General features: G+C 53.8%; 25 protein-coding genes and 1 pseudogene (1 of these 26 running past the window's edge). 8 read left to right on the forward strand and 18 right to left on the reverse strand.

Going from position 1 to position 43,537, the window contains the following annotated elements; translation table 11 throughout:
• Positions 1–1,613, reverse strand: partial view of a TonB-dependent receptor family protein gene (locus tag CCY01nite_RS26310; protein ID WP_246130060.1) — the 5' portion only. The gene continues 370 nt to the left of window position 1, outside the view; the window shows 1,613 of its 1,983 coding nt (coding positions 1–1,613); the start codon lies at positions 1,611–1,613; its stop codon lies off the left edge, out of view.
• A gap of 59 nt (positions 1,614–1,672) precedes the next feature.
• Here CCY01nite_RS26310 and CCY01nite_RS26315 point away from each other — a divergent pair, with 59 nt between their 5' ends.
• Complete coding sequence (locus tag CCY01nite_RS26315; RefSeq protein WP_146867559.1) at positions 1,673–3,397, forward strand: cellulase family glycosylhydrolase; 1,725 nt, start codon at positions 1,673–1,675, stop codon at positions 3,395–3,397.
• Here the strand turns inward: CCY01nite_RS26315 and CCY01nite_RS26320 are convergent.
• From CCY01nite_RS26320 to CCY01nite_RS26350, 7 genes are all read right to left on the reverse strand, one after another.
• Positions 3,375–3,629: a hypothetical protein gene (locus CCY01nite_RS26320; protein WP_146867560.1), complete on the reverse strand. Its 255-nt coding sequence runs from the start codon at positions 3,627–3,629 to the stop codon at positions 3,375–3,377. The two genes, CCY01nite_RS26315 and CCY01nite_RS26320, sit on opposite strands and share 23 nt — an antisense overlap.
• A 147-nt stretch (positions 3,630–3,776) precedes the next feature.
• Positions 3,777–4,592: a glycoside hydrolase family 16 protein gene (locus tag CCY01nite_RS26325; protein ID WP_146867561.1), complete on the reverse strand. Its 816-nt coding sequence runs from the start codon at positions 4,590–4,592 to the stop codon at positions 3,777–3,779.
• A gap of 19 nt (positions 4,593–4,611) precedes the next feature.
• Complete coding sequence (locus CCY01nite_RS26330) at positions 4,612–5,436, reverse strand: glycoside hydrolase family 16 protein (RefSeq protein WP_186831283.1); 825 nt, start codon at positions 5,434–5,436, stop codon at positions 4,612–4,614.
• Positions 5,437–5,520: 84 nt separating this feature from the next.
• Positions 5,521–7,191, reverse strand: coding sequence for a RagB/SusD family nutrient uptake outer membrane protein (locus CCY01nite_RS26335; protein WP_146867563.1), 1,671 nt, complete (start codon positions 7,189–7,191; stop codon positions 5,521–5,523).
• Between the two features lie 10 nt (positions 7,192–7,201).
• Positions 7,202–10,507 (reverse strand): SusC/RagA family TonB-linked outer membrane protein, encoded by a 3,306-nt coding sequence (locus CCY01nite_RS26340; RefSeq protein ID WP_186831284.1) that lies wholly within the window; start codon positions 10,505–10,507, stop codon positions 7,202–7,204.
• 294 nt (positions 10,508–10,801) lie between these two features.
• On the reverse strand, positions 10,802–11,935 hold the full coding sequence (locus CCY01nite_RS26345; protein ID WP_186831285.1) for a FecR domain-containing protein: 1,134 nt from the start codon (positions 11,933–11,935) through the stop codon (positions 10,802–10,804).
• A 52-nt stretch (positions 11,936–11,987) separates the two neighbouring features.
• On the reverse strand, positions 11,988–12,557 hold the full coding sequence (locus CCY01nite_RS26350) for an RNA polymerase sigma factor (protein ID WP_146867566.1): 570 nt from the start codon (positions 12,555–12,557) through the stop codon (positions 11,988–11,990).
• 224 nt (positions 12,558–12,781) lie between these two features.
• Here CCY01nite_RS26350 and CCY01nite_RS26355 point away from each other — a divergent pair, with 224 nt between their 5' ends.
• The gene (locus CCY01nite_RS26355; protein WP_146867567.1) at positions 12,782–13,318 is read left to right on the forward strand and encodes a DUF4142 domain-containing protein; all 537 of its coding nucleotides are present in this window, start codon (positions 12,782–12,784) and stop codon (positions 13,316–13,318) included.
• Between the two features lie 6 nt (positions 13,319–13,324).
• A complete protein-coding gene (gene ligD / locus CCY01nite_RS26360; RefSeq protein ID WP_246130061.1) occupies positions 13,325–15,301 on the forward strand; it encodes a DNA ligase D in 1,977 nt (658 codons plus the stop codon).
• A 34-nt stretch (positions 15,302–15,335) separates the two neighbouring features.
• Here the strand turns inward: ligD and CCY01nite_RS26365 are convergent, their stop codons facing one another.
• The 5 genes from CCY01nite_RS26365 to CCY01nite_RS26385 all read right to left on the reverse strand — a co-directional run bounded on the left by CCY01nite_RS26365 (position 15,336) and on the right by CCY01nite_RS26385 (position 28,281).
• On the reverse strand, positions 15,336–16,097 hold the full coding sequence (locus tag CCY01nite_RS26365; protein WP_146867568.1) for a hypothetical protein: 762 nt from the start codon (positions 16,095–16,097) through the stop codon (positions 15,336–15,338).
• 18 nt (positions 16,098–16,115) lie between these two features.
• Positions 16,116–17,687 (reverse strand): RagB/SusD family nutrient uptake outer membrane protein, encoded by a 1,572-nt coding sequence (locus CCY01nite_RS26370; protein WP_186831286.1) that lies wholly within the window; start codon positions 17,685–17,687, stop codon positions 16,116–16,118.
• A 10-nt stretch (positions 17,688–17,697) separates the two neighbouring features.
• Positions 17,698–20,784: a SusC/RagA family TonB-linked outer membrane protein gene (locus CCY01nite_RS26375; RefSeq protein WP_186831287.1), complete on the reverse strand. Its 3,087-nt coding sequence runs from the start codon at positions 20,782–20,784 to the stop codon at positions 17,698–17,700.
• 201 nt (positions 20,785–20,985) lie between these two features.
• Positions 20,986–23,775: a TIM-barrel domain-containing protein gene (locus tag CCY01nite_RS26380; protein ID WP_246130062.1), complete on the reverse strand. Its 2,790-nt coding sequence runs from the start codon at positions 23,773–23,775 to the stop codon at positions 20,986–20,988.
• Between the two features lie 522 nt (positions 23,776–24,297).
• Positions 24,298–28,281, reverse strand: coding sequence for a hybrid sensor histidine kinase/response regulator transcription factor (locus tag CCY01nite_RS26385; RefSeq protein WP_222614508.1), 3,984 nt, complete (start codon positions 28,279–28,281; stop codon positions 24,298–24,300).
• Between the two features lie 133 nt (positions 28,282–28,414).
• On the opposite strand from CCY01nite_RS26385, the gene CCY01nite_RS26390 reads away from it, so the two are divergent.
• Positions 28,415–28,873: a DUF5362 family protein gene (locus tag CCY01nite_RS26390; protein ID WP_146867573.1), complete on the forward strand. Its 459-nt coding sequence runs from the start codon at positions 28,415–28,417 to the stop codon at positions 28,871–28,873.
• 39 nt (positions 28,874–28,912) lie between these two features.
• Here the strand turns inward: CCY01nite_RS26390 and ggpS are convergent, their stop codons facing one another.
• Entirely contained in the window at positions 28,913–31,144 is a 2,232-nt protein-coding gene (gene ggpS / locus CCY01nite_RS26395) for a glucosylglycerol-phosphate synthase (RefSeq protein WP_146867574.1), read from the reverse strand.
• 381 nt (positions 31,145–31,525) lie between these two features.
• Here ggpS and CCY01nite_RS26400 point away from each other — a divergent pair, with 381 nt between their 5' ends.
• Positions 31,526–33,265, forward strand: a complete 1,740-nt coding sequence (locus tag CCY01nite_RS26400) for an AMP-dependent synthetase/ligase (protein ID WP_246130063.1) — start codon at positions 31,526–31,528, stop codon at positions 33,263–33,265.
• A 59-nt stretch (positions 33,266–33,324) separates the two neighbouring features.
• On the opposite strand, the gene CCY01nite_RS26405 is transcribed toward CCY01nite_RS26400, so the two are convergent.
• From CCY01nite_RS26405 to CCY01nite_RS26420, 4 genes are all read right to left on the reverse strand, one after another.
• Positions 33,325–36,372, reverse strand: a complete 3,048-nt coding sequence (locus CCY01nite_RS26405) for an efflux RND transporter permease subunit (RefSeq protein WP_146867575.1) — start codon at positions 36,370–36,372, stop codon at positions 33,325–33,327.
• Between the two features lie 19 nt (positions 36,373–36,391).
• Positions 36,392–37,459 carry an efflux RND transporter periplasmic adaptor subunit gene (locus tag CCY01nite_RS26410; RefSeq protein ID WP_146867576.1) on the reverse strand — a complete coding sequence of 356 codons (1,068 nt, stop codon included), beginning with the start codon at positions 37,457–37,459 and terminating at the stop codon, positions 36,392–36,394.
• A 19-nt stretch (positions 37,460–37,478) separates the two neighbouring features.
• The gene (locus CCY01nite_RS26415) at positions 37,479–38,792 is read right to left on the reverse strand and encodes a TolC family protein (RefSeq protein ID WP_186831288.1); all 1,314 of its coding nucleotides are present in this window, start codon (positions 38,790–38,792) and stop codon (positions 37,479–37,481) included.
• 99 nt (positions 38,793–38,891) lie between these two features.
• Positions 38,892–39,503: a TetR/AcrR family transcriptional regulator gene (locus tag CCY01nite_RS26420; RefSeq protein ID WP_146867578.1), complete on the reverse strand. Its 612-nt coding sequence runs from the start codon at positions 39,501–39,503 to the stop codon at positions 38,892–38,894.
• A 385-nt stretch (positions 39,504–39,888) separates the two neighbouring features.
• On the opposite strand from CCY01nite_RS26420, the gene CCY01nite_RS26425 reads away from it, so the two are divergent.
• The 3 genes and pseudogenes from CCY01nite_RS26425 to CCY01nite_RS26435 form a co-directional block, all read left to right on the forward strand.
• Positions 39,889–42,342, forward strand: coding sequence for a TonB-dependent receptor (locus CCY01nite_RS26425; RefSeq protein WP_146867579.1), 2,454 nt, complete (start codon positions 39,889–39,891; stop codon positions 42,340–42,342).
• Between the two features lie 320 nt (positions 42,343–42,662).
• Positions 42,663–43,139, forward strand: coding sequence for a hypothetical protein (locus CCY01nite_RS26430; RefSeq protein WP_146867580.1), 477 nt, complete (start codon positions 42,663–42,665; stop codon positions 43,137–43,139).
• Positions 43,140–43,243: 104 nt separating this feature from the next.
• Positions 43,244–43,537, forward strand: a pseudogene (locus tag CCY01nite_RS26435) (hypothetical protein); the annotation flags it as partial.

Raw genomic sequence — 43,537 nt, forward strand, 5'->3', positions numbered from 1 at the left:
ATGTTGCGGAAAAAGGCGGAACGTTCATTTTTGAAGAAACGGAAATACAACTGCGATTCAAGGCCGGTTTGCTTCGTGCCGCCGGCGTTGGTGAAGAACTCGGCGCCGCCGGCATTTACCTGCCGTACGATGGCATTTTGGAGGCGGTAGTGGAATACGGATACGTCTGCACGAAAACGTTGCGTTCTGTCTGACAGGCGTACGCCGGCTTCATAATTCCAGCCGCTTCCCGCCTGCAATCCTTCGTAGATCTGGTTGTCGGCGGGGCGCACTTCCGCGGTGGTGGGCGGGGAGTAGCCGCGGCTGACGGTGGCGCGCACCACTACGGATTCATGCAGCTGGTAGCTGAGCGCCAGCCGTGGCATCCATTGCGGATCGAAGTGCTTTTTTATTTTGGCGCTGTCGCGGAAATTGTAGCTGTAGAAGTTCAGGCTGACGGCGGCTTCGAGGGTGAGCTTTTCCGCAATTTCGGCTTTGAAGCGGTTAAAGAAAAAATGCTGGTCGCTGAGGATGTCCGCGGCGGCTTGCAGGGCGCCTTTTTCGCCGACTTCGTTATCGTAATTATGAATATCCGATGCGGTCTGCTGCCATTCCACGCCGGTGTTGTTCTCCCATTTGCCGGAAGCGCCCTGCCAGGTGAGATAGGTTCGCAGCCCCCAGGTGTTTTCCTTGCGCGTTTCGTAATTGGTGATAAAGGGATTTTCGAAGTTGACGGATGATCCGGTGACGGCGATCACATGCTTCAGCCGCGGAGAAAAAGCGGCGGTATGGGAAAGGCCGCCAAACAGCATCCTGTTATAGATCGCTACCCGCTGGCCGATCACGCCGGGGCGGGCTTGCTTCGGGTTTTCTTCGAACTGCGAGAGGGTGAGGCCGCCGGGGGTGCGGTAATCCATGTCGCTGTAGAATACAAATCCCTGCAAGGCGTTCTTTTCCGAATACTGCCAGCGATCGGATAATTGGAAGTATTGCTGCGTCAGTCTTGTATTCTGACGGTATCCGTCTGATTGCTGATAGGATTGTGTGAGGCGCAGCTTGTGTTTGCCGAGGGTTTTGCGCAAGGTCGCGTATTCGGCAAACAGGCCGTACGAGCCGCCGGAGATGCCGGCTTCGGACTGTTCTGTGTGTTCCTGCTGCAACAGCAGCACGCCGCCGGAGTTGGCGCCGAACAGGCTGCCATCTGGCCCTTTCAGTATTTCCATGCGGTCTACGCCCGGCATGGCAATGGAATTGAGATAAGTATTGCCACCGGCGTCGGTGAGCGGGAACTGGTCGAAATATACTTTTACGTTACGTACGCCGTAAGGAGAGCGGAGCAGGCTGCCACGGAGCGAAAGGCGGTAACTGCCCGGCGAACGCTCTTCCAGCCTCACGCCGGGAACGGTATTCAGCACGGAGAAAGCGGGTTGATATTTGATCACGGTACTGTCCACCACACTAACGGAAGCGGGTACACGGGTAAAGAGCTGCCGGCCGGGATAGCCGTAAACGGAAATGGCGGGCAGCGTGTCCTGCGCCTGGCAAAGGTGGCAAAGGAACATGCACAAAGCTGCCAGCGTATTTTTCATGCGCATTTTGCCGCAAAAAATGCACCATTTGGAATAGTTCTTCATCTTTGCAACAAATTAGTGTGAAAATGCCTATTTTATCGCCGCGTTTTAAATATTCCGCTATGAAAATCTTGCTTATTTTTCTGTTAGTACCCATTCAGCTCTTCGCACAGGGGTTTCTGAAAACCTCCGGCACAAAGATCATCAACGAAAAAAACGAGAACGTATTACTCCGCGGCTACGGCCTCGGCGGCTGGATGCTGCAGGAGGGCTACATGCTGCGGGTGTACCGCGACGGGCAGCAGCACAAGATCCGCCAGCGCATCGAAGCGCTGGTAGGCGCAGAGAAAACACAGGCCTTTTACGACGCCTGGCTCGCCAATCACACAACCAAAGCGGACATCGATGCACTGAAAGCCTGGGGCTTCAACTCCGTGCGCCTGCCCATGCATTTTGAGCTATACACCCTGCCGGTGGACAAAGAGCCGGTAGCTGGCCGGCAAACCTGGCTGGATAAAGGTTTTGAGATGACAGACAGCCTGCTGGCCTGGTGCAAGGCCAACAAGATGTACCTGATCCTCGACCTGCACGCCGCACCCGGCGGCCAGGGCAACGATCTCAATATTTCCGACCGCGACGGCAGCATGCCTTCCCTCTGGGAAAACCCCGCGCATCAGCAAAAGACCGTCGCGCTATGGAAAAAGGTCGCGGAGCGGTACAAAAATGAACCCTGGATCGCGGCGTACGACATCATCAACGAACCCAACTTCGGTTTTGAAGATCCCGTCAACGACAAGAACGGCCTGAAAGAAAAAACGAACGTGCCATTGAAAAAGCTGATGATGGACATCACCAAAGCCATCCGCGAAGTGGACAACAAACATATCATCATCATCGAAGGCAACGGCTGGGGCAATAATTACAACGGTATCCTGCCGCCCTGGGATGCCAATATGGTGCTCAGCTTCCACAAATACTGGAACTTCAACAACGTGGCGTCTATCGAATATATCCTCAAGTACCGTGACCAGTACAAAGTGCCGGTGTGGATCGGGGAAACCGGTGAAAATTCGAACGTGTGGTTCACGCAGGCCATCCGCCTGCTGGAAGATCATAATATCGGCTGGGCCTGGTGGCCGCTGAAGAAGCTCGGCAGCAACAACCCGCTGGAAATAAGAACGAACGACGGCTACCAGCAGATACTTGCGTACTGGAGCAACCGTGGCCCCAAACCCGGTGCGGAAATGGCCTGGCAGGCGCTCATGCAGCTGGCGGCGGACACAAAGTTCGAAAACAACATCTATCACAAGGATGTGATCGACGCCATGCTGCGCCAGCCGCACAGCCGCGAAGCGATTCCCTTTAAAAAGCATGCGCCCGGCGCTATCCAGGCGGTGGATTATGATCTCGGCATCAACGGCGTCGCGTATTATGATATGGACACCGCCAACTACCGTGTTTCAGATCCCGCATTGAAGCAGGGCGGCAACAGCGGCCGTATGTACCGCAATGATGGCGTGGATATTGGCGGCAGTGAAGGGAATTATTATGTGACGGACATTGAAACGGGAGAGTGGCTGCAATATACCATCCACATTCCGCGCAACGGCGATTACCTGTTAAAACTAAATACAGCAGCCGATAGCACCGGCGGCAGGGCCGTCATACAGGTGAACGGCAAAGCGGTAAAAAAGGACGTAACTCTTCCAGCAACCGGCGGCATCCAGCAATGGCGGGTAACCGACGCCGGAAAGATATCATTGAAGAAGGGGACTTACACTTTCCGGGTAATGGCGGAAGCCGGCGGCTTTCATCTGAAAGAGCTTATTGTGGCTTCATCTTATTGATGATCTCCTGCCATATCAGCCGCGCGATCTGTTCCTGTTCTACCGTACGCAGACTGCCTTTGGCGGTCACTTGCCCGTCTTCTGTAAACTGCAGGCTGGAAGGAATGTATTCCTCCTCATCGGCGTCTTCCGTGGCTACCTGGTAAGTCGTTTTTTCTTCTTCATGATCAACCGTAATGTTGAAACGGTACGGTTTATCATCGATGTAAACCGTGATATGCGTTGTTTCCATGCAGTAACAGCAGAAAATTTCGTACCAGACGTACGGTGGAAGCGGCGGGCTCCCCGTATTGCAGAATCCTGTCCACATATTGCATAAAAAAAGGAAGGTGCGCCAACCGGCACACCCTCCTGACAATAAAGAGCGCATCATAGGGGTTTATTTCGCATTGTATACTCTCACCCAGTCGATCTGAAAATCGGAGGGAAGATGCGCATCCACGGGATCGCCGGCATGCCCTTCAAGGCTCAGGATGATAGGGCGCAGCTGCGTAACGAACTCCGGCGTTTCCGCGGCGTCCCACACCCAGTACCGGATACCGTCGAGGTAAAAGCTCAGCTTTCCGTTGCGGCGTTCCAGGCCGTACAGGTGAAAGTTCTCGTCCAGTCCTTTCGAGATATAGAAGAATTTTGACCCCGGAACCGTATTGCCGTTGCCGGGCTTGGGCCAGGTGAGCAGGCTGCTGTTCAGGCGGTGCGGCGCATTATCGGCATCCTTGGTTTCCTGGATGTCGATCTCGATGTTCGGGTTCTTTGATTCCACCGGCTCGTCTCCCAGCCAGATGGCGGCGCAGACGTTCGCGGCGGCCTTCACCATTTTGGCGCGCACTTCGATATACGTATCTCCTCCCACTTCAAATTTCGATTTCAAACAACCCGCCGTGTAGCGCTTACCGTTATGATCTTCACGCTTCGCGAAAATGCGCGCGTGCCCTTCCGCCACTTCGGTATTTTCCGTTTTGAAGATGAATGCGCCGGTTTCGCCGTTGTAGTACCAGAGCGGCGCGGCGCTCCATTTGCTGGCATCCAGGTTGTCGAATTCATCGCTTTTCGCATCGTCCAGTTCCCAGGCGGCTTCTTTCGGTAATATGGAAACGGCGGGCTTTTCTTCCGGGGTGCGCGCGGGCTTGTCGTCTTTACCGCAGGCGGCCAGTATTAAAAATGACAGCAGGGCCATCATGCTTCTTTTTTTCATAGATCTTTTTTTAAAGTTTTTACAAAGCGTTGTACACCCGTACCCAGTCTATTAAAAAATCCGAAGGCAGGTGCGCCGGCACGGGATCGCCGGCATGGCCTTCGATGCTCAGTATCAGCGGCCGGAGCTGTGTTACGAACTCCGGGCAGTCCGTGGCTTCCCATTCAAAGTAGAGCACATTGTCCATGTAAAAACGGAGCTTCCCGCTGCGGCGTTCCAGGCCGTAGATGTGAAAATCCTCATCCAGTCCCGCGGGCTGCGGATAGAACCAGCTGCCATACACCTTGTTGGGCACGGCGGGGTCATAGGGCATGGGCCAGCGCAGCAGGCTGGTGTTCAGCTGATGCGGCAGGCTGTCCGCGTCCTTGGTTTCCTGCATGTCTATTTCGATGTTGGGATTCTTCGCAACCGTAGGCTGATCGCCCAGCCAGATGGCGATGCAGACGTTCGCTTCGCGCCAGATGGATTTGGCGCGCACTTCCAGGTAGGTATCGCCGCCGATCTCGAATTTCGATTTCAGGCAGCCTGCCGTGTACGCCTTGCCGTTATAGCTCTCTTCTTGCGCCTTGATGCGCGCGAGTCCGCCTGTAACCACGGTATTCGCTTCCTTATAAGCAAAATCGCCCGTTACGCCGCCGTAATACCAGAGCGGCGCGGCGCTCCATTTCGTGGTGTCCAGGCTGTCAAATTCATCGCTTTTCGCGGAATCCAGCACCCATGTGGCGCCCGGCGGCGTGGTCATCATCACTTCTGCTTCCGGTTGTTTCTTTTCTTTTTCCTGCTTGAAACAGGACGAGAGGGATACCAGTATGATCAGCCATGTTGCTGTGTGCATGTTTTTCATAATTAATGATTTTAAATGTGATCGCATGAGAAAGCCTGTACGGGCAACGGATGCCGCCCGCACAGTACGTCCTGTATCTACCTTTTACCAGTCGGTATTAGGTACCAGGTTTCCGTTATTCTGTAATTCTCCCACCGGAATGGGCCATGTGTAGTACTTCGGGTATTCGAGCTTCTTGGTTTCCATCACCTGCGATTCCTGCCCGAAAACCTCGCGGCGGTAGCCGTAGAATACCGCATCGAAAGGCATCGTCACTTCCAGATCGCGCCAGCGCTTGTAATCCCAGTACAGCTGCTGCTCCATGATCAGCTCTATCTTCCGTTCATGTTTGATGATCTCGCGCAGCTCTTCCTTACTGCCGGCGGTAATGGGCGGCATGCCGGCCCTTGAGCGCACATCGTTCACATAAGGGATGGCGTCGCCGGTATGATTGGTTTCATTCAGGGCTTCGGCATACAGCAGCTCCACGTCCGCATAACGGATCAGGATATAGTTGTTGGCGCTGTTGCCGTAATAGTAAACAGGATTGAAGTTGGAGGGCTCCACCATCTTTTTGAAGAAGTAGGCGTCGTTATCCGCGTCCGGCGCAAAGTTGCGGTTGGCGGGCGCCCAGAACTCACCGGGCTTTACGATCACGCCGCCGGACTGGCTGATGTGGGGATCGAAGAAGGTTTGCCCCAATCTCGGATCGCGGTTCGCAAATTCATGCTGCGGGTCGTAGTTGGGGTCAACGCCTTCGAGTGGACTGCGTTTTAATTTCGTGTCCCGGTATTTGTTCATTTCCGCGAAGCTGATGCCGTATTTCTGCCAGCCTTCAATGCCTTCGAACATATCGATGTAGTTCTGGTGCGCCTGGAAGCTTTTCCATCCGGGGCCGGCGAAGGCGGTGGTCATGTTGTTGGGCGCAAGGTCTTTGGTGAACTGGTAAGACAGTATGATTTCCGGGTTGTTGCTGCCTTCGTTCTCTTCGAGGAAGAGCGCGCCGAAGTCGCGGTACGGATCATTATACCTTCTGAAGAGCGAGAACCTGCCGGATGTTACCACTTCGCGCAGGGCGTCAGCGGCTACTTCATAATATTCCGGCTTGTTGTAGTACCCGGCCACGTACAGCGCTGCGCGTGCTTTCAGCACATAGGCGGCATATTTGGTGAGGCGGCCGTGTTTGGCGTCGGCGGGTTCTGTTGGCAGTTCGATGATGGCCTGATCGAATTCTTTCATGATGAAACCGATCACTTCTTCCGCTTTGTTCCTGGCGGGCCATGCTTCCACGGGCAGCACGGTGGTGATCAGCGGCACGTCCCCGAAACCCTGCATCAGCCGGGTATACAGGAATGCGCGGATAGCGCGTACCTGCCCCTTGTAGTTATTCATTTCCGCTTCCGGCATCTGCCCCTGGAACTTGTCGATGTTCTCGAAGAAATAGTTGGCGTTCCTGATCTTCGTATACCGTGAGCTCCAGAATTGCCCGATCCACCAGTTATCGCCTGTCAGCGACCCGTTAGTGGCGGGGAAGAAACCGGCTTCCCAGGAATTTTTCAGGAAGATGAGGTCCGTGAGGATGTCCATGTACGGCACGGCGCTGCCTTCCAGCTCGTAGAACGAGGTGTACAGGGCGTTCACGGCGTACTGTGCGTCTGATGGAGATTTGTAGAAGGAATCACCGGAAAGGTTCGTTAACGGCGGTGTTTCCAGGAAGTCCTCGCAGGAAACCAGCGAGAAGATGGCGGCGATATATAGTAAGCGTAATTTTTTCATGTCAACCGGATTAGAGTTTTAAGTTAATGCCCAGGGAAACCACGCGGAATGTAGGGTACCATGTGTTGATGACATCCCTTTCCGGGTCAAATCCTTCCACGTAGCCCGGCGCTATCGTCAGCAGGTTGGTGGCGGCGACGTAGGCCCGCAGGCTCTGGATGTTCAGCCTGGACAAGGCTTTCGAGGGCACGTTGTAACCAAGTTGCAGGTTCTTCAACCGCACGTAGGCGCCGTTCCTGATCCACCAGCTGGACTGTGAATTGTTATGGCTGAAGTTTTGCAGGATGCGCGGGAATTCGGCGTTGGCGTTCCTGTTGTCGTCATTCCAGCGGTCCAGGTGAACGGCGAGCGGTGAATTATAATTTTCCAGTACGCTCTTTACAAATTCACCGATGACCCGGTTGGTGTTGCCGGCGCCCTGGAAGAACATGGAAAGGTCGAATGCTTTGTATTGCATGCCGAGGTTGAGGCCGTACTGGGTTTTTACGTAGCTGTTGCCGATGTTGACGGCGTCCATGTAATCGATGCGTTTGTCGCCGTTCTGATCTTTGTACATGAGATCGCCTAGCCCTATTTGCGGGGGCACGCCCTCGAGGGTTTTGTAGGCGTTCAGCTGATCTTCCGAATTGATGATGCCGATGGCCTCGTAACCGTAAATGTTGCCGAGGTCTTCGCCGGGCCTGAATTCGGTGCTGTAGGGCGTAGCCCTGTCTTTCAGATCGATGATCCAGCTTCTCCATCCGGAGATGGTGAAAGATGCGTTATAGCTGAAGTTGGCGCCTGCTTTTCCGTTGTGCGTCAGCATCAGGTCAAAGCCATGTGCGGCTACTTCACCGGCGTTGGTGGTAAGCCTGGAAGAAGGCAGGCCGATGATGGTGGAGACAGGCACGTTCAGCAGGATGTCTTTGGTGTTTTTCCGCCAGATGTCGGCTTCAAATCCGAGTAACCCGTTGCGGATGCTTCCGTCCAGCCCCACGTTGTAGGTGGTAGTGGTTTCCCATGAAAGATTGGGATTGGCCGGGTTGTCCAGCAGCACGCCTACTACCTGCACATCGTTGAAATTGTATTGCGGGCCGGTTACGAGATTGGGATAGGATTCATATAACCTCACTTTTTCCGCGTTGCCCAGCTGCCCCACGGAAACGCGGAGCTTGAGCATGTCCAGCGCTTCCCAGTTTCGCAGGAAGCTTTCTTTTTGCAGGTTCCAGCCGGCGGATACGGAGGGGAAGAAACCCCATTTGCGGCCGGGCGCGAAGCGGGAGGAGCCGTCGTAACGCGCGGTGAATTCCAGCAGGAAGCGGTCTTCAAAGCTGTAGTTCAAACGGCCGAAGCCGGACATGAAAGCCCAGTGGTCCGCGCCGCCGCCGTTCGTCTGCGTGGCCGCATCCCCGCCGTTCAGTTCATAAATACCGTCGTTGATGAAATCCCGGCGGTAAGCGGTGATCCAGTCATTCCGGTAAGATTCCAGCGAATAGCCGCCCAGCGCCTTGAGATAATGTTTCCCGAAGTTTTTCTCGTAAGTAGCAGTGGCCTGCAGATCGTATTTGTTGTCTTTGCTCCAGTTTTCCGTCAGGCTGTTGGGAATGACCTGCGATACAGAGCGCGTGATGAAATCCCAGGATTCCAGCTTGCGGGAGTAATTGGAGAAATCGGTATTGGAAGCCTGGTAAACGCCCAGCAGCTTCAGTGTAAGGCCGTCGACCGGCTTGTATTCAAGGTTGGCGTTGATCGCGTAGTTGCTCCAGTTGTTGGCAACGGGACCGTATTGCTCGATCACGGATACCTGGTTGCCGGTAGTCCAGAGATGGTTGCCGTTGGCGAACATCTGCCCGCCCCAGTGGCCGTCGGAGAACCTTACCGGCGAAGTGGCGGAGGCGCGGAGCGCATTGTTGAAGATGCCCATCGCATTCGCGGCGTCCCTTTTGGTGCGGAGGTAGGTGGTGAGCACCTGCAGCTGCAGCTTGTCGCTGATCTTGCTGGTGAGGTTGGCGCGCAGGTTGATGCGGTTGAAATGATCGATCTTTTTTACGGAGCCTTTCTGGTAAAGGTATTCGCCGGACACAAAGTATTTCCCGATCTTGCTGTTGCCGCTCACGCTGAGGTAATTGTTCACGATGGGCGCGTTCTTTTGCAGTACTTCGTTGAGCCAGTCGGTGTTCGCATGCATGTCGGGGTCGGTGCCTTCTTTAAAAAGACGCAGATCATCTTCACTATACACCGCGGGCCGGCCTTCGTTGAATGCCGCTTCATTCACCAGTGTGGCGTAATCAAAAGAGCTGATAGTGCCGGGCGTGCGGGTGGGCTGTTGCAGGCCCACGTAGCTGTTAAAGCTCAATACGGCTTTGTCCATTTGCCCGCCCTGTTTGGTGGTGACGAGGATCACGCCATTGGCCGCGCGCGCTCCGTAAATGGCAGCTGCTGCCGCATCTTTCAGGATGGAAATGCTTTCAATATCGCCGGGCGCAATGCTGGCGAGGTTGCCGTTCGGGCTGCCGTCTATCACTACCAGCGGATTGGTGGCGCCGTCGATCGTACCCACGCCTCTCACCAGCAGGGAAGGAGAGGAGCCCGGTTCGCCGGAGGTTTCCGTGACCGTGAGGCCGGGTACACGGCCTTCGAGTGATGACAATATATTGGGACGAGGCGCATTCTCAACATCTTTCATTTTTACGGTAGAAACCGCGGCGGTCATGCTCGACTTCCGCTGCATGCCATATCCTACCACCACCACTTCACTCAGCGCCTTGGTGTCTTCTTCCAGTTGTATGCTCAGTACGGTCCTGCTTTCATCCACCTCCACTTCTTTCGTAACGTAACCCATATACGAAAATACCAGCGTGCCCGTATCGCCGGGGAGCTGCAGGGTAAAGTTGCCTTCCGCATCGGTGACAGTAGCCACGGAAGTGCCTTTCAGCCGGATGCTCACGCCCGGCAGCGCCTGGCCTTTGCTGTCCGTGATCCTTCCCGAAAACGGTATCCGCAGTGTTGCTTTGAGCTTGTCGAGGATCGTTTTTTCCCTTTCCTTGATGATGATCGTGTTCTCGTACAGCACAAAGTCCAGCGCCTGCCGCTGCAGGCAGACCTTCATCACATCTTCCAGCGGGGCATTGAGGAAGCTGGCGTCGATGCGCTGGCCGGCCCGCAGTTTCCCGGACTGGTAGAACACGTCATAACCGGTCTGCTTTTTTATCTCTTTAAAGACCTGTTTCAGCGTAACATCCTTCTGCTGCAGGCTCAGCCGCTGGCCGTAAGATACGGTGGCGCTGACCTGCACGATGGTTGTGAACAATAAAACTGCAGTGAGCTTGATACTCATTATTAGTCGGCTTTTTGAGTTGCAGGAGAGACCTGCTTTCAGCATTGTGAGCAAAATGTCAGGCATGCGGCGGCTTGGCCAGCATACAACTTCAGTATAAATTTTATACATTTGGTTATCTGGTTGAATTAAAAATGGTATTCGACACACTATTCCGGTTTGATCAGATAAACCAGCAGGGGTGTTGTCAGCGCCCCTGTTTTTTTCTGATGGCCGGCGGATGGGAAGCTTTAGTTTGATTGTTTTTTCATATTGTGTTTTAAGGGATGATTAAATAATAACGTGAAATATTCCTTATTGCGAAACGATGATCTTTTTCCCTTCTATGTTGAATTTTGCCGCTTTTGTCAGTTCCAGCACTTTTATGACCTGTGATACGTTTTTATAGCGGGAAACGGTGCCGCTGAAGCGCTTCGTCAGCAGGGCGTTTTCTTTGTATTCTATTTCCACATCGTACCAGCGGGATACTTTGCGCATGATGCCCGCAAGGTCTTCATCCGTGAACAGGAAATACCCGTTCTTCCAGGCCACGGCGCCGTCTGTATCCACGTTCTCTATCCGCAGGTCCCTGCCGCCGGAAGTGGACTGCTGGCCGGGTTTCAGCAGGGCGTCTTTTCCGCTTGCTGTTCTTACTTTAACGGCGCCTTCCAGCAGGGTTGTTTTGGTGCCGGCCTCATCCTCGTACGCATTGATATTGAAATGTGTGCCCAGCACTTCTACCACCTGTTCCCCCGCACTGCCTGCCGCGGATATCACCCTGAACGGCCGCGCCCTGTCATGCGCCACTTCAAAATAAGCTTCGCCGGCAAGCTCCACCTGGCGCTGCATACCGCTGAACATGGCGGGATATTTCAGGGAGGAAGCGGCGTTGAGCCATACCCGTGTGCCATCCGGCAGCACAACCTGGTACTGGCCGCCTTTAGGGGTGGTGATGGTATTGATCTCCGGTATCTTTTGCGCTGTGTTTCCTTTTCCCGCGGTGTAAACGATCTGTCCGTTGGATGCTTTGGTAATGGTGATGCCGGACTGGCTGGCGAGCTGGCCGTTCTGTGCATCGTCCAGCACGATCTGCTGCCCGTTGGCAAGGGTGAGCACGGCTTTGTTGCCACCGGGCGCCACATCCTGTACCGGTTGCCGAACAATGGCGGGCGGAGCATCCGCCGGTTGCCTTGTGATAAAATAAGCGAGGGTGCAAACAGCCGCCAACAGGCACGCCGCCGCGGCTATGCGGGGCCAGGTGCTGATCCGGGGCCGGCGCTCAAATGCCCGCCGGCTTTCCTGTTCTGCCGCCGCCACCTGTTCCGCGGGTACTTCCGTTACTTTATCTTCAAAGCGGGCATACCAGGTTTCCACCCAGGCCCTTTCCTCTTCGGTGGCGGTGCCTGCGTTATATTTCTCCAATAGTTCGGCTGCGTTCCTTTTTTCCATCATATACTAGACAGCTCAAAAAGGAGGACAGGGTATCGGGAAAGAAAAAAAATCAAAAAAACAGGGAAAACACGGTGGCGCCGAGCTTTGCGCGCAGTATCCGCAATACGTTCTGGATCTGTTTCCGCACGGTCTGGGGGCTGGTGTCCAGCAGCTCGGCGATCTCGTTGTGGGACAGCTGCGCATTCCTGCTCAGCTCAAAGACCTCGCGCATCCGGGGCGGCAATGCGGCGATCTCCCTTTCCACCAGGGCGATCAGTTCCTTCTCCCGTAACTTTTGATCGGTTACGTTCTCGCCTTCGTCGAGGTATTGCTGGAGGGATTGTATATATATATGCCGGACCTTTTGTTTGCTGAACACATTAATGACCCTATTCCGCACGGCGGTGTAGAGATAGGCGGCCAGGCTGGAAGTGAGCGTCAGCGACCCGCGGTTGTTCCAGAGGGCAGCGAACAACTCCTGCAGGATGTCTTTCACGTCTTCCTCACTGGGAAGCCGCTTGTAGGCATGATGATAGAGCAGCGCATAATATCTCTGATGGATCTCGTTGAACGCCGCGTGATCGCCCGTCATCAGCAGAACCGTCAGCTGCGCATCACTGTATGTCCGGTATCCGGTCATGGGGCCAATTTAGAATTTTACAGCCATATTACATAATATGACGGGCGCTCCACGTAATGCAGACCTACGTCCACATATAGCTGTTAACCGCCATTCGCCGCTGAAGCCCTGTAAATGGCTGCCGGCCAGCCGCTTGAACCATCAGCCTTAAACAGGGCGTGCCCTTTGCCCCCGTATTACCGCGGAGTAGAGCCGTGTATTGTTGTTCATTTAAAATCTTGTGTATGAAAACGCGAAGTTTGATCTTGTTAATGGGGCTGCTGGGGAATGTAGTCTTTTTTACCGCCTGCGATAATAATAACGATGACGTGCCAACGCCGCCGTTATCTGAACAGGACGAGGCATTTATGGTGGGCGCGTCCTACGGCAACTATAATGAAGTGGAGCTGGCCGCGCTGGCGGATTCCATATCCACCAACGATTCCATCGATGTGTTTGCGGACATGATGCTGACGGACCACCAGGCTTCGCAGGCAGATTTGATCGCATTGGCGAATAACTGGAACGTGAACATTCCGCTTTCGCCGGATTCGGCGCACCTGGCCATTAAGGCGCAATTATTGTTATTGACAGGTTACAGCTTTGATACGGCTTATATACGCGGCCAGATCAAAGATCACGAGCATGCCGTTGCACTGTTCCAGTTTGCGGCTGACAGCAGCAAGGTGGGCTCTGTAAGGGCGTATGCATCCAAATATTTACCGAAGATCCGCATGCACCTTGAACATGCGCAACGGATCTCCGCATCTCTTCAGCAATAAAACTAGATGCCTGTAAAACAAAAGACGAAAAGCACACCGGTTTTCATTCCACCCATGCTCGCCACGCTGGTGGACAAACCGTTTGATGAACCGGGATGGCTGTACGAGATCAAGTGGGACGGTTACCGCGCCGTCGCCGTGATGAACGGAAAAACGGCCAACCTTGTTTCCCGCAACCGCAAGTCGTTCAACGACAAATTTTACCCGGTCTTTGAAGCGGTCAGCGCATGGAATATAAATGCGGTGGTAGATGGGGAGATCGTGGTATTGAACGATGACGGCCTGTCTGATTTCAGCGCATTGCAGGGATGGCGGAGCGAGGCCGATGGCGCGCTGATCTATTATGTATTTGATCTTTTATGGCTGAACGGGCATGCTACCATGGACCTGCCGCTGACGGAGCGCCGGAAGCTGCTGCAACAGCTCATGCCGAAGAAGGAAGGCATTATCCGGTTGAGCGAGCATTTTGATGCGTCCGCTACGGAGTTCATGGAAGCGGCCGCAAAGATGGGGCTGGAAGGGATCATTGCGAAGAAGGCGGACAGCCTGTATCGTTCCGGGGAACGTACGCGGGACTGGCTGAAGATCAAGATCAACAAGCGGCATGAGGTGGTGATCGGCGGGTTTACACGGAACGAGGGTTCTTCGAAGCCTTTTAGTTCCCTGCTGGTAGGGGTTTTTGAAGACGGAGAATTTCATTATACCGGCAAGATCGGAACGGGCTTTTCCCTGCAATTGCAGCAGCAGCTCATGAAACAGTTCAAACCCCTCATCCGCAAACGCACCGCCTTCTCCGAAACGCCCGATGTCAACAAACCTTCCCGCTTCCGCCCCAATCCGCCCAAAGCTTCCGCCACCTGGCTCAAACCGGAACTGGTATGCGAAGTAAGCTACGCGGAAGTGACCAGCGACGGCGTTATGCGGCATCCGTCCTTTGAAGGCATGCGTACGGACAAAGCGGCCACCGAGGTCACACGCGAAGTGCCGGTGCCGGTGAAAGAAGCGGTGAAGCATACCTTGCTGAAATCCCCCGCCAAAGACGGCCGCAAAACCCTGCTCAATCCTTCCGAAAAAACACAGGTACGAAAGGTCAGCGGCCACGAAATGAAATTCAATAACCTCGATAAAATATTCTGGCCCGGTGAAGGCTACACGAAGCGGGACATGCTGAATTATTACTACCAGGTGGCGCCGTACATCCTGCCGTATCTGAAAGACCGCCCGCAGTCCATGAACCGCTACCCGAACGGCATCCGCGGTAAAAGCTTTTATCAGAAAGACGTAACGGGCAAGGCGCCGGACTGGGTGGCGATGTTCCCGTACCATACCAGCGAGGGGGAAGACAAGAACTTCCTGGTGGTGGAAGACGAAGCCAGCCTGCTGTTCATGGCGAACCTCGGCAGTATAGAGATGAATCCCTGGAACAGCCGGATCACCAAGCCGGAGTACCCGGACTGGTGCCTCATTGATCTCGATCCCACGGAGAAGAATACGTTCGAGCAGGTGATCCGCGCGGCGCAGGTCACGAAAGATGTGCTGGACAGCATCGGCGTGAAGGGTTATGCCAAGACTTCCGGCTCCACCGGCATCCACATCTACATTCCGCTCAACGCAAAATATACGTATGATGAATGCCAGCTCTTCGGCAAATGGATCGCCACACAGCTGCATCACGAATTGCCTTCCTTCACCAGCATCGAACGCCTGACGCGGAACCGGAAAGGGAAGCTGTATGTTGATTACTTGCAGAACCGGCCAAAGGCCACGCTGGCCGCGCCGTATTCGCTGCGTCCGAAACCGGGTGCGCCCGTGTCCATGCCGTTACATTGGGAGGAAGTGAAGAAGGGATTGCAGATAAAGGATTTTACGATCGCGAATGCCGTGGCGCGCATCCGGGAAACCGGGGATATCTTCAAGCCGGTGCTGGGCAAGGGGATTGATATGCGGAAGGCGCTGAAGATAATAGAGAGCCGGCAGGACTAGCGTCCCACCGGCATGTATACACCATGTAAGCAAATCAGTAGTTAAATCCCTCCCGCTTGAAGAAGTAAAAGTTCCGGAAGCCGCCCCAGCTTTCGATGTGCGTGGCGGCGAGCACCAGCTCGTTTTCATTCAGCGTGATGATATCGTATTCCCAGTTCTGGCCCTTGCTGATGTCGCTGCCGATGATGGTCAGCTTCTTGCGTTCCACGTCCAGCTTGAATTTGCCGGGCGCCGTTTTGGATGGCGTGATCAGCGAAAAGTTATAGGAGCCGTTCAGATCAAAGGTCATTTTATCGTTGATGGCGTTCATGTCCAGCGCATCTTTCCACCATCCCGGCCCCACATCGTCGAAGTTACCGCCGCCGGTCATGCACTGATGGGGATTGTCCGGCGCCCATACCCATGTTTTTCCCGCAATGTCGTTGGTGAGCAGGTTCCACATCGGATCGGAAAAGTAATTCGGATCGTTGGCGGACACTTGCACCGTGGTGGAATCCACAACAGGACCGCCTTTGGAGTAAGCATAGTATTTGATCACAAATTCACCTGCGAAGGGGATGATGGTAGTGGCCTTTGTTTCGCTGGATATGCCGAAGCCGTAATCCCAGAAGGGAATGACGCCGGGCGTGAAGCTTTCCATCGTGATCTCGTTATCGTATCCCGGTGTTTGGGTGACGGTGAATTTCAGTGCGGAAACAGCGATGGGCGCTTCCGGTTCAATGCGGTCTTCCTTCGGATCGCAGGCAGCGGCGAACAGGAGCAGGAAGAGCGGAAGGTATATTGATAGTTTTTGCATGACAATCGTTTTAAGCGGTTAATTCCAGCCATCGTTTTGTGTGAGGCTTCCGTTGGACAGGCCGATCTGCGTTTGCGGGATAGCGAACAGACCCTGCGTTTCTGTGCGGAAGGCGACGTTGAATACCGGGTTGGTGGAGGTATTGTCCAGCGCGGCCTTTGCAACGGTCATGCCCTGGCGCAGCAGGTCCCAGTAGCGGTGCCCTTCCAGCGCCAGCTCAAACCGGCGTTCGTCCATGATCAGTTGCAGCCCGGCGGCGCCCGCCGTCAGTGTTTTGCGGTGCAGCTGATCGCCGAATGCGCGGTCACGCACGCGGTCGTAATAGCCCTGTGCTTTACCGGCGTCTGTGCCGAGGTTCAGCTCCGCGCCCATAAGCAGCACGTCCGCAAAACGGATCACCACATCGTTGTCGTAATTATCGATCTGGAAATCGCCGCCGAGGTCTTCGGGTTTCTTGTCGTTCAGCGGCGTGTTCTTTTTGATGAAGTAACCGGTGTACTGATACTGGTCGCCTACAACGTAGGAGCCGGCGAGCCCTTCATCCTGGATGGAGATGATGGTGGCGGATTTGCGGGTATCCCCGGCCTGGTATGCATCCCAGAGCTTCGGGTTCACCGTGGCGGCGCCCCATCCCTTGTAGTAAGGCAGCAGCACCTGGCTGCGGATGCCGATCATCACCTGTATGCGGTTGCCGTTGTTCTGGTCCCAGTTCTTCAGGCCCTGGTAAGTGTATTGAATGGCGAATACCGCCTCCTGGTTATTTTGCCCGGCGTAGCCGCCTGCCTCCGCGGAGGCCCGCCAGAGGTTGAAGTACTTTTCCACAAGGCTGTGACCGCTGTTGTTGATCACATCGTCAATAGCGGCGATGGCGTCCGCTTTGGTGAACACACCGGCAATATCTGGTTTGTTATAGTAGCCGGTGTAGTAGAGGAATACGCGGCCGAGCAGCGCCTTGGCGGCCCAGCGGGTGGCGCGGCCCTGTTCCGCGGGCGGGATGTCCGCATATTTTCTGTCAGACAGATCGTTTGCGGCTAGCTTGAGGTCCTCCGCGATGAGCTTGTATACCTCTTCCGGGTTGGCCTGCGGGACGTTGTAGTTGCCCGGCTCCAGCGGTTCGGTGATCAGCGGCACATTACCGAACATCCGCACAAGATCGAAATAATAATAAGCGCGCAGGAAATGCGCTTCCGCAATAAGCCGCTTCTTCGTGTCCGCGTCATTACCGAAATCTACGTTGTCGATCTGCTGCAGGAACACGTTGGCGCGGTAGATGCCCACGTAGTATTTCTTCCAGGCAGCGGAATTGTGGTCGTTGTAGTTTTCAAAACGGTCCCACTGCCGCATGCCGCCGTCGCCATTACCGCCACCGCCAAAGCAGTTGTCCGATGCTATTTCGGTGGTGAGCAGGATGTTGCCGTAGCCGTCCTGGTTGAGTACGCTGTAAGCGGCCACCAGCGCTTCCATGGCGTCCTGCGGCGTTTTGTAGAAATCCTCTACGGTTTTCTGGTCAATCGGACTGACTTCCAGGAATCCTTTTCCGCAGGAGCTGGCCAGACCTATTATCATGATGGCTGTGAATATTTTTTGCATAACGATAGCATTAGAATTTAACATTAAGGCCCACCAATACGGTCCTCGGTTGCGGATAGTAGCCCAGGTCCGTGCCGGAAGACCAGGGATCGATGCCGAAACCTACTTCAGGATCAAGCCCACGGTAATGGGTAAACGTATACAGGTTCAGACCGGATACGTATAACCGTAGCTGTTGTACCGGCAGTTTCTTTCCGATCGTCTTTTTAAAATCGTACCCGAAATTGATGCTCTTGACGCGCATGAAGGAGCCGTTGTGCACGTACAGGTCCGAAAACTTGCTCCAGTTGCCGTTCGGCTCGTCGCCGAGCGTTACGCGGGGCAGGCGGTTGGAAGTGCCTTCACCGGTCCACCTGTCAAATACCGCCGTGGTGTAGTTGTTATAGAAGCGGTCGTATGAACGGGTGCCGTCCACCACCTGGTTGCCGCCTACGCCGGTCAGCAGCACGGCCAGGTCAAATCCCCGCCAGTCCGCCGTGAGGTTGATACCGTAGGTCTGCTGCGGATTGGGATTGCCGACCATTGTTTTGTCGTTACGGTCTATCACGCCATCATCATTCAGATCAACAAAACGCACATCACCGGGCCTGGCGCTGGGCTGTATCTGCGTACCGTTCTTGGAGCGGTAGCTTTCGATCTCCTGCTGGTTCTGGAAGATACCGGCGGTCTTAAGGCCGAAGAAATACCCGATGGGGAAACCGGTCTGCGCCAGGTAATATTCATCCATGTTGGAAGACAGCACGTTGTTGTATTCCGGGTGCAGAATGCCGTCCTGGTTGGGTACTTCGAGCACGGTATTCCTGTTGAAAGAGATATTACCACCCAGACCGATGGTCAGCTCCCCGAATTTGCGGGTGTAGTTGAGGGCCAGCTCTATGCCCTTATTCACGATCTTGCCGCCGTTGATGTAGGGCGAGCCGGTACCTACGATATCCGGAATGGGAGGGGCCACCAGCCAGTCTTTCGTGGTTTTGTTGTACCAGTCGAAGGTGATGTTGAGGCTTTTGAAGAGGGTAGCGTCGAAGCCGATGTCTGTTTGCTGGGAGGCTTCCCAGCGCAGGTCGGGGTTCGGTATTTTGTCCGGCGAGGAACCTACGGATTTGGGAATGGCGGGGTTGGCGCCGTTGCCGAAATAGTAGGAGCGCCAGGCGGAGCTGACGGTGGCGAGGTACGCGAAATCACCGATGCGGTCATTCCCGTTTTGCCCCCATCCGCCGCGGATCTTGAAATGGTCCAGCCAGCCCAGCTTCGCAAAGTCCTCATTTGTGACGATCCATCCCGCGGAGAACGCCGGGAAGGTGCCGTAGCGGTTGTTGGACCCGAAGCGGGTGGAGCCGTCCCGCCGCAGGGTAGCGGAGAGAATGTATTTATCGTCAAAGCTGTAATTCACCCTTCCGAAATAGGATTGCAGGATGTGCACAGAGCGGGAACCGTATGTTTTTTGCGTAAGGTCGTTCGTACCGTTATCGATGATGGCATGTTCAAAATCCGAAATGATCAGGTCTTCCTTTCTGCCGCTGACCGTAAAGCCGTTGAATTTCTTTGCGGTGGTGCCTGCCAGCACGGTTACATCGTGCTTGCCGAAGGTCTGCTGGTAGGTGAGCGTGTTTTCCCAGTTCCAGGTGAAGTTCCTGTATGCGCCCATGGTGGCGAATGAATTGGGATTGGTGTTGTTGGTGGCCAGCTCGTAAACAGGCGTGAAGGCATTATCGGAATTGAAGGAAAGGTCTATGCCGATGTCTGTCCGGAAGCGGAAATATTTGAAGATGTTGGCTTCCAGGTACAGGTTGCCGAGAATGCGGTCGGTGATGCGCTTGTTGTTGTTGGTATAGTCCATGATGCCCACCGGGTTCACTTCTTCGGCGCTCAATGAAGATTTTCCGTAGTTGCCGGCGGAGTCGTATACCGGGAAAGTGGGACTGGTGTTCAGTAATCCGCGGATGGAGTTATCATAGATATTGCCGGTGCCGATGCCGCTTTGTTCCGCGCGGGAATAGGTGAGGTTCTGCCCCAGCTTGAAGATGTCTTTGTACAGGCGGTGCTCGGAGTTCAGGCGGAAGGTGATGCGGGAGAATTTTGAATTGCCTCTTACGCCGATGACGCCGTCCTGCGCCTGGTAGGAGAGGGAGGACGCGAAGATAGAGGTGTTGTTGCCGCCGGAAAGCCCGAGGCTGTAGTTCTGTATCGGCGCGTCATGATTGGTGACGGCCTCCTGCCAGTCCGTGCCCCTGCCGAGCTGTTGAATTTGCTCCAGCGTATAGTAGGGCGCTTTGCCGGAGTTGATGGCTGCTTCGTTGATGATCCTGCCATATTGTTCCCCGGTCAGCAGGTCCAGCTTCTTTGCCGGGTTCTGCCAGCCGTAGGAGGCGTCCAGCGTAACGCGCATGCCGCCGCTGTTGCCTTTTTTGGTGGTGATCATCACGAGGCCATTGGCGGCGCGCGTCCCGTAGATCGCTGTGGAAGCGGCGTCTTTCAGGATGTCTATCGTCGCGATGTCCGCCGGGTTCAGAAAGGATATATCTTCTGTGGGGAAGCCGTCTACAATGAACAGCGGCTGTGAGTTACCGTTGGTGCCGATGCCGCGGATATTGAATTTCATGGCGTCGCCGGGCTGGCCGGAGTTGGAGGTGATCTGCACACCGGCGGCCTGTCCCTGCAGCGCCTGTTCCACGCCGAGGGTGTGGTTCCTCACCAGGTCGCCGCTGCTTACCTGCACGGTGGCGCCGGTGAGCAGCTTCTTTTTCTGCGTGCCGTAACCTACTACCACCAGCTCGTTGAGCCCGGTGGCGGCGGATTGCAGGTGGATGATGATATTCGATTGGCCGTTTACCGGCACTTCCTGGCGGGAGTAGCCCATCAGCGATACCACGAGGATGTCGGTGGCGGCGGCGTCCAGGCTGAAAGAGCCGTCGGACAGGGTGGCGGTGCCACGGGTAGTGCCTTTCACCTGAACGGATACGCCGGGCAGGGGCGTGTTGTCGCCCGCGTCCAGCACTTTACCGGTAACGGGCTGCCGGTGCAGGCCGGCCGCCGTTATGGTGAGCGGCAGCGCCAGCGCGGCCAGCAGCAGGCATAAATTGTTGTACAGTCGTTTCATTGTTAGCGAATTTGTAAGCAACGTGGTTTGGGAAATTCTGGTTTTACGTTTAGTCATTAAAAGAGTTCACTGTTTTCAACTCCTTATCCTAGTCCATGATATAAAAAATTGTTCACTGTATTTCAACCCTGATTTTCATTGTTCACTGTATTTCAATGTCTGGTATACTGATCGTATCAAAGATGTTTGCTTTTGCCGGCCCTATTTCCAATCGCCGGCTTTATTCGTTTGCTCTTCACCGTTATACGTTATCAATCCTCCATCTGCTTCTTTAGCACTGCCGGGATGAATGTATATCACCCTGAAATACCGCTGCCGCAACATCCCCGGAAAACTCCCTTCCCGCGCGCCGATGGTCAGCGTACCGGCTGATTCGTTCCAGCGGACGGGAATATTGCTGAACCGTCCTTTTTCATAACCATAATTCAGACCCTCATCTTCATACAACCGGAATGAAGCGTCCCCGCCGGTGTACACGCGCAGCACGATCGTATCCGCGGGCTTTTCGCCGGTGTACTGGATATCCGGGCCAAAGGGCAGGATGGAGCCCGCTTTCACATACAGCGGCATCCGTTGCAGCGGTGCGTCCGCGGTGATGTGTTGCCCGCCTTTGTAGTATTGGCCGGTATAGAAATCGTACCAGCCGGCGGTTGCGGGCAGATAAACGGAGCGGTGACGTGCCTTGTAATGGTATACCGGGTTCACCAGGAGCGCCGGCCCGAACATGAACTGGTCGCTGATGCGCAGCACGGCCGTGTCTGCCGGGAAGTCCATCGGAAGGGCGCGCATGAGGGTATAATCATCATGATAGGTGCGGCCCGCGAGCGAATAGATATAGGGCATCAGCTTATAACGTAAACGGCTATAGTATAACATGGACCGGTACACATCACTGTGTTCCGGCGCGATGTTGAATATTTCGCGGTAAGGATACTGGCCGTGGGAACGGAACAGGGGGCAGAAAGCGCCGTACTGGAACCAGCGGGCGTTCAGCTCCCGCCATTCTTCGAGGTCCGCGCCCTGCGGATCGGGCTGATCATATTTGTCTTCCACGAAAAATCCGCCGATGTCCGTCGTCCACCAGGGAATGCCGGAGAGGCTGAGGTTCAGACCGGCGGGTATCTGGCGTTCCAGCTCATCGAAACGCGCGCTGATATCTCCGCTCCAGGCAGCGGCGGCGTACCGCTGGATGCCCGCATTGGCGTTGCGCGTCAGGATAAAGGCCCGCTGGTCCGGCTTTGAGGCACGTTGGCCTTCGTATACGCCTTTGGCGTTCATCAGCGAATAGGTGTTGAAGTATTGGGCAGCGGGACCGGCAGCAGTGGGATTCATGAGCTGTTTCCGCTCGTCGATGGAGGCGTTGGAAAGAATATCGGGTTCCGTGGCGTCCAGCCACCAGGCGTCTACACCGAGGCTGAACAGCTTTCTGTCGATGATGTTCCAGAACAGCTGGCGGGCTTCCGGCTGAAAGGCATCGTAGAAGGTGGATATATATCCCTGCCCGATCCAGTCCCGCTGTTTGTTTGTGATGTTCTGTTTGTAAAGCCAGTTCTTTGCATCGAACATCTTGTAGGTGGAAATGCCTTCATAGAATTTCGGCCATACGGAGATCATGAAATGTGTATGGTACTTGTCATGCAGCTGATCCAGCATGCCTTTAGGGTCCGGGAAGCGCGCGGGATCAAACTCCTGGCTGCCCCATGCGTCTTCTTTCCAGTAAGACCAGTCCAGCACAATATTGTCCAGCGGTATTTGTCGTTTCCTGAATTCCTGCACCGTCTGCAATATTTCCGCCTGCGTCTTGTACCGTTCGCGGCTTTGCCAGAAGCCGAGCGCCCATTGGGGCAGCATCGTAGCTTTGCCGGTCACCTGGCGGTATCCGCTGATCACGTCATCCATATTTTCGCCCTGCATGAAATAGTAGTCGATCTTTTCGCCGGCTTCGGAGCTGAAGCACATTTTATTGTGCAGGGCTTCCGGCGTGGGAGAGAGCCACTTCAGGGAAACGAACGCCTGTGAGGATTCCGGTATCCATTCCACTTTCAGCGGCACCTTCTTTCCTTTTGCAAGATGCTGCGAGAACACCGAGGGGCCGGGGTTCCAGCCTTCGCGCCACCGGTCCAGCACCAGTTTTCCATCCACCCATATCTTAATATAGCCGGAAGCCGTCACATAAAATTTATAGGCGCCACTCTGGTCCGGCGCCAGGTTGCCTTCCCAGGTCACTTTGCCTTTGCTCATCGGAAAAGCGGCAGGCATGTGCTGCAGGTCAGGCAGAAAAGCATAGTCGATCTTCGGCTCGTTGCGTTTCAGATATATTTTGCGCTGGTCTTTCCTGTCTGCATAAGTCGCCGTCAACCCGCCTTCGCCGGTGAGAACGGAGAGCTGCTCGTGCGGACGATCGTCCCCGAAGCGGGTGATGGAATAGTTGTCCCACAGAATGCCGTAGTGGCGGTTGGAAACGAGGAAAGGCACGGCGGCGATGGAATTGTATTGTGTGAGGTCTACATCCTGGTCCTTGTAGTTCATCACGCCGGTCTGCGGCTGTCCGAGGCCGTAGAACGCTTCTCCGGCGGGAGATTCGAACAGCTGCCGGATGCGGTATAAAGGTTTGTTATCGATCGTAACGGGACGAAAAGCCCTGGAATGCTCCTGCAAAATAACGTTGCCCGCTTTGTCCCGGAAGGTCACGCGGCCGCTGTTCAGCGCCACGGTTACGGAAAGGGCGGCGGTGCGGAGCACTACCTCTTCACTGTTCTCTGAAGCATCCCACTTTACACCCTCCCGGCCGGTGGCGGTCACCATCAGGCTTTGCGTGGTGGAAAAAGTGTCTTCGGCGCTGGCGCTTACATGTATGATCCTGTCCGTCACCACCTGCAGCTTCACCTGCCGGGCGCCTCCCGGAGCGGGGTGTTTCAGCCGCACCAGCAGGCCGTCGTCCAGCCTTTCCACCTGACCGGTAAGGGCACCGGCAAAAGCGGGTAATGCCATAAAGAGAAATAGTAGTGGAAGTCGGGCAATATTCATCTGTATCAGTTTCATCCGGTAAAACATTTATCTCGTGGTTATCTTCTTTTAAGCGTCTTTACCGATTTCCTGCTGCGGTTAGTATGCGCGTTGCTGAAGCTTAGTTTTCATAACAATGTCCGGCTTACGTGGAAAGCGATTTCGGTTTCAACAAAAGTAACAGCCTGCCCGGAGAGCAGTGGTACGGTATTGTGTAAGAATCGGGGTCAAAATGTTAACCGCCGGCAGCCGGAGGGTATGAAAATGATTCCCGGAAGGGTGTAAAATGTTAAGTGTGCTTTTTCTAACGTGCAGATAACCAGTGATTAATTGTCAAAGTGACAATACAAGGATGATGGCCAGTGTGATCAGGCTGATCAGGCATATTTCTATCACGAGGTACATTTTTCTGCTCTTCTTGTAATCCTTTTTGTACATAGTACGCAAAATTATCCATTGCCGCCGGGAGCGATGGGATGGGTTTCTTCATTTAAGGGGTGTGATTTGTTAAGAATCGCTTTTCCTGCTGGCGGCGTAGGCGGAGGGCAGCATGTTGAACTCCATTTTGAAGTACTTCGTAAAGTATTTGGGGTTGTTGAAGCCGGTTTCGTAAGCCACTTCCGCTACGGTCATTTTGCTTTTTTCCAGGAGCTGCGCCGCGCGTTTCAGGCGCATGGTGCGGATGAACTCGATGGGTGTTTTGCCGGTGAGGGCGAGTATCTTTTTGTAGACCGATACGCGGCTCATGAACAGGGCGCGGCTCAGTTCCTCCACGGAGAAACCGGCGTTGGAGATGTTCTTTTCCACGATCTGCATGGCCTGTTGAATGAATTGTTCATCCGCCGAAGAAATGGCGATCTCTTCGGGATGTACCTCGATATGCTTTTCATAGCTCTTTCGCAGGCTGGCCTGCCCGGCGATGGTGTTGCGGATGCGGGACAGCAACACTTCGAAGTTAAAAGGCTTCGTGATGTAGTCCGACGCGCCCTGCTCCAGGGCTTCCAGCTGCTCGTGCTCCGCCGCGCGGGCGGTCAGGAGAATGACTGGTATATGGGCCGTGCGCTGGTTGCTGCGTACTTTCCGGCAAAGCTCCAGCCCGTCCATCTCCGGCATCGCCACATCGCTGACGATCACGTCGGGGACGGTCTGTGCAAGGATGTTCCAGCCCGTGACGCCGTTCTCCGCTTCGAGGATATGGAAATACAGGCCGAGGTTATCTTTCAGGTAAAAGCGGAAATCTTCATTGTCTTCCACGAGCAGCAGCACCGGTTTTTTACCTTTTGTGCCGCTGATGGCGGGCTGCGTTTTGGCATGCGCGGCTTTGATCTCCTCCTGTACCAGGCCTGGAACGGCTTCGCCGCTGACGGGCAGGGTGATCGTAAAGCAGCTGCCCATTTCAGGCGCACTGTCTACCGTAATGCTGCCGCCGTGCAGCTTCACGAACTCCCGCGTAATGGAAAGCCCGATGCCGCTGCCGGGGTTCACCATGGAGGAGGGCATGTCGTGCTGGAAGAACCGCTCAAAGATATGTTCCTGTTTCTCCAGCGGTATCCCTATCCCCGTATCCTTCACCTGTATTTCCAGTCCGCTCTCTATCAGCGCAACATCCACCGATATCTGCCCGTCTTCCGGCGTGAACTTGAAGGCATTGGACAGCAGGTTGAACATGATCTTCTCTATTTTATCCGCATCGTACTGCATTTTCAGCTCCTTTACCTGGCTGGAAAATGACAGGCGGATGTGTTTCTTTTCAGACAGGTCGGAGAAGGAGTAGGCGAGTTCGCGCAGGTAGGCGATGATGTCGCCTTCATTGAGATGCAGCCGGATCTCCTGCACTTCCATTTTCCGGAAGTCCAGCAACTGGTTCACGAGGTTCAGCAGGCGGCGCGCGTTCCGTTGTATCAGCTCGAGCTGGCTTTTCAGACCAGCATCGGAAGCGGTTTTAACGATCTTTTCCAGCGGTGTGATAATGAGGCTGAGCGGCGTGCGGAATTCGTGGCTGATATTGGTGAAGAAGCGGATCTTCATATTGTCCAGCTCATGCATCCGCGCCGCTTCCTGCTGCTCCTGCGCCATCCGGTATTTCAGGCGTTCACGTTCCAGCACGATCCTGCGTGCGAGCAGCAGGGCGCCGAGGATCAGCAGCGCGTATAAAACGAATGCGAGCGGGGATTTCCAGAAGGGCGGCAGCACTTTAATGCGCAGGGTCAGCCCGGTATCGTTCCATACACCGTCATTATTGGATGCTTTCACGCGGAAGGTATAATCGCCCGCATTCAGGTTGGTGAAAATGGCTTTCCGCTGCTGGCCGTCCGTATACAGCCATTCCTTGTTGAAGCCTTCCAGCATGTAGGCGTAGCGGTTCTTTTCCGGGTGAAAATAGTTCAGTGCGGAAAATTCTATGGAGAACACGTTTTCCCGGTATTTCAGCACGATCTCGCGGGTCTGGCTCAAAGCGGCGTTCAGCAGCACGCGGCCGTTGACTTTTTCGCCGGGATGAATGCTTTTATTGAATATCTGCAGGTCGGTGAGCACCACGGGCGGAACGTTCCGGTTCAGCTCGATCGTATGCGGCAGGAAGAGATTGAAGCCGTTGCCGCCGCCGAAGATCAGTTCGCCTTTGCTGGTGCGCAGCGCGGCGTTTTCGTTGAATTCCTTGCCCTGCAGGCCGTCGGAGGCGTCGTAGTTTTTGAACAGCGTATCGCGCATGTTGCAGATGCCGTTGGGCGTGCTCATCCATAAGGTGTGATCATTGTCTTCAAGGATGTTCAGCACGGTGTTGTCCGGCAGGCCGTTTTCCTGGCGGTAGATGCGGAAGCTTTTGGTGGCGGGATCGAAGCGGTTCAAACCTTCGCGGGTGCCGATCCAGATGCGCTGGCGGCTGTCCTGGAACAGGCAAAGCACGTGGTTATGGCTGAGGCTGGCGGGATTGCTGGCATCAAAACCATAATGCGTCATGCGGCCGGTTTGCGCGTCGCGCACGTCGAGCCCCTGTTCCGTACCGATCCAGAGATTGCCCTGGTGGTCTTCGAGCAGGGCGGAAATATAGGTGGAGTTGACGGGAAGATGGGTGAAGCTTTTGCGGTCCGGCCCCAGCACGTCCAGCCCGCCGTTCAGCGTACCTACCCAAAGATTGTGATGCCGGTCTTCCATGATCTCCCACACGTTGTTGTCCGCAAGGCTGGCGGTATCGGCGGCATGGTGGCGGTAGTGGGAAAAGCGCTGGCCATCGAAGCAGTCCAGCCCCCCGAAGTACGTACCGATCCAGAGCTTTTTCTCATGATCGATCCAGAGGCTCACGATCACGTTCGCGCTGAGGCTGTTGGGATTGCCGGGCTCATGAAGGTATTGTTTGAACGTGTTCCGGCTCCGGTCGAAATAGATCAGCCCGCCGCCGTTCGTACCGATCCAGATATTGCCTGCCTCATCTTCCACGAAACGGTTCACATCATCAAAAGGAAGGCTGTTCGGGGAAAAGGACTGGTGCTGGTAGAGCGGGAATTTCACGATGTTCTCGTGGTAATAGTTGATGCCTTTTTTATAGGTGCCCGTCCAGATGATACCGGTGCTGTCTTTATAAAGCGCGGTGATGCTGTTCTGGCTAAGGCTTTTATCATCTTCACTGTTATGGGTGATATAGCGGATGGTATTTTTTTTCTTGTCGATGATGTTGATGCCGCCGTGGTCGGTGCCTACCCATATGAGGCCGTTATTGTCCTGCGTAATGCCGGTGACGATGTTGTTGTTCAGGGCGAGGCCGGGCGTGAACTGGTTGATGGGCGTGAGCGTGCGCGCTTTGATATTGAAATGGAACAGGCCGTTGGCAAGGCTGATGGAGGAGATCCAGAGATCGCCGTCCGCATCGGCGAATAATGTACAATTAGGTGCGCCGGTGTTGATCTTTTCAGGATGGCGGTAGATGATCTGTTTACTGCGTCTGTCCATTTTTTCGAGCGTTCCTGTGGCGTGCAGGAGCCAGTAGTGACCGTCTTTATCCTGTTCCATCGCGAGTATGCGCTGGCCGGGGGCGTAGCGGGTTGTGCCCTTATCTACTTTATACAGCCCGGAATCCGGCTGCAGGAACCAGTAAGCGCCGTTGCGGTCGTGGAATATCCTGTAGGCGGTGTCGCCGGGGATGCCCAGCTGGCGCAGTGCGGCGGAAATGTTGCGGGAAAAGGTGTTACTAACGGGATCGTATATATTAAATCCCCTGCGGGTATTGATCCAGAGCTTTCCACCGGGACCGGCCATGATGTCGCTGATGAAATTGTCGGACAGCGTGGTGCTGTCACGCAGGGAATGGCGGAAGACGAGGAAGTTATAACCGTCGTAGCGGTTCAGTCCGGATGCCGTGCCGAACCACATAAAACCGGTGCTGTCCGAAAAGATGGCGTTTACCTGGCTGTTGGAGAGCCCTTCGTTGATGCCGGTGCGGATGAACTGGTAATAGGGGGACTGTGCGTGGGCGGTACGCAGCAGCAAGCAAAGCATAATGGAAATAAAAGCCCTCTTTTTCATGGGAACGCGGATGCAGCTATATGGCCTGCAATAATATTATATTTTGAGTATCCATATACAAGATATTTCAAAAAATGATAATTTCATGGACAAACTATAACGCTATATGGAAAATCAACACCAAAATTTATTTGATCTGCAGGTAGACCAGGAGGTTTCCGGTTACCTGGCGGAAACTGCTAAATGGGCGAAGTTCCTCGCCATTGTAGGTTTTGTTATGACGGGCCTGATGGTGATCCTTTCGTTTTTTGCGGGCGCTATTATGACGTTCTATGCGAGCGCCATGGGAGGCGGCGGAATGCCCATGATGGGCGGTGGTTTCCTGACGGTGATCTACCTGCTGCTGGCGCTGCTGATCTTTTTTCCTTACCTCTATTTGTACAACTTCGCCAGTAAAATGCAGGCGGCGCTGCGGTCGTCCAGCCAGGAGGAGTTGACGAAGTCTTTTGCGAATCTGAAATCCTGCTTCAAGTTTGTGGGGATACTGACGCTGATCTGTCTTGCTTTTTACGCGCTGATGTTTGTATTCGGCCTTATTGCGGGATTGGCGGGAGCGATGGCGTAGGAATTTTGTACGATATCCGATATCAAAAAAAAATCCGGGTTAAACCCCGGATTTTTTTAATTCGTCCATGAACTCGTCGGCCCAGAACTCGATATTGTAGTGGCTGACATTCTGATACAGCCTTTGCATTCTGATCTGTCTTTCCTGTTTGTTCATCACCAACGCCCGCAGCAGGCTTTCCATCATCGATTTATTGTCGTATGGATTGGTGAGGATGGCGTCGGGCATTTCCACCGATGCACCGGCAAATTCGGAGAGCACGAGGGCGCCTTCTGATTCGGGGTTCTGTCCCTGTACGGCAATGTATTCTTTTGCCACCAGGTTCAGCCCGTCGCGCAGCGGCGTGATCCATGCTACATCTGAAATGGCATAGTAAGCCAGCACTTCTTCAAAGCTGAAGGAGCGGAAGAAGAAGTGGATCGGCACCCAGTCGATGCGGGAATAGCGCCCGTTGATCTGGCCGATGGCCTGTTCCAGTTCATGCTGTACCTGTTCGTATATCTTCATGCCTTTTGCGGGCGGGGTGCAGATATTGATCAGCTCCACTTTCCCGTGCAGGGCGGGATGTTCATCCAGGAATTGCCCGAATGCCTTGATCTTTTCCAGCGGGCCTTTCACATAGTCCAGGCGTTCTATGCTGATGATCGTTTTTTTGCCGGAGGTGCTTTTCTTCAGCTCCGCGATCATCTGTTGCGTTTCTTCTTTCTGCATCAGCTCCTTGATATAGTCCACATGCACGCCTACAGGATTTGCGCCGAGCCTTACCTTGCGTCTGCCGGTATCGATCTCGCGGGTCATGGCGCCAATGCCCATCGCGGTGCTGTAAGTCAGGAAGCGGGGAGCGCAGCTCACGGTTTCCGTGACTTTCACCGGCATGAGGCTGTTCACCACGTCCACAAAATTCTCCACGTAGCGGGGAATGTGGAAGCTGATGTAATCACATTGCAGCAGGCTGCCGATGATCTCCGCGCGCCAGGGAATGATGTTGAACGTATTGGCGGCGGGGAATGCGGTATGGTGGAAGAAGCCGATGGTAAGGTCGGGGCGCAGCTGGCGCAGGTATCCGGGAACCATCCAGAGATTGTAATCGTGTATCCACACCATGGCGTTGGGCTCTGCTTCCGCCGCTGCTTTTTCCGCGAACAACCTGTTGATCTTCAGGTAATGTTCCCAGTGTTCGTGATTGAACTGCACCTTCTCAATGAAGGAGAAGATGGCGGGCCAGAAGGCTTCCTTCGAGAAAAGCTTGTAAAAGATGTCGATATCGGCCTTGTCCATTAAAACCGGACTGGCCTGCAAATTCGGGTAAAGTTCTTCATCGATATAAAAGTTTTCTGTTTGCTGATCTTTCTCCTGTCTTTCCTGCCAGGCGATCCACAATCCCGGGCGGTTGGTCTTGAAAAAGTTCGTCAGGGTAGGGAGGATGCCGTTCGGGCTTTTCGGCGCGCGCCTGATCAGCTTGCCATTCTCTTCCACAGTTTCAAACGGGAATCGGTGGTAGAGCATGACGAGCTGTGTAGATTCATTGCTGACTTTTTTGGGCACGCTTTTCTTTTGATAAAAGGATTTGAAATCCTCATAAAAGTTGAGTGCTTCCAGGATGCCGCCGGCACCGGCGGAATCTGCGTGGAATACGCCGTTCAGGCGGTTGGTGGCTTCTGTGAGCGCGGGCTCCGCTTCGCCTACTACCACGCCTTTAAAACCGATACCATAGAGGGAAAGGTCGTTCAGCGTATCGCCGGCCACGAGCACTTCCTGCTCCGGCACTCTTAACAGGTCGCAAAGCTGCTGCAGCGTGGAGCCTTTGTTCACGCCGGCAGGTAGTACGTCCAGGAATTTGTTGGCGGATAAAATAATGTCGCAATCCAGTTCTTTTTCCAGCCTGCCTACTTTTTCCTTTATCCTGTCGTCATCATAAAAGAAAGAACATCTGCGCTGCTGCGGTACTGCCTGCAGGCGGATGCCTTTCACATCTTCGAGTAATCTCATCACCGGTTCTTTACCCGGCCATTTTGTTTCGATGCTGTTCTGGATCGGCTGTACGGGTTCCAATGTGTGGCCATCCAGCACGGTGGCGCCAACATCGCAGATAATGTAGTCAGGCCTGGGAATAACGGGGTCATTCAGCAGGGGTAATACGCTTTCAACACCGCGGCCTGTTACAAATATCAACCGGAAATCTTCGTTTTCGCGGATAATACTGTATAACTGTTCTTTGTGGTGATTGCTTCCTCCTAAAAATGTTCCGTCCAGGTCTGTAGCTAAAATCATGCGTTCAAGGTTTTATGTGATAGAATCGGGCTACCAGCCAACGGCTCGGGTTGACGTGCATCCATTTTTTTATTCATTAATTATTGCTGTAAGATTAACAACTCCGGGGTTAAACTGGATATCAGTTGAGCGGCACAAAGGTACGAAGAATTGCCGGGGGAAAAGACTAAATCGGGTGACAACTTGGCGCTGTTTGGTGACTATTAGGCATAAAATAATTGAAAATCAATGTTGATGGTGTTAATGCCGGATATTCTTACAAGGCCGGAACAATTTCTTATATCTGGTTCTTTTTTATTATTTTAACGTATGATGAATCAACAGCCAAAACGATTATTTGATGCGGTAAGTTATCAGTTGCAACACTTTCCCAAGCCTGATATGCTGGTGTCTAAAGTGAACGGAGCTTGGAAGCCTTACAGCACGCAGGAGGTACAGGAGATCGTGAATCGCCTCAGCGCCGGCCTGCTGAGCCTTGGCGTTAGCGGGAACGACGGCACCGCGGAGGGCGCTGACAAGATCGGCATCATTAGCAATAACCGACCGGAATGGGTGTTTACCGATCTTGCCGTGCAGCAGACAGGCGCCATATTGGTGCCGCTGTATCCCACGACCAATCCCCTCGAGATAAAATTCATACTGAACGATGCGGCGGTAAAATATATGTTCGTCAGCAGCACGGAACTGCTGGAAAAGATCCGCGATCTGCAAAAAGATATTCCATCACTGCAGCATATCTACGCCTTCGAGGAAATTCCCGGGGCGGACCATTGGAGCAAGGTAACAAACCTCGCCACGGACGAGCTGCTGCAGCGGGTGGAAGAGAACAAGGCGAAGATCAGTGAAGAGCAGGTGGCTACGATCATCTATACTTCCGGCACTACGGGCACACCGAAAGGCGTGATGCTCACGCATCGCAACATTGTGAGCAATGTGTTCTTCTCCAAAGCAAGTTTCCCTTTCCCCGATGCGCCGGACCAGAAGGTGTTGAGCTTCCTGCCGCTGAATCACATTTTTGAAAAGATGTGCACTTACATCTACCTGTTCAGCGGCATCAGCACTTATTATGCGGAGAGCCTGGACAAGATCGCGGACAACCTGCGGGAAGTGCGGCCGGATGGCTTTACCACCGTTCCGCGGCTGCTGGAAAAAGTGTATGAGAAGATCATGAGCAAAGGCAATGAACTGACCGGCATCAAACGTTCCCTGTTCTTCTGGGCCGTGGCGCTCGGAAAGAAATATGATAACAATATCAGCGGCGGCTTGTGGTATAACCTGCAGCTGGCGATCGCCAACAAGCTGATCTTTTCCAAATGGCGCGAAGCGCTTGGCGGGCGGATCACTTTTATTGTAACCGGCGGCGCGGCCTGCCAGGAGAACCTGCTGCGCATTTTCAACGCCGCCAGGGTACCCGTGTATGAAGGGTATGGGCCAACGGAGAACAGTCCCGTTATCAGTGTAAACCGGCGCTATCCCCCCGGGGGAACGATGTTCGGCACAACTGGACCTGTGATAGAAGGAGTGGAGTTAAAGTTCACGGAAGAAGGGGAGATTTGCGTAAAAGGGCCGTCCGTAATGAAAGGTTATTTCAAGCGGCCGGACCTCACGGCGGAAACGGTGATCGATGGATGGCTGCATACGGGAGATATCGGGCAGCTGGTGAACGGCAAGTTCCTGAAGATCACGGACCGCAAGAAAGAGCTGTTCAAGACCAGCGGCGGCAAGTACGTGGCGCCGCAGCCGATCGAAAACAAATGCAAGGAAAGCCCGTTCATTGAACAGCTGATGGTGGTCGGCAATGAAAGGAAATTCGTGTCCGCCCTGATCGTGCCTTCGTTTGCCATGCTGAAACGATGGATGAGCCAGAACAATATTCCTTTTACGACCAACGAAGAAGCGGTGAAGCAACCGGAAGTAATAGCGATGTATGAAAAGGTGGTAGACCGTTATAACAGCACTTTCAATCATGTAGAGCAGATCAAGAAATTCGTATTGATGCCGCATGAATGGGGCGTGGAAACGGGTGAGATGACGCCGAAGCTGAGCCTCAAACGCAAGGCCATCCTGGAGAAATATAAGGACGAGATAGAGAAGATATATCATACGGAGCCGGGTAAATGACCCGTGTTCCGGCCGTTAAAAGAAGCCCTGCCACGTTCGTGGCAGGGCTTTTCTTTGTCCTAGTTGGCATGCACCTTCGGCGGAATGAGCTTGTACACTACCGGCGTAACCACCCTGGAAAGCAGGGTAGAGCTGATCAGCCCGCCTATCAATACTATCGCCAGCGGGGCTATCAGCGGATTGCTGGAGATGGCGATAGGTATCAGGCCGCCGATGGCGGTGAGTGATGTGAGCACGATCGGCAGGAAGCGTACCTCGCCGGCCTCACGGATGGCTTCATCCAGACTTTTGCCCTGCTCCCGCAGCTGGTTGGTGAAATCCACCAACAGTATCGTGTTCTTCACTTCAATACCGGCCAGTGCAATTAAACCGATGATCGCTACGAACGACAGTGAATTGCCGGTCAGCCATAATGCAATAGCTGCGCCTACAATACCCAATGGTATCACGGAAAGGATGATCAGCGTGCTTTTGAAAGTGCGGAATTCCAGGATGAGCACGGCAATGAAGAGGAACACCGTTACGATGATGATGCTGAGGAATCCCCCGAAAGATTGCTGCGCTGATTCCACTTCACCGCCCATTTCATAGGAATACCCGGCAGGCAGCTGCATACCGTCCATTTTCCCGATCACGTCCGCAATCACGCGGTTAGCCAGGAACCCCTGCTGCAGGAACGCTTTCACAGACACGACGCGCCTCTTTTCCTGGTGGTTGATGTTTACCGGCGATGTTTCCATTTTCAACGCGGCTACCTGCGACAGTGGAACGGCCTTGCCCTGCAGGTTGTTCACGTACAGGTTGTTGAAGGCTTCCAGCGTGGGTTTGCCATCGCGCTCGCGGGTAAGCAAAATCGAGTAGTCGTTCGTGTTATGGTCCGTGTACTTTCCCAAAGTAAGACCGGCCACGGCGAGGCGCACGGTACGGTCTACCTGCACGAACGGAACGCCCAGCTGCTGCGCTTTTTCGGGTTGTATTGCTACTTTGATGTCGCTTTTCAGGAGATCGACGGGGTTGTCGATGTACATGGTGCCCTGTGTTTTCCGCAGCATGTTCTCCACTTGTCCCGCGAGTTGCCGCAGCGTGTCCAGGTCATCGCCGAAGAGGCGTACTTCCACCGGCGCAACCACCGGCGGGCCCTGTTCAAAGTTCTTCACTTCCACCTTGGCGCCGGGATAAGGCGTCCATGCCTTGCGGAGCTTTTCTATCAGCGCGATCTTGTCGGACGGGTTGGTATGCTCGTCCAGCTGCACGAAGATCTGCGCAAAATCGCTGCGTTCGCTTTCCTGCACTACATTGTAATAGATGCGCGGGTTGCCTTTCCCGACGTTGGCGGCGAAATATTTCACGGCGGGCTCCTGCCGCAGCGCTTTTTCAATCTCTTTTGTGATGTTGTTGGTATAACTGATGCTGGATTGCGGCGGGGCGGTGATATTGACCAGGAACTGCGGTTTTTCAGACGGCGGGAACAGGCTGAAGCCGATGATCCGGAACACGTACATGGAGGCCGCGAAGATGATCACGGTGGCGGTAATGGTCAGCGCGGGGCGTTGCAGGGCTTTGTCCAGCAGCCGCGCATAGCTGCCGCTGATGAGCCTTTTCAGCGCGCGCATGAAGATGTTGCCGTCCGGGTGCCCGGTATGCGCTTTCAGCAGTTTGCTGGTGAGGAAGGGAATGATGGTCAGGGAAACGACCATGGATGCGAGTACGCAGAAGATCACCGCCAGCGGCAGGCTGCGGATGAAATCGCCGGAGCCTTCGGGCATGAACACCAGCGGCATGAAGGCGATGATGAGCGTCACCGTGCAGCCCACTACCGCCATGCCGATCTGCTTGGTGGCTTTCAGCGTGGCTTCCAGGGCGCTGTGGCCCTGAAGCATCCATCGTTCTATATTTTCCACCACCACAATGCTGTCATCCACCAATAACCCCAACGCCACTACGAGCCCTACAATGCTGAGCTGGTTGAGGTTATAGCCGAAGAGTTGCAAGAGGATGATGCCGATGGCGAGTGAAAGCGGAATGGAGATCATCACGATCACGGCCTGCCGGAAACCCAGTGGCAGCAAGGTAACCGCCACCAGCAGGATGGCGATGATAAAATCGAGGCCAAGGCTGCCGAGGCGCCGGTTCACATTTTCTGCCTGGTCGAAATGCTGCACCATGTCTATGTTTGCCGGCAGGGTCTTTTTGAAAGCCTCGATGACCGGCTTGTAGCTTTGCTGCGTTTTGCTGATGTTTTCGCCTTCTTTTTGCGCGGCGGCCACAAATACGCAGCGGTATCCGTTTAGCCGTGTCAGGTAGGTTTCGTCCGCATAGCCGTAGTAGACCTTCGCGATATCTTTCAGGTAGATGTTGCGCCCGTTGCCGGTATACACGATGGTGTTGCTGATCTCGGCGAGTGAATGGAAGTTGCCGCTGGTCTTGATGTTGAAGGTCCTGTTACCCGCGTCGATCCTGCCGCCGGGGATGCTGAGCGTTTCATTCTGCAGGCTGCTGATCACGTTGTTGACGGGGAGGTTCATCTGCGCCATTTTTTCCAGGTTCAGCTCAATGCGCACCTGTTGCTCCGGTAATCCGAAGATGTCTACTTTCTTCAGCGGGGCGAGCCTTTCCAGTTGCTCCTGCAGCTCCTCGGCGTAGAACTTCAGTCTGTCCCGCGGTGCGTTTTCGGAGATCAGGGCTATCTGCAGCACATTCACATCCGAGGGCTGGAACTTCCGTATTTCGATGTTCATGTTATCAGGCGGGAGGTCGCGGCGTTTGTTGTTGACCACGCGCACGAGTTCCTGGTATTTTTCGTCAACGTCGCTGCTGTATTTGTATTCCACGCGCATAATGGCGAGGCCGTCGTTGATCTGGGTGCGGATGCGGAGGATGTTTTCCAGTCCGTATATCTCTTTTTCCAGCGGGTCTACCACCAGTTCTTCCATGTCTTTCGGGCTGGTGCCGGGGTATACGACGATCACCGAGTAGGTGGGGGCGTGCATTTCCGGGTCTTCGGAGCGCGGCATGTTGAGGATGGTGGTGATGCCGAGCGCGATGATCATGATGAAGATGACGAGGGTGAACTGGTAGTTCTTTACCGCGTATGCTGATATTTTCATTGATTCATTATTTAAGCCGTTATGGAATGACGTGAATGCTGCTGCTGTCCGTCAGGTAGGCGCTGCCTGAAATAATGAGCTGGCGGGCGTTGGCGAGCCCTTCGCTGATGATGACATGATCCTTTTCCATGCCGGCTACCGTCACTTTTATTTTCTTCGCAGTTTTTCCGTCGTTGGTAATGAATACATACCCGGAGCTGCCGTTGCCGTCCAGCAGCGCATCGTAGGGGATTTGCCAGGTGCCGGCCTGTTCCGTTGTTTGGGGGCGAACGTGCACCACCGCCTTGCCGAACATCCCGAAGGCAATATTGGCGGGCTTTTCACCGGTCAGCTTGATATCGATCGTAAAAGCCCCGGTAGCCGGGTCTATTCCTTCGGAGCGGCGGGACACAAAGCCCCGGAAAGTTCTGCCCGGAACGGATTCCACTTCCACCGCTGCCGTGTCCCGCGGGCCGATGGCGGCCCATTCCCGGTTGCTCACGCTGGTGCGCAGCAGCCAGTTGCCGGATTGTGCGCCGTTGGTCTGCAGTACGGGCGTGCCGGCCTGCACCAGCTGTCCTTCCGCCGCCAGCTTGCGCAGCACGTAACCGTTGCGGGGAGCGGTGATCACGCTGTGATTGCGGTTGAACTGCGCGGTGCGCAATTGCTGCTGCGCCATGTCTTTCGCGGTTTGCGCATTCTGCAGCTGTTCGAGCGTAGCCACGCTGTCGTTATACAAATTGGTCGCGCGTTGAAGATCGCGTTGCGCTTTTTCGAAGGCCAGCTGCGCCTGCTGCACCTGTGCGTCTACTTCCACGGGGTTCAGGGTGGCGACGGTCTGTCCCTGCCGGATCGCATCGCCTTCCCGCACCAGGATACGCTGGATGATGCCGCCGGTTTTGAAAGAGAGCAGCACCTCATCGTCTGTTGTAAAGGCGCCGGACACGGGGATAGCGGCCTGATGCGCGTGTGCATCCAGTGGCAGGAGCTTTACAGGAATGGCGGCCTGCGCGGGTATTTCAGAAGCCGCGGAACCGGCGCCGCATGCGCTGATCATGGCGGACAGCGCCAGCAGCAACAGGGAAGCATAGCAAGAATTCGTTTTCATATCTGTTTTATTGAATGTTTTATAATGGATAACCGGCTTGCGCACGTTCGATTTCGGCGGCAGATATCTGCACCGCGGCGGATGCCTGCAGCAGTTGCAGCCGTGCGTTCGTCAGCTGGTTTTGCGCATCCAGCAGCTCGATGTAAAGGAGCTGGCCTTCCTTGTAAACCTTTAACTGATCGCGGTAATATTTTTCGGAAAGCTGCAACTGCGTTTGCGCGCTGGAAAAATTGGAACGGGCGGTGTTGTAATCGTTGGTAGCGCGGGTCAGCTCCAGCGCCATGCCCTGCAGGGTTTCATCATATGCGGTCTGTGCAATGGACGCATCCGCTTCCGCCTGTTTGGTGCGGTAACGCCGCTGCCCGCCGGTAAAGAGGTCCCACTGCAGGTTGAGGCCCCAGATGTAGTAGCGGGTGGCGGAGTTGAACGCGAAGTTGAAGCCCTGTGAGCCGAGATCGAGAAAGGTATTGACTTTGGGTATAAACGCCGCATGCTGCATCTTCTGCTGAAGCAATGCCATGTTGCGGTTTTTTTCCAGTTGTACCAGCTCTTCCCTTGAACGTATATCCGTTGGAGTGATAGCCGCCGGTTCCTGCATGGTGGCGCCGTTCACCCGGATGGAATCCTGCGCGGGACGGTTCAGCAGGAAGTTGAAATAAGCCTGTGCATTCCGTTGTCCGTTCATGGCCTGGGTGAGCGCGGCTTCCGTACGCTGTCCTTCCGCCTGTGCGCGGGTCAGGGAGGTGCTGTTGCGGATGCCGTTCTTCAGCATGCTCTGGTTCACGCGGATGTTCTCCTTTACCAGGTCCAGGGCGTTTTGATAGACGGCCACGGCGTTTGTTGCCTGGGAGTATTGATAGTAGGCCGTTTTGATGTCTTTCACCAGTTGCCGTTTATACACATAGAGAATGGCCTGCTGCCGGGTAATGTCTTCCTGCCGGATCTTTTTCGCGTACCATATTTCCGTGTTGATGAGCGGGAGGGAGGTGCGGACCTTGGCGTCGTAAAAGTTGTCCGGCGTCAGGAGAACGGACTGGTTTTCGAGCTGCGGGAACTGATGGCTGTTGGTCAGTTCGTTGAGCGTTGCGTACACACCGTTCATCAGGTCTCCCAGCGGAATGTCGATCGTACGCCCGCCGCTGGCTTTGGTGTAGCTGCTGAGCAAGCTGGCCTGCGGCATAAAAAATGCTTTGGCTTCCTTCAGCGCGTACATGCTTTTTTCCAGCTGGAAGTTTTGCCGCTTTACGGCTTCATTGCGGGTGAAGGCTTCCCGGATATAGCCGTCCAGCACGCTTTGCTGCGCCCGGCTATACAGAGTAATGTTTGTAAACACAACTAGAATAATGATCCTTGGTAACATAATGAACATCGTTTAGTAAACTGGCGAAAAAAAACAACCAGAGATACCGTATATCCGTGATTGTTATTAATACTATGCTTTGATCATACGCAGGTATTCCTGCACGGTGGCTGCTATGAGCTTTTCTACGCCTGCTTCGTCCATTTCCAGTATTTTCATCCTGCAGCGTATATTCAGGGATACAAACCCGTGGCACATGGACCATACGGAGAGGGCCGCTGCCCGCGGATCGGAGAACCGGATCAGCTTTTTAGACACGCATTCCTGCACGCAATCCATCAGATAAGAGAAGCAGCCTTTTCCGTTCAGCCAGCCCTGGTCCTCCACTTTGTTCATCGGTGCGCGGATGATGAACATCAGGTCGTACAGCTCTGGCTGTTCGTGCCCGAATTGAATATAGGTCTGCGTGATCTGTTCCAGCCGCTTCCAGGGATTCCTGCTCGGCGCCTTTTCCTCGAATGCTTCCAGCAGCCTGCGGAAAGCTTCGCGCTGTACTTCGTGCAGCAGCTCGTCTTTGTCCTTGTAGTAAAGGTAGATCGTACCCGGACTATATTCAATTTTATCTGCGATGTTGCGGATGGAGGTTTTTTCATATCCCTCTTCAAGGAACATGTGCGTTGCGGCGTCAATGATCAGCCGTTTCATTTCCTGCTTCTCCCTTTCTTTCCTGTCAGAAATGCCCATGTTGAATTATTTACTTTACGATGCAAATATAATGAACGGTGTTCAGTATTTCCAAATTTATTTTTCAGCGGTGGTTATCAAAGCTATATTTTTTAAACGGATCGTTTTGCTGCCGGCGTCATTATCGGTGGCTTCATCATAAAACGGCATTCTGAACGGCGACCGTCTGTATAAGAAAAGCCGCTAACAAAAAAGTGAGTGTTTTTTCAGGGCAAAAGTTTTAAATAGCGGATTAATTTAAGCGTTTTTGGCTTTCAGCCGTAACCTCCCGCCCGTTAATTTTGTTATAATACCAGCCGTTTAACCATCCATCCATTAATTATCATACCCTGAGCATTAATGTTTACTTTTAACCGCATTGAACATCAATTGTGTAAAGTAAATCATGAGGAAAATTGTCATTTTGTTGCTAGGATGGATCATGGGAAACAGTATCCACGTGCAGGCGCAGCAACAGCAGCAGGGAGAGTCCCAGGCTGCTTTGTTAGGAAAGTTACTGGACGATAAGACGGGCAAACCGGTAGAATACGCATCTGTCGCATTACTGAACCCCGATTCAACGGTTTTGACGGGCATGCTGTCCAAACCCAACGGGGATTTCGATTTCCGGCAGCTCAAGCCAGGTAATTACATTCTGAAAATATATTTCATTGGCTATCAGACCCACTTTCAGGCCGTTGCGGTGAAACGCACTACGGACGTGGGCAACATCCGGCTGAAATCCGCCGCTACCGCGCTGAACGAAGTGGAAGTAGTGGGAGAGAAGCCCGCTTTTACGATGGAGATCGATAAACGGGTGTTCAATGTGGACAAGAACCTGGCCAGTGTCGGAGGCACTGCTACGGACGTTTTGCGGCAGGTGCCTTCTGTGAATGTGGACATTGACGGGAATGTTTCGGTAAGGAACGGCAGCCCCACCATTTTCATCGACGGCCGCCCCAGCACGCTTACGCTGGACCAGATACCCGCCGACGCTATCGCCTCGGTGGAAGTGGTGACCAATCCCTCCGCCAAATACGATGCGGAAGGCATGAGCGGCATTCTGAACATCGTACTGAAAAAGAACCGCCGCGCGGGCCTCAACGGTCTGATCACCGCCGGCATCTCCACCACCGAAAGCACCAACGCCGGAATAGATCTGAACCTGCGCCAGGGAAAGATCAATTTCTTCGTGAATTACAATCTCCGCGACCGTAAGTCACCGATGAAAACACATATGTTCCGCAAGAACATCGATGACGATACCACTACTTACATGGACCAGTACCAGGATGGCGATTTCGGCCGCAAGTTCCAGTCCGGCCGCGTTGGTTTCGACTGGTTCATTGATAACCGGAACACCATCACCATATCCCAGGGCATTGTAGGCGGTGATTTCAATAACATGAACGAACAAACGATCTACGACCTGGATATTCATCAGAACCGCGTCCGCTACGCCTCCGGCCGCAACGACAGCAAACGCAAGTTCCGTAACTATACTTCGCAGATCGGCTACAAGCGCACCTTTGCGAAGGAAGGCCGCGAGCTGACGGCGGATTTCACCTACAACCGCGCCAACAGCGAGAACCGCGACGACTACAGCCTGCAATATTACGACATGCAGCACCAGCCGATCAATTCCCCGATACAGCCGGAACTGCGCTATGCTAACGGCAACGGCAACACGTCGTATATGACCGGCCAGATCGACTTCGTGAACCCGCTGTCTGAAACCTCCAAGCTGGAAGCCGGGCTGCGCACCAACTCGCGTACATTCAACAACGTATTGAGCACTTATGGCCGGGATTTTGACAGCGGCGCATTCCTGTACGATTCCGCGCTGTCTAACGACTACCACTATACGGAACAGATCAATGCGGCGTATGTCAGCTATACGGGAGCATTCGGGAATTTCGGGTTCCAGACCGGTCTTCGTGCGGAGCAGTCGTTTTACAGCGGAGAGCTGCGCAATGTGAAGGATGCCAATTACAAGATCGATTATCCTATCAGCCTTTTCCCGAGTGTGTTCCTGACGCAGAAGTTCAAGGGCGATCATGAGATGCAGCTGAATTACAGCCGCCGTATCCGCCGTCCCTGGTTCCGCGACCTGCTGCCGAACATCGAATACAACGCGAACTCCGCTGAACGTGGTAACCCCGCGCTGAAACCGGAGTTCACCAACTCCTTCGAGCTGTCTTACCTGAAAGACTTTGACCGGAAACATAATATACTGGCGTCCGTATACTTCCGCAATACGCCCAACGCGATCACGGATTTCTTTGTGGACACGGTGCTGAACCTGGACGGTCAGGAGCGCAAGGTGGTGCTGGAATATCCGATCAACGCATCCGTCCGTAATTCGTACGGCCTGGAAGTGACCATGCGCAACCAGCTCACGAAGAACTGGGACGTGACTACCAACGTGAACTTTGCGCAGACGAAGATCGATGCCGGTGCGCTTAGCAATTCCGGTTTCGTGTGGTTCGGCAAAATTAACAGTAATACCAAGCTGCCCTGGAACCTCACGCTGCAGGTGACCGGTGAATATGAATCCAAGCGCATCGAGCCGCAGGGCGAGGATGCGCCGGAGTACCAGATAGATGTGGCGGTGAAGAAGGACTTTTTCAAGAAGAAGAATTTCTCTGTGTCGCTGGGGTTGAATGATATCTTTAACTGGGACCGTGATTTGAGCTATACCCGTACGGCCTTCTCTGAATCCGAGCGTTACCGGAAGCGGGTATCGCGTGAGCTGCGGCTGAATGTGAGCTGGCGGTTCGGGAAAATGGACACGAATTTGTTCAAGCGGAAGCGGGGGAATGATGAAGGAGGAGATAACATGGGAGGCGATGATTTTTAAGATTTTTGAGATTTTTGAGGATGCCCGGCGGATGCCGGGCATTTTTTTTTGACGGCTACATCATTACGAATTATTTATTTGCATAATGAATAAATTAAATACATAACTTTTGGACGCTTCATAACTTGTTCATCATCATTATTTTTCCTGCGCACTTAAAAATGTAAGAAATAGCTATATATTTATGCAACGGTTGTTGAAAAACCGTGTAAACCTATGCGGCTTAAAACCCTGGATGAATCCCTTTATATTCCATTTCCCTGGCAACTACCCATGGTTCCCGGGCTGCATTGTTACCACAAAATTTCAAGCAAAGACCTATGAACATTATTACATACCAGGATTTTCACACGATCCGGTTAAGTGACTTTTATGCAGGCGCTGATATCAGGGAGATAGAGAATTATGAGTTTATGGGAGAACTGTGGGTAGGGGAGCTTTCCGGCTTCAATACCTGCCTTCGTTTACTGGCCGAACCGGAAGCAACAAGGGCCATTTCTCTCGATTTTACGAAAGAAGATGCGGAGATGGCCGGCAGAGTGCTGGAAGCCTTGCAACTGCCTGTAACAAAGGCCTCTTCAGAAGCAGACCTTACGGCGTTGTTTGGCGCGCCGCAAAAAAAGCTGCGCCTCGCAAAAGATACCATCACACTGGATTTTATCATTGGGGAGCAATGTGTATATTATTTGTCCTGCACCCTGCATCATATTAGCGGTCTCATGTACCTGGATATTGTTCAGGAAGAGAAAGTGTCAAAGAAAGTAAAAGGGAAAAAGAAGAAGGTAATGGAAGAGTGATAATTTTGCTTTGATTTTTGGGATATTTGATTACTTTAGTGGAACTATCACCTATTCCATACCTATCGTCAATGACCCGTAACCCGCTATTAACCTTCTTCTTTTTGTTTGCATTATCCTTCCCCGGTTTTGCCCAGGATAGCATTGTAGCCCGTGTTCAGCAGGTCCCGGAGAAATATCTTTCACAGGTAAGTCAGAAAAGCAGGCAGTTTGAAAAGCAGCTGGATAAACGGACATCCAAAGCCCTTAACCGCATGTTGAAGCAGGAGCAGAAGCTGCAGCGGAAGCTGGCGAAAGTGGACTCCATTGCCGCAAAGAATATCTTTACCCGGTCCATTGATTCCCTTGGCAGCCTCAAAAGCAGGTTGAAAAGTAAAACGGCCAAATATGAGAAAGCA

Origin of the sequence: Chitinophaga cymbidii (genome assembly GCF_007992715.1) — a bacterium.
Classification (GTDB): domain Bacteria; phylum Bacteroidota; class Bacteroidia; order Chitinophagales; family Chitinophagaceae; genus Chitinophaga; species Chitinophaga cymbidii.

Coding starts and splice junctions, on each gene's coding strand:
- CCY01nite_RS26350 (WP_146867566.1), bottom strand. CDS start 12,557: ATGACCGGATACCGGACATACAGTGATGCGCAGCTGACGGTTCTGCTG.
- CCY01nite_RS26325 (WP_146867561.1), bottom strand. CDS start 4,592: ATGAAAAAAAGAAGCATGATGGCCCTGCTGTCATTTTTAATACTGGCC.
- ligD (WP_246130061.1), top strand. CDS start 13,325: ATGCCTGTAAAACAAAAGACGAAAAGCACACCGGTTTTCATTCCACCC.
- CCY01nite_RS26370 (WP_186831286.1), bottom strand. CDS start 17,687: ATGCAAAAAATATTCACAGCCATCATGATAATAGGTCTGGCCAGCTCC.
- CCY01nite_RS26315 (WP_146867559.1), top strand. CDS start 1,673: ATGAAAATCTTGCTTATTTTTCTGTTAGTACCCATTCAGCTCTTCGCA.
- CCY01nite_RS26375 (WP_186831287.1), bottom strand. CDS start 20,784: ATGAAACGACTGTACAACAATTTATGCCTGCTGCTGGCCGCGCTGGCG.
- CCY01nite_RS26345 (WP_186831285.1), bottom strand. CDS start 11,935: ATGGAAAAAAGGAACGCAGCCGAACTATTGGAGAAATATAACGCAGGC.
- ggpS (WP_146867574.1), bottom strand. CDS start 31,144: ATGATTTTAGCTACAGACCTGGACGGAACATTTTTAGGAGGAAGCAAT.
- CCY01nite_RS26420 (WP_146867578.1), bottom strand. CDS start 39,503: ATGGGCATTTCTGACAGGAAAGAAAGGGAGAAGCAGGAAATGAAACGG.
- CCY01nite_RS26410 (WP_146867576.1), bottom strand. CDS start 37,459: ATGAAAACGAATTCTTGCTATGCTTCCCTGTTGCTGCTGGCGCTGTCC.
- CCY01nite_RS26400 (WP_246130063.1), top strand. CDS start 31,526: ATGCTGGTGTCTAAAGTGAACGGAGCTTGGAAGCCTTACAGCACGCAG.
- CCY01nite_RS26430 (WP_146867580.1), top strand. CDS start 42,663: ATGAACATTATTACATACCAGGATTTTCACACGATCCGGTTAAGTGAC.
- CCY01nite_RS26320 (WP_146867560.1), bottom strand. CDS start 3,629: ATGGAAACAACGCATATCACGGTTTACATCGATGATAAACCGTACCGT.
- CCY01nite_RS26380 (WP_246130062.1), bottom strand. CDS start 23,775: ATGGCATTACCCGCTTTTGCCGGTGCCCTTACCGGTCAGGTGGAAAGG.
- CCY01nite_RS26390 (WP_146867573.1), top strand. CDS start 28,415: ATGGAAAATCAACACCAAAATTTATTTGATCTGCAGGTAGACCAGGAG.
- CCY01nite_RS26365 (WP_146867568.1), bottom strand. CDS start 16,097: ATGCAAAAACTATCAATATACCTTCCGCTCTTCCTGCTCCTGTTCGCC.
- CCY01nite_RS26355 (WP_146867567.1), top strand. CDS start 12,782: ATGAAAACGCGAAGTTTGATCTTGTTAATGGGGCTGCTGGGGAATGTA.
- CCY01nite_RS26405 (WP_146867575.1), bottom strand. CDS start 36,372: ATGAAAATATCAGCATACGCGGTAAAGAACTACCAGTTCACCCTCGTC.
- CCY01nite_RS26425 (WP_146867579.1), top strand. CDS start 39,889: ATGAGGAAAATTGTCATTTTGTTGCTAGGATGGATCATGGGAAACAGT.
- CCY01nite_RS26335 (WP_146867563.1), bottom strand. CDS start 7,191: ATGAAAAAATTACGCTTACTATATATCGCCGCCATCTTCTCGCTGGTT.
- CCY01nite_RS26330 (WP_186831283.1), bottom strand. CDS start 5,436: ATGAAAAACATGCACACAGCAACATGGCTGATCATACTGGTATCCCTC.
- CCY01nite_RS26340 (WP_186831284.1), bottom strand. CDS start 10,507: ATGAGTATCAAGCTCACTGCAGTTTTATTGTTCACAACCATCGTGCAG.
- CCY01nite_RS26385 (WP_222614508.1), bottom strand. CDS start 28,281: ATGCTTTGCTTGCTGCTGCGTACCGCCCACGCACAGTCCCCCTATTAC.